At 66.6% G+C, this 56745-nt stretch carries 53 protein-coding genes and 1 other RNA gene (1 of these 54 only partly in view); 30 read left to right on the top strand and 24 right to left on the bottom strand.

The annotated features are described in order from the left end of the window. Positions 1 to 822, bottom strand: partial view of a gamma-glutamyltransferase family protein gene (locus SCH01S_RS02000; protein ID WP_046347100.1) — the beginning only. The gene continues 1038 nt to the left of window position 1, outside the view; only the first 822 of its 1860 coding nucleotides appear in the window; its start codon is at positions 820 to 822; its stop codon lies off the left edge, out of view. Positions 823 to 1027: 205 nt separating this feature from the next. Between SCH01S_RS02000 and SCH01S_RS01995 the strand changes: the two genes are divergently transcribed. The 5 genes from SCH01S_RS01995 (at position 1028) to SCH01S_RS01975 (ending at position 7287) form a co-directional block, all read left to right on the top strand. After that, complete coding sequence (locus tag SCH01S_RS01995; RefSeq protein WP_046347099.1) at positions 1028 to 2689, top strand: MFS transporter; 1662 nt, start codon at positions 1028 to 1030, stop codon at positions 2687 to 2689. Beyond that, entirely contained in the window at positions 2686 to 3828 is a 1143-nt protein-coding gene (locus tag SCH01S_RS01990; RefSeq protein WP_046347098.1) for an HlyD family secretion protein, read from the top strand. The genes SCH01S_RS01995 and SCH01S_RS01990 overlap by 4 nt, the downstream gene beginning before the upstream one ends. After that, entirely contained in the window at positions 3825 to 5210 is a 1386-nt protein-coding gene (locus SCH01S_RS01985; RefSeq protein WP_046347097.1) for an efflux transporter outer membrane subunit, read from the top strand. Before SCH01S_RS01990 ends, SCH01S_RS01985 begins: the two co-directional genes overlap by 4 nt. 47 nt (positions 5211 to 5257) lie before the next feature. After that, positions 5258 to 6592 (top strand): 30S ribosomal protein S12 methylthiotransferase RimO, encoded by a 1335-nt coding sequence (gene rimO / locus SCH01S_RS01980; protein ID WP_046347096.1) that lies wholly within the window; start codon positions 5258 to 5260, stop codon positions 6590 to 6592. Between the two features lie 107 nt (positions 6593 to 6699). After that, positions 6700 to 7287 carry a PEPxxWA-CTERM sorting domain-containing protein gene (locus SCH01S_RS01975; protein ID WP_046347095.1) on the top strand — a complete coding sequence of 196 codons (588 nt, stop codon included), beginning with the start codon at positions 6700 to 6702 and terminating at the stop codon, positions 7285 to 7287. A 52-nt stretch (positions 7288 to 7339) separates the two neighbouring features. On the opposite strand, the gene SCH01S_RS01970 is transcribed toward SCH01S_RS01975, so the two are convergent. Together SCH01S_RS01970 and SCH01S_RS01965 are read right to left on the bottom strand one after the other, a co-directional pair. Beyond that, entirely contained in the window at positions 7340 to 8101 is a 762-nt protein-coding gene (locus tag SCH01S_RS01970) for a hypothetical protein (RefSeq protein WP_157032767.1), read from the bottom strand. Positions 8102 to 8130: 29 nt separating this feature from the next. After that, entirely contained in the window at positions 8131 to 8664 is a 534-nt protein-coding gene (locus SCH01S_RS01965) for a DUF1697 domain-containing protein (RefSeq protein ID WP_046347093.1), read from the bottom strand. A 60-nt stretch (positions 8665 to 8724) separates the two neighbouring features. Here SCH01S_RS01965 and SCH01S_RS01960 point away from each other — a divergent pair, with 60 nt between their 5' ends. Next, on the top strand, positions 8725 to 9186 hold the full coding sequence (locus tag SCH01S_RS01960) for a ferritin-like domain-containing protein (protein WP_245612133.1): 462 nt from the start codon (positions 8725 to 8727) through the stop codon (positions 9184 to 9186). A 7-nt stretch (positions 9187 to 9193) separates the two neighbouring features. On the opposite strand, the gene SCH01S_RS01955 is transcribed toward SCH01S_RS01960, so the two are convergent. Beyond that, positions 9194 to 9640: a hypothetical protein gene (locus SCH01S_RS01955; protein ID WP_046347092.1), complete on the bottom strand. Its 447-nt coding sequence runs from the start codon at positions 9638 to 9640 to the stop codon at positions 9194 to 9196. Positions 9641 to 9724: 84 nt separating this feature from the next. Between SCH01S_RS01955 and SCH01S_RS01950 the strand changes: the two genes are divergently transcribed. The 4 genes from SCH01S_RS01950 to argC all read left to right on the top strand — a co-directional run bounded on the left by SCH01S_RS01950 (position 9725) and on the right by argC (position 13394). Beyond that, entirely contained in the window at positions 9725 to 11125 is a 1401-nt protein-coding gene (locus SCH01S_RS01950) for a leucyl aminopeptidase family protein (RefSeq protein ID WP_157032766.1), read from the top strand. Positions 11126 to 11261: 136 nt separating this feature from the next. Further along, positions 11262 to 11615 carry a MarR family transcriptional regulator gene (locus tag SCH01S_RS01945; RefSeq protein ID WP_046347123.1) on the top strand — a complete coding sequence of 118 codons (354 nt, stop codon included), beginning with the start codon at positions 11262 to 11264 and terminating at the stop codon, positions 11613 to 11615. Next, positions 11518 to 12456: a C40 family peptidase gene (locus SCH01S_RS01940; RefSeq protein WP_046347090.1), complete on the top strand. Its 939-nt coding sequence runs from the start codon at positions 11518 to 11520 to the stop codon at positions 12454 to 12456. Before SCH01S_RS01945 ends, SCH01S_RS01940 begins: the two co-directional genes overlap by 98 nt. Then, positions 12453 to 13394: an N-acetyl-gamma-glutamyl-phosphate reductase gene (gene argC, locus SCH01S_RS01935; RefSeq protein ID WP_046347089.1), complete on the top strand. Its 942-nt coding sequence runs from the start codon at positions 12453 to 12455 to the stop codon at positions 13392 to 13394. Before SCH01S_RS01940 ends, argC begins: the two co-directional genes overlap by 4 nt. Positions 13395 to 13441: 47 nt before the next feature. Here argC and SCH01S_RS01930 read toward each other — a convergent pair whose 3' ends face one another. Continuing rightward, a complete protein-coding gene (locus SCH01S_RS01930; protein WP_046347088.1) occupies positions 13442 to 13915 on the bottom strand; it encodes an EF-hand domain-containing protein in 474 nt (157 codons plus the stop codon). A 180-nt stretch (positions 13916 to 14095) separates the two neighbouring features. On the opposite strand from SCH01S_RS01930, the gene purB reads away from it, so the two are divergent. Further along, complete coding sequence (gene purB, locus SCH01S_RS01925) at positions 14096 to 15415, top strand: adenylosuccinate lyase (protein ID WP_046347087.1); 1320 nt, start codon at positions 14096 to 14098, stop codon at positions 15413 to 15415. Here the strand turns inward: purB and SCH01S_RS01920 are convergent. From SCH01S_RS01920 to dnaK, 3 genes are all read right to left on the bottom strand, one after another. After that, on the bottom strand, positions 15410 to 15910 hold the full coding sequence (locus SCH01S_RS01920; RefSeq protein WP_245612132.1) for a GNAT family N-acetyltransferase: 501 nt from the start codon (positions 15908 to 15910) through the stop codon (positions 15410 to 15412). The two genes, purB and SCH01S_RS01920, sit on opposite strands and share 6 nt — an antisense overlap. Continuing rightward, complete coding sequence (gene dnaJ / locus SCH01S_RS01915) at positions 15894 to 17006, bottom strand: molecular chaperone DnaJ (RefSeq protein ID WP_046347086.1); 1113 nt, start codon at positions 17004 to 17006, stop codon at positions 15894 to 15896. Before dnaJ ends, SCH01S_RS01920 begins: the two co-directional genes overlap by 17 nt. A 106-nt stretch (positions 17007 to 17112) precedes the next feature. Then, positions 17113 to 19032, bottom strand: a complete 1920-nt coding sequence (gene dnaK / locus SCH01S_RS01910) for a molecular chaperone DnaK (protein ID WP_046347085.1) — start codon at positions 19030 to 19032, stop codon at positions 17113 to 17115. Positions 19033 to 19187: 155 nt separating this feature from the next. On the opposite strand from dnaK, the gene SCH01S_RS01905 reads away from it, so the two are divergent. Genes SCH01S_RS01905 through SCH01S_RS01890 form a run of 4 tightly spaced genes read left to right on the top strand, consistent with a single transcriptional unit; the run spans position 19188 to position 21386 of the window. Next, positions 19188 to 19640 carry a copper chaperone PCu(A)C gene (locus tag SCH01S_RS01905; RefSeq protein WP_046347084.1) on the top strand — a complete coding sequence of 151 codons (453 nt, stop codon included), beginning with the start codon at positions 19188 to 19190 and terminating at the stop codon, positions 19638 to 19640. Positions 19641 to 19665: 25 nt separating this feature from the next. Further along, a complete protein-coding gene (locus SCH01S_RS01900) occupies positions 19666 to 20136 on the top strand; it encodes a hypothetical protein (RefSeq protein ID WP_046347083.1) in 471 nt (156 codons plus the stop codon). Between the two features lie 15 nt (positions 20137 to 20151). Then, positions 20152 to 20628, top strand: a complete 477-nt coding sequence (locus SCH01S_RS01895; protein ID WP_157032764.1) for a hypothetical protein — start codon at positions 20152 to 20154, stop codon at positions 20626 to 20628. Beyond that, positions 20625 to 21386 carry a hypothetical protein gene (locus SCH01S_RS01890; protein ID WP_046347081.1) on the top strand — a complete coding sequence of 254 codons (762 nt, stop codon included), beginning with the start codon at positions 20625 to 20627 and terminating at the stop codon, positions 21384 to 21386. Before SCH01S_RS01895 ends, SCH01S_RS01890 begins: the two co-directional genes overlap by 4 nt. Positions 21387 to 21392: 6 nt before the next feature. Here SCH01S_RS01890 and tpiA read toward each other — a convergent pair whose 3' ends face one another. Continuing rightward, positions 21393 to 22136 (bottom strand): triose-phosphate isomerase, encoded by a 744-nt coding sequence (tpiA, locus tag SCH01S_RS01885; protein ID WP_046347080.1) that lies wholly within the window; start codon positions 22134 to 22136, stop codon positions 21393 to 21395. Between the two features lie 117 nt (positions 22137 to 22253). Here tpiA and SCH01S_RS01880 point away from each other — a divergent pair, with 117 nt between their 5' ends. Together SCH01S_RS01880 and SCH01S_RS01875 are read left to right on the top strand one after the other, a co-directional pair. Continuing rightward, positions 22254 to 24194 (top strand): peptidylprolyl isomerase, encoded by a 1941-nt coding sequence (locus SCH01S_RS01880; RefSeq protein ID WP_046347079.1) that lies wholly within the window; start codon positions 22254 to 22256, stop codon positions 24192 to 24194. Beyond that, on the top strand, positions 24191 to 25693 hold the full coding sequence (locus SCH01S_RS01875; RefSeq protein WP_245612131.1) for an anthranilate synthase component I family protein: 1503 nt from the start codon (positions 24191 to 24193) through the stop codon (positions 25691 to 25693). Before SCH01S_RS01880 ends, SCH01S_RS01875 begins: the two co-directional genes overlap by 4 nt. 1 nt (position 25694) lies before the next feature. Here SCH01S_RS01875 and SCH01S_RS01870 read toward each other — a convergent pair whose 3' ends face one another. After that, on the bottom strand, positions 25695 to 26477 hold the full coding sequence (locus tag SCH01S_RS01870) for a hypothetical protein (protein WP_046347078.1): 783 nt from the start codon (positions 26475 to 26477) through the stop codon (positions 25695 to 25697). A gap of 105 nt (positions 26478 to 26582) precedes the next feature. On the opposite strand from SCH01S_RS01870, the gene SCH01S_RS01865 reads away from it, so the two are divergent. The 4 genes from SCH01S_RS01865 (at position 26583) to moaC (ending at position 29496) form a co-directional block, all read left to right on the top strand. Beyond that, the gene (locus tag SCH01S_RS01865; RefSeq protein ID WP_046347077.1) at positions 26583 to 27173 is read left to right on the top strand and encodes an anthranilate synthase component II; all 591 of its coding nucleotides are present in this window, start codon (positions 26583 to 26585) and stop codon (positions 27171 to 27173) included. Beyond that, entirely contained in the window at positions 27170 to 28168 is a 999-nt protein-coding gene (gene trpD / locus SCH01S_RS01860; RefSeq protein WP_046347076.1) for an anthranilate phosphoribosyltransferase, read from the top strand. The genes SCH01S_RS01865 and trpD overlap by 4 nt, the downstream gene beginning before the upstream one ends. Before the next feature lie 82 nt (positions 28169 to 28250). Further along, positions 28251 to 29033 (top strand): indole-3-glycerol phosphate synthase TrpC, encoded by a 783-nt coding sequence (trpC, locus tag SCH01S_RS01855; RefSeq protein WP_046347075.1) that lies wholly within the window; start codon positions 28251 to 28253, stop codon positions 29031 to 29033. Beyond that, entirely contained in the window at positions 29026 to 29496 is a 471-nt protein-coding gene (gene moaC / locus SCH01S_RS01850) for a cyclic pyranopterin monophosphate synthase MoaC (protein ID WP_046347074.1), read from the top strand. Before trpC ends, moaC begins: the two co-directional genes overlap by 8 nt. Before the next feature lie 72 nt (positions 29497 to 29568). Here the strand turns inward: moaC and SCH01S_RS01845 are convergent, their stop codons facing one another. The 3 genes from SCH01S_RS01845 to ffs form a co-directional block, all read right to left on the bottom strand. Then, the gene (locus SCH01S_RS01845; RefSeq protein WP_046347073.1) at positions 29569 to 29892 is read right to left on the bottom strand and encodes a YbaB/EbfC family nucleoid-associated protein; all 324 of its coding nucleotides are present in this window, start codon (positions 29890 to 29892) and stop codon (positions 29569 to 29571) included. Beyond that, positions 29889 to 31496, bottom strand: coding sequence for a DNA polymerase III subunit gamma/tau (locus SCH01S_RS01840; protein WP_046347072.1), 1608 nt, complete (start codon positions 31494 to 31496; stop codon positions 29889 to 29891). The genes SCH01S_RS01845 and SCH01S_RS01840 overlap by 4 nt, the downstream gene beginning before the upstream one ends. A gap of 163 nt (positions 31497 to 31659) precedes the next feature. After that, positions 31660 to 31757: signal recognition particle sRNA small type (gene ffs, locus SCH01S_RS16000), an RNA gene on the bottom strand. A gap of 54 nt (positions 31758 to 31811) precedes the next feature. Here ffs and SCH01S_RS01835 point away from each other — a divergent pair. Continuing rightward, on the top strand, positions 31812 to 32999 hold the full coding sequence (locus tag SCH01S_RS01835; RefSeq protein ID WP_052733720.1) for an MFS transporter: 1188 nt from the start codon (positions 31812 to 31814) through the stop codon (positions 32997 to 32999). Here the strand turns inward: SCH01S_RS01835 and SCH01S_RS01830 are convergent. From SCH01S_RS01830 to thiS, 6 genes are all read right to left on the bottom strand, one after another. Continuing rightward, positions 32972 to 35077, bottom strand: coding sequence for a TonB-dependent receptor family protein (locus SCH01S_RS01830; protein ID WP_084689349.1), 2106 nt, complete (start codon positions 35075 to 35077; stop codon positions 32972 to 32974). The genes SCH01S_RS01835 and SCH01S_RS01830 overlap by 28 nt on opposite strands. A gap of 104 nt (positions 35078 to 35181) precedes the next feature. Continuing rightward, on the bottom strand, positions 35182 to 38406 hold the full coding sequence (locus SCH01S_RS01825) for a VPS10 domain-containing protein (protein WP_046347070.1): 3225 nt from the start codon (positions 38404 to 38406) through the stop codon (positions 35182 to 35184). A 5-nt stretch (positions 38407 to 38411) separates the two neighbouring features. Then, positions 38412 to 39272, bottom strand: coding sequence for a LolA-like protein (locus tag SCH01S_RS01820; RefSeq protein WP_157032763.1), 861 nt, complete (start codon positions 39270 to 39272; stop codon positions 38412 to 38414). Between the two features lie 89 nt (positions 39273 to 39361). After that, the gene (locus SCH01S_RS01815) at positions 39362 to 39532 is read right to left on the bottom strand and encodes a CsbD family protein (RefSeq protein ID WP_046347068.1); all 171 of its coding nucleotides are present in this window, start codon (positions 39530 to 39532) and stop codon (positions 39362 to 39364) included. A 111-nt stretch (positions 39533 to 39643) separates the two neighbouring features. Further along, positions 39644 to 40561: a cobaltochelatase CobT-related protein gene (locus SCH01S_RS01810; RefSeq protein WP_084689348.1), complete on the bottom strand. Its 918-nt coding sequence runs from the start codon at positions 40559 to 40561 to the stop codon at positions 39644 to 39646. Positions 40562 to 40639: 78 nt separating this feature from the next. Then, complete coding sequence (gene thiS / locus SCH01S_RS01805) at positions 40640 to 41644, bottom strand: sulfur carrier protein ThiS (protein ID WP_084689347.1); 1005 nt, start codon at positions 41642 to 41644, stop codon at positions 40640 to 40642. A 113-nt stretch (positions 41645 to 41757) separates the two neighbouring features. Between thiS and aroQ the strand changes: the two genes are divergently transcribed. From aroQ to accC, 3 genes are read left to right on the top strand one after another with little or no spacing between them, the layout of a single operon-like run. Beyond that, positions 41758 to 42189, top strand: coding sequence for a type II 3-dehydroquinate dehydratase (gene aroQ, locus SCH01S_RS01800; protein WP_046347067.1), 432 nt, complete (start codon positions 41758 to 41760; stop codon positions 42187 to 42189). 14 nt (positions 42190 to 42203) lie between these two features. Continuing rightward, complete coding sequence (gene accB, locus SCH01S_RS01795) at positions 42204 to 42677, top strand: acetyl-CoA carboxylase biotin carboxyl carrier protein (RefSeq protein ID WP_046347066.1); 474 nt, start codon at positions 42204 to 42206, stop codon at positions 42675 to 42677. Between the two features lie 5 nt (positions 42678 to 42682). Beyond that, entirely contained in the window at positions 42683 to 44032 is a 1350-nt protein-coding gene (gene accC / locus SCH01S_RS01790; RefSeq protein WP_046347065.1) for an acetyl-CoA carboxylase biotin carboxylase subunit, read from the top strand. Positions 44033 to 44042: 10 nt separating this feature from the next. On the opposite strand, the gene SCH01S_RS01785 is transcribed toward accC, so the two are convergent. After that, positions 44043 to 45002, bottom strand: coding sequence for an alpha/beta fold hydrolase (locus tag SCH01S_RS01785; RefSeq protein ID WP_046347064.1), 960 nt, complete (start codon positions 45000 to 45002; stop codon positions 44043 to 44045). Positions 45003 to 45073: 71 nt separating this feature from the next. Between SCH01S_RS01785 and SCH01S_RS01780 the strand changes: the two genes are divergently transcribed. Further along, the gene (locus tag SCH01S_RS01780) at positions 45074 to 45610 is read left to right on the top strand and encodes a hypothetical protein (RefSeq protein WP_157032762.1); all 537 of its coding nucleotides are present in this window, start codon (positions 45074 to 45076) and stop codon (positions 45608 to 45610) included. Here SCH01S_RS01780 and SCH01S_RS01775 read toward each other — a convergent pair. After that, positions 45589 to 46953 carry a NosD domain-containing protein gene (locus tag SCH01S_RS01775; RefSeq protein WP_084689350.1) on the bottom strand — a complete coding sequence of 455 codons (1365 nt, stop codon included), beginning with the start codon at positions 46951 to 46953 and terminating at the stop codon, positions 45589 to 45591. The genes SCH01S_RS01780 and SCH01S_RS01775 overlap by 22 nt on opposite strands. Before the next feature lie 208 nt (positions 46954 to 47161). On the opposite strand from SCH01S_RS01775, the gene SCH01S_RS01770 reads away from it, so the two are divergent. From SCH01S_RS01770 to SCH01S_RS01755, 4 genes are all read left to right on the top strand, one after another. After that, positions 47162 to 48577, top strand: a complete 1416-nt coding sequence (locus SCH01S_RS01770; RefSeq protein ID WP_046347061.1) for a coniferyl aldehyde dehydrogenase — start codon at positions 47162 to 47164, stop codon at positions 48575 to 48577. A 63-nt stretch (positions 48578 to 48640) separates the two neighbouring features. Beyond that, a complete protein-coding gene (gene zwf, locus SCH01S_RS01765; protein WP_046347060.1) occupies positions 48641 to 50092 on the top strand; it encodes a glucose-6-phosphate dehydrogenase in 1452 nt (483 codons plus the stop codon). Between the two features lie 171 nt (positions 50093 to 50263). Continuing rightward, positions 50264 to 52144: a phosphogluconate dehydratase gene (gene edd, locus SCH01S_RS01760; RefSeq protein ID WP_046347059.1), complete on the top strand. Its 1881-nt coding sequence runs from the start codon at positions 50264 to 50266 to the stop codon at positions 52142 to 52144. Positions 52145 to 52235: 91 nt separating this feature from the next. Beyond that, positions 52236 to 54308: a TonB-dependent receptor gene (locus tag SCH01S_RS01755; RefSeq protein ID WP_046347058.1), complete on the top strand. Its 2073-nt coding sequence runs from the start codon at positions 52236 to 52238 to the stop codon at positions 54306 to 54308. A gap of 117 nt (positions 54309 to 54425) precedes the next feature. On the opposite strand, the gene SCH01S_RS01750 is transcribed toward SCH01S_RS01755, so the two are convergent. The 3 genes from SCH01S_RS01750 to argF are packed head-to-tail and all read right to left on the bottom strand — an operon-like array spanning position 54426 to position 56744. Continuing rightward, complete coding sequence (locus tag SCH01S_RS01750) at positions 54426 to 54833, bottom strand: DUF3617 domain-containing protein (RefSeq protein ID WP_084689346.1); 408 nt, start codon at positions 54831 to 54833, stop codon at positions 54426 to 54428. A 59-nt stretch (positions 54834 to 54892) separates the two neighbouring features. Continuing rightward, on the bottom strand, positions 54893 to 55804 hold the full coding sequence (locus SCH01S_RS01745; RefSeq protein ID WP_046347057.1) for an Hsp33 family molecular chaperone HslO: 912 nt from the start codon (positions 55802 to 55804) through the stop codon (positions 54893 to 54895). Then, positions 55788 to 56744, bottom strand: coding sequence for an ornithine carbamoyltransferase (gene argF / locus SCH01S_RS01740; RefSeq protein ID WP_084689345.1), 957 nt, complete (start codon positions 56742 to 56744; stop codon positions 55788 to 55790). Before argF ends, SCH01S_RS01745 begins: the two co-directional genes overlap by 17 nt. Position 56745: the final 1 nt, after the last annotated feature.

Raw genomic sequence — 56745 nt, 5'->3', positions numbered from 1 at the left:
TTGGGCGATCATCCGGTAGGTGCGCGCGAGATCGGGGTTGCGGAACACATTGCCCGGCTTCGGCCCCTTGCCGTCGGCGAGGCCATAGGTGCGGATGGCGTTCGCCGTTTCCTCGACGCCCGAGCCTTGGGCCACGAACCCGGCCAGATTGGCGCGAATGTACCAGGCGATGATGTCCGGCACCGGCGCGCCATTCTCGGCCAGCGCGATGGCCGGCGCCAGAACCTCGGCCCAGGGCAGCTTCCCGTGGCGCTGGTGGAGCGTCCACCAGGCATCCACGGCGCCGGGGACGGAGACCGTCACCGCCCCGCGCGGCGGCAGCGCGCCGTTCTTCGCGCGGGAACGGACGATATCGAGCGTCAGGGCGCGCGGCGACTCACCCGACCCGGCGATGCCTACGACCTTCCCCTGTTTCGGATCCCACAGCATCGCATAGCAGTCGCCGCCGATGCCGCTGGAGGTCGGCTCCAGAAAACCCAGGCAGGCATTGATCGCGACCGCCGCATCGACGGCCGAGCCGCCGCGCTTCAGGATATCGATGCCGGCCTGCGTTGCCAGCGGATGGGCCGTGCCCGTCGCGCCTGAGAGACCATAGACCGCGGAGCGCGAGGCGAAGCTGGCCCCGAAGGGTCGGTCGCCGGCCTGCACGTCGGGACGGACGAACCGGGGCTCGCCGGCCAGCCATTTCTTGGGCAGCGATTGCTCCGGGGCAGGCGCGCCGCCCTGGCCGGGCCCAGCCGGCGTCGCGCGCTGCTGCTGGCCGAGAAGCGGCGACGCGAGCGCAGTGGCAGGCAGGGCGGCGAGGAAGGTACGACGGCGCATGGATGGGCTCCCCTGGGCGTTTGGCGCGATCGAAGAGCCGCGCTTTGTGACGGTGGTGGGCGAAGAAGCGCCTTCAGGTCAATGCCGCGACTCTCCGGCACAGGACGGTTGCCGGGATTGCGATGCTCAAACCCTGATCGGCATCAGGCGAAAATCGTTTCGCCCCGACTGATCTTTCGGGCTGCATGTGCATTGTCAGCGCGCCATGATCGCCGCGCGCATCCGCAACTTCCTGGCCGAAGAGGAATGGACCTTTGCGCCGCACGAGCGCCCGGCCCTGCCCGGCTCGCCCGGCTCGCCCGAGCACCCGCCGGTCCGCCGCTTCTGGTACGGTGCGATCGGCGTGCTGGTCGGCATCACCGGCGGCCTCGGCAACGCGATGATCTCGGTCAACACGACCGTGCTGCAAGGCTCGCTCGGGTTCGAACCCACGGAGATCGCGTGGCTGCCGATCGCTTATGTGATGACCAACACGTCGATCAACCTGCTGCTGATCAAGTTCCGCCAGCAATTCGGCCTGAGGCCGTTCGCGATCATCTTCCTTGCGCTCTATGCCCTCTTCACCTTCGCCCATCTGTTCGTGCGCGATTTCTGGTCGGCCGTCGCGGTGCGTGCGGCGAGCGGGATGGCGGGCGCCGCCCTGTCGTCGCTGGGCCTCTATTACATGATGCAGGCCTTTCCCGCGCGCTGGCGGATCAAGGCGATCATCGTCGGCATCGGGGTGCCGCAATGCGCGATCCCGCTTGCACGCCTGTTCTCGCCCGAGCTGCTGGCCATGTCGCAATGGCGAACGCTGTATCTGTTCGAATTCGGCCTCGCGATGCTCTCGCTGGGCGCCGTCACCTTCCTGCGTCTGCCGCCATCGGAGCGGATCAAGGCGTTCGAGCCGCTCGATTTCGTCACCTTCGCTCTATTCGGCGGCAGCATGGCGCTGGTCGCGGCGGTGCTGGGCGAAGGCCGCATCGTCTGGTGGACCCAGGCCGAATGGATCGGCTGGGCGCTTGTCGCTGCGATCCCGATGTTCGCGGCCGCGATCGCGATCGAGCATTACCGGGTCAATCCGCTGCTCAACACAAGGTGGCTGGGCAGCGCCGACATCGTGCGCTTCACGATCGTGACGATCATGGCGCGCATCGTGCTGTCGGAGCAGACCTATGCCGCGGTCGGCCTGCTGACGGCGCTCGGCCAGAACAATGATCAATTCGGGACGCTCTACATCATCATCCTTGCCGCCTCAATCGCGGGCGTCGTCGCGAGCGCCATCACCATCAATCCGGAAAAGCTGACCCCGGCGGTGATGCTGTCGATCGGCCTGGTCGCGATCGGCGCGTTCGCCGACTCCTTTTCAACCAGCCTCACCCGGGCGCCGCAGCTCTATCTGACGCAGGCGCTGATCGCCTTTGCCGGCACCTATTTTCTGGGTCCGTCGCTGCTGTTCGGCATGACCCGCGCACTGCAACTGGGGACCGGGCATATCATCAGCTTCATCGCGCTGTTCGGGATCGTGAACGCGATCGGCGGGCTCGGCGGATCGGCGCTGCTCGGCACCTATCAGGTGGTGCGCGAGAAAGCGCACAGCGCGGCGATCGTGCAGACCGTCTCGCCGACCGATCCGATCGTGGCCGCGCGGATCGCAGCCGGCGGCGCGGCGGTCGGGCGCGTGGTCGGCGATCCCTCATTGCGGGCAGCGGAAGGCGGCGCGCTCCTCTCGCAGACCGCGACGCGCGAGGCCAATGTTCTTGCCTTCAACGACACGTTCCGGCTGATCGCGATCCTCGCTGCGCTGACGACGGCCTATCTCGCCTTCCTCATGATACGGCGGAACTATCGCGCGCGCCGGCTCGCTTCGGTGCAGGCTTCGACATGAACGACACTGCCACTCCTGTGACCGCGTCGCCCGTCACCGACGAACGCGCCGCGGAAATGACCGCTCCGCCGGCGGGATCCGGCTGGCGCCCCGCAAAGCCGTCGCGAACCGTGCTGATCGTGATCGTGCTGATTGCAATCGCCGGCATCGGCGCTGTGCTGGCGGCGTGGCGCCTGCCGCCGTTCGCGACCGACTTCGAGACGACCGACAATGCCTATGTGCGCGGCCGCACGACAGTGATCAGCCCGCAGGTCAGCGGCTATGTGACGCAAGTGCTGGTCCGCGATTTCGAGACGGTGCGCGCAGGCCAGCCGCTGATCCGGATCGACGACCGCATTTATCGCCAGCGCGTCGACCAGGCGGCGGCGACGGTTGCGGGACAACAGGCGACCCTCGCCAACAGCGAGCAGGCGGCCCGATCGCGCGCGGCCAGCCTTCAGGCGCAGCAGGCTGCCGTCGCCAACGCCCAGGCGCAGCTACAGCGGGCGCAGGCCGACATGAACCGGGTCAATGACCTGGTGCGGGACGGTTCCGTCTCGCTCCGGGAACGGGACCAGACGCTGGCGGCGCTGCGCCAGGCCGAGGCCGGCGTGATGCAGGCCAAGGCCGCGCGCGCGATCGCGGTGCAGGATGTCCGCACGGTAGAGGTCGGCCGCGGCGGCCAGGAAGCCGGCGTGTCCGGCGCAGAGGCGGCGCGGCGCCTCGCCCAGATCGACCTTGCCAACACAATCGTCCGCGCGCCTGAGGCCGGACGTCTCAGCGAAGTGGGCGTTCGCAACGGGCAATATGTCACGGCCGGATCGCAGCTGATGTTCCTGGTCCCGGCCGACACCTGGGTGATCGCAAACTTCAAGGAAGCGCAGACCGCGCGCATGGCCGTCGGGCAGCCGGCCAGCTTCACCGTCGATGCGCTCGCGAACGCGCGGCTGACCGGGCGGGTGGAGCGCATCTCCCCGGCCGCCGGGTCCGAGTTTGCGGTGCTGAAATCGGACAATGCGACCGGAAACTTCACCAAGGTGCCGCAGCGGATCGCGGTGCGGATTACGGTCGATCCCGGCCAGCCGCTTGCCGCTCGCCTGAGGCCCGGCATGTCGGTCGAGGCGCGGGTCGATACGTCGAGCGGGCCGCGTGTAAAATGAGGAAGCAATGGGCGGCCGCGATGCTGGCGCTGACGGCGAGTGGCTGCATCGGTCCGCGCCCGGCCGCTCCGCCCGAGACCGCGGTTGCGCCGCCGCCGGCCTGGCGCACCGAACTCGGGCCGGGCGCGCCGATCCGCGCCGATTGGTGGTCGGCGTTCGGCGACCCCGTGCTGACCGGCCTTGTCGGCCATGCGCTCGCTGCCAACCCCGATCTCGGCGCGGCCGCTGCCCGGATCGAGGAAGCACGGGCGCAGGAACGGCTGTCGCGCGCGCAGCTGTTTCCGTTCGTCAACGCGACCGCGTCGGCGAGCGAAGCGCGCGCGCTCAATCCGCTCGGGGTTCCGACGACGAATACGGGGGCTCAGCCGGCAGTGACGGCCAGCTACGATCTCGACCTGTTCGGCCGCCTGCGCGAAGCGAATGCCGCGACCCGCGCCCAACTGCTCGCGACCGCGGCGGCGCGCGACACGGTGCGGCTGGGCATCGTCAGCAGCGTCGCGACCGGCTATATCACGCTTCGCGCGCTCGACGCGCGACTGGCGATCGCGCGCCAGACGCTCGCAGCACGCGCCGAGGCGCTGCGGATCGCAAGGCGGCGTGCGGAAACGGGCTACACGTCCAACCTGGAGCTGCACCAGGCCGAGGCCGAATACCGCGCCACCGAGCAGCTGGTCCCGCAGGCGGAGCTCGCGATTGCGCGACAGGAAAATGCGCTCAGCGTGCTGGTCGGCGGCACGCCGGGCGCGATCGCACGCGGCTTGCCACTCGACCAGCTGATCACACCGCCGATCCCGGACGGCTTGCCCGCGAACCTGCTGCGCCGCCGCCCGGACCTGTTCCAGGCCGAACAGACGCTGGTCGCGGCCGACCGGACGCTCGACAGCGCGCGCGCCGCGCTGTTACCCAACATCACGCTGACGGGCTCGGCCGGCCTGCTGCTGTCGACGGCGCTGTCGAACCCGGTCGGCGTGTTCTCTCTCGGCGGCAGCATCCTCGCGCCGATCTTCGATGCCGGCCGTCTCGGCGCGCAGGCCGACATCGCAGCGGCGCGGCGTGACCAGGCCGCCTTTGCCTATCGCCGCGCCGCGCTGAACGCGTTCCGCGAAGTCGACGACGCGCTTGCCGGCGTCCTCCGCTCGGGCGAGCAGGCGCAGGCCCTTGCCGGCCAGCGGGATGCGCTTGCGGCCGCGCTGTTCAACGCCTCGGAACGCTATCGCGCCGGCTATTCCTCTTATCTTGAGCAATTGGACGCGCAACGAGGGCTGCTGGCGGCCGAATTGGCACTGGTTCAAGCCGAGGCGGACCGGCTGAACGCCTATGTCTCGCTCTACCAGGCATTCGGCGGCTGGTCGCCGACCGAGGTCGCATCGCTCAGCCGCTGATCCTCTGGAAAATCGGGCCGATACGCACTATGTGGCGCGCCTTCCCTATGGCTACTACTCTTCCCACGCCGCCCAAGGTGGGCATGGTTTCGCTCGGCTGTCCGAAGAACCTGGTCGATTCCGAGCGGATTCTGACCAAGCTGCGCGCCGACGGCTATCAGATGTCGCCCGATTATGCCGGCGCGGACGTGGTGCTGGTCAATACCTGCGGCTTCCTCGATTCCGCGAAGGAAGAGAGCCTTGAGGCGATCGGCGAAGCGATTGCCGAAAACGGCCGCGTGATCGTCACCGGCTGCATGGGCAAGGAAGCGGAAGTGATCCGCGCCCGCTTCCCGGACGTGCTCGCCGTCACCGGCGCCCATCAGTACGAGCAGGTCGTGGACGCGGTGCATGAAGCGGCGCCGCCGATCCCCTCACCCTTCATCGATCTGGTGCCGGAGGCCGGGCTGAAGCTCACGCCGCGCCACTATAGCTATCTGAAGATTTCCGAGGGCTGCAATCACCGCTGCGCCTTCTGCATCATCCCCTCGCTGCGCGGCGACCTGGTCAGCCGGCGGCCCGACGCGATCCTGCGCGAGGCGGAGAAATTGGTTGCCGCGGGCACCCGCGAGCTGCTCGTCATCAGCCAGGACACGTCTGCCTATGGCGTCGACCTGCGCCATGCGGAGTGGAACTGGAAAGGGGCCCCGGTCCGGGCGCACATGACCGACCTAGCGCGCGAGCTGGGCAAGCTCGGTGCCTGGGTGCGGCTCCACTATGTCTATCCGTATCCGCACGTCGAGCAGGTGATCCCGTTGATGGCGGAGGGCCTCGTCACGCCCTATCTCGATATTCCTTTCCAGCACGCGTCGCCGAAGGTGCTGAAGGCGATGAAGCGACCGGCCAACGACGCGAAGGTGCTGGAGCGAATCAAGGCGTGGCGGGCAGTCGCGCCGGACCTTTCGATCCGGTCGAGCTTCGTCGTCGGCTTTCCGGGCGAGACCGAGGAGGATTTCCAGTACCTGCTCGACTGGCTGGACGAAGCTCAGCTCGACCGCGTCGGCGCGTTCCGGTTCGAGCCGGTCGAGGGCGCGGCGGCGAATGCCCTGCCCGATCCGGTGCCCGAAGCGGTCAAGGAAGAGCGCTACGCCCGCATCATGGAGAAGACCGCCGCGATCAGCGCCGCCAGGCTGGCCGCGAAGGTCGGCCGCACGCTTGATGTGATCATCGATGAAGTGGACGAGGATGGCGGCGCGACGGCTCGGAGCCAGGCCGATGCGCCGGAGATCGACGGCAACGTCCTGCTCCGCGATGCCGGCGGGCTGGAGCCGGGCGACATCGTTCCCGTGCTGATCGAGGACGCCGACGAGCATGACCTGTTCGGCGTTCCCTTCGCCGGCTGACTCCCGTCCCGTTTCGGGACTCGCGATCCAACAACCCCGCGTAGATCGATCGGAACGAAGGCGATATGAGCGCCTCGGGCCAATCAATTCATAATCATAAGGGGTTAATGGTGCTCAAGAAACTCGTTGCTTACGTCGCCGCGGCTTTCGCCGTCGCGATGGTTCCCGCGGCAGCCCAGGCCGCCGTCGCCACGCTAAGCTATGACGGGAATGTCGCCGGCACGGCCGGCGGCACGCCGTTCGACACCGCGCTGTCCGTCTCCGGCCAGCTCGACGCCGATCCGTCGGCACCGATCCCGGTGTTCAATTATACCGACGTGAAGCTCGGCCTGCCGGCATTCGGCGTGGTCGACTTCGCGCTGCCCGATCTGCAGATCGGCCTGCTTCCGTCCTTTCCGGGCGCGAGCGGCCCGGCGCTGTTGTTTGTCCTCCCGAGCTTTGGCCCGGTCGCGGGCTTTGCCCTCGATTTCACCAGCCTGACGAACATCGGCCCGAACCAGGTGTCGATCAACGCTTCTCTGCTCGGCGCGACGCCGTTCACGATCGGCGGCACCGATATCAACGTGACCGCCAGCACGGGCATTTTCACCATCACGTCCGTGCCGGAAGCGGCAACCTGGGCGATGATGATCGTCGGCTTCGGCGCGATCGGCGGCACGCTCCGCCGCCGTTCCAGCCGGACCGTGTTGGCCTGAACCGCCGCGGGCGCTCCGCTCAGCGCGGGGCGCCCGTTACCGGAGTACCGGCCTAGCCCTGGATGAGTGAGGTTTTCCCCCGCCGATACCAGCGTACGATCACGATGATCGCCACAACCGGTATGCCGAAGTTCAGCAGCCACGGCCCATAGGGGCCCATCTTCAGGGCCTGAGCGCCAAGAACTGAGACATTGACGAACAGGATGGCCCAAGCGCCGGTCGCCCAATTCAGGCCGAATCCGACATAGCCAAGCAAGCTGCCGATCGTCCAAAGCCAGCGATGATCAAGCCAACGTCGACGCCAGATCAATACCACTGCCCAGAGGCACGTCAGCGGGCATGCCGCCATGATCGCGAGCCAGATGTATCCGAATACGCCCCGGTCGGCCCAGCGGAACTGATTGAGGGTCGGGTCTGCCGTAACTCGCTGAACGTGGAAACCGGCAAGCTCCATAGTGCCCGGCACCCCTTGCAACGTGATGTCGATCACGGCCCAGTGGTCTCCCGCTCCGGCGTGAAGCAGGAAAGTCTTGGTCGTGGGGCGGTTTGTGGCCGAGACAGAGTTGACCGAGTCGATCGAAAACGGGCCGGGCACGACGGCCAGCATGCGCCTGATCTGCTCGATCGTCTCCGGAACCTCCGATCGCAGCTGCGGCTGAACTTCCGCTTCTATGTCACTCGACCGGCCATCGCGCAGTTCCTGAGCGATCGTGAGAACCTGGGCCTGCTCGTCCCGGCTGGCGATGCGGTCGATCATCGCCTGCTGCGAACAAGCCGCCAGAAACAGGAGAAACAGCGCGACCAGGCGCTTCATTGTCGATCTCATCGATGTGATGCGGCCCATCATGCCCCGGCGCTGGAACGACCGAGATCGTCCGCCACCGCCGCCAGCTTGGCGATCGTGTTCATGTTGCGGGCAGTGCCTGCCGCGGCGGCGGGGATCTTCAGTTTCGAATCCGCCATTCCCTCGCCATAGTGGACGTAGATTTCGCGGCGGCCCAGCCGCAATTCCTCTCCGTTTTGGCCGCTGATCTTGTCGAGCGCATCCGGCGGCGGCGCCGTATCGAGGAAGATCGCGACCGTGCGGTTCGGCGCCTTGTCCGGGAAGGGATTGCCGGCCAGCACCGCCTTCATCTCGGCCGGCGTCCGGACCAGCACGCCGACCTTCTTGCCGGCATAGGCCTCCAGCTTCGCCTCAAGCGCGGCCTGCACCTGCGCCTCATCGCCGCTTGCATCGAAGACCACGTTGCCGCTGGCGATATAGGTGCGAACCTGGCCGAAGCCGGCCGCTTCGCACATGGCCTTCAGCTCCGTCATCGGCAGCTTGCCGGTGCCCCCGACATTCACGGCTCTCAACAGCGCCACATACCCGGTCATCGAAACTCCCGCACCCATTTGCCGTCCGGCGCGTTCTCGTCCCGACACCAACTGGAGGCAATGATGATTGGATCGGACAAGGACATCTCGACGCTCAACTCGCTGATCAAGACGACGATCGACAGCGTCAACGGCTATCAGGAATCGGCCGAGGCGGTCGAGAGCGAGCGCTTCAAGAGCATGTTCCGCGAACTGGCGCAGGACCGACAGCAGGTCGTTCCCAAGCTGCAGGCCGAAGTGTCGCGGATGGGTGGCAATCCCGAGGACGACGGCTCGACCGCGGCGGCGATGCATCGCGGCTGGGTCGATCTGAAGTCGGCGATCACCGGACGCGACGACAAGGCCATCATCAACGAGGTCGAACGCGGCGAGGATTACATCAAAGGCAAATTCGAGGACGCGCTGAACAGCGGCGACCTGTCGCCGGAATGCCGCAATACCGTCCAGCAATGCTATGAATCAGTGCGGCGCGGCCATGACCGCGTCAGCGAACTGAAGCACGCGATGGAAGGCACGCACTGACGGATGCTTAGAATCTCAGCCTGCCGCTGACCGACAGGCGCGAGTCGCTGGCGGTTCGCCACGAACCGCTCAGCGCCGCGCCGATGTCGGTCGTCCATTGCTGGCGCGCCTCGACACCCACGGACCAGCCCGGCGCGTCCGGGCCTGCCTGATACAGGGAACCGCTGAGGCGCACCCCGCGGGACTGCATCGCCTTGCCGGAAACCAGCTCGGCGGCGCGGGCGATCGCCGGGTCGGTGCGATCCTGGAATCCGCCGAGTTCAAGCGCGCCGTCGTCGCTCCACATGCCCAGCGCGGCCGATGCCGAACGACCGCCGGCCGTCTCCGAGACATGGAGGCCCACGCGATCGTTGCTGGAGACGTCCAAAGTGAGGCTCGGCCCCACCGCAGCCGCGGCGACAGGGTCAAGGGAAGCCAGGCCCATCGCAAGTGCCGATCCGAACCGCACCAGCATACGAGATCCTTCGCGAGATCGCTTTTGCGATCACAGCATCAATATGCGAGGAGCGATTAAGGTCCCTCTTTCGGAATGCAGTTAGTGAACGCTTTAGCCTCTCTCGTGCAGCCCGATCGCGGCCAGAGCGCGCACGCGATCGTTCCCGTCGATAAACAGGGGCTTGAGGACTGGCTGAAGAGCCTGCCGCCGCGCGCCAAGACGGCCGCTGCTGCCCAGCGCTTCGCGGCCAAGCCGGGGGAGCTTGCCGTGCTGCCCGGCGACGGCGCCGAGGACTGGTCGGTTGCGGTCGGCGTCGAAAAAGCCGACGCGCTCGGCCCCTGGTGCCTCGCCAAGGCGGCCGAGAGCCTGCCCGAAGGCAGCTATCGGCTGGAGGGAAGCCCCAGCGGCGCGCTGCTCGGCTGGCTGCTCGCGCAACACCGATTCGACCGGTACAAAAAGGCTGAGATCGCCGCCGGCCCGCGTGTACTGCTGACCGGGGACGCCGCCCGTATCGACGAAGCCGTTCACATCGCCGAGGCGGTCGCGCTGGTCCGCGATCTCGTCAACACCCCGACCGAGGATATGGGTCCGGCCGAGCTTCAGCAGGCGGTCGAGCACGTGGCGGCCGCTTTCGGCGCGACCGTCACTGCGACGACAGGGGACGCGCTGGAAGACGGCTATCCGCTGGTTCACGCGGTCGGTCGTGCCGCCGCGCGGGAACGGTCGCCGCGGCTGATCGAGCTCGAATGGGGCAACCCTGCCCATCCGCGGGTGGCGGTCATCGGCAAGGGCGTATGCTTCGACACCGGCGGCCTCGACATCAAGCCCGCATCCGGCATGCGGCTGATGAAAAAGGATATGGGCGGTGCCGCGCACGCGCTGGCGCTCGCGAAGCTCATCATGGGCGCGCGCTTGCCCGTGCGGCTCCATCTGCTGATTCCCGCCGTCGAGAATGCGATTTCTGCCAACGCGATCCGTCCGGGCGACGTGCTCCGAAGCCGCAAGGGACTGACTGTCGAGGTCAGCAATACCGATGCGGAAGGGCGGCTCATTCTGGCAGACGCGCTTGCCCGGGCGGCAGAGGAAAGCCCCGCGCTGATGGTCGACTTCGCGACGCTGACCGGCGCCGCTCGGGTCGCGCTCGGCCCCGACCTGCCCGCGACCTTCGCCAACGACGACAGACTTGCGGCCGACCTGCTCGAGGCCGGCACCGCGGAGGCCGACCCGCTCTGGCGAATGCCGCTCTGGGCCGGCTATGACGAGATGCTGCGATCCGACATCGCCGACATCGACAACGCGCCCGAAGGCGGCATGGCGGGATCGGTGACGGCTGCCTTGTTCCTGCAACATTTCGTCGACGCCGCCACGCCCTGGGCGCATCTCGATACCTTCGCCTGGCGCCCCGCGGCCAAGCCGGGGCGGCCGAAAGGGGGCGAGGCATTGGGGCTTCGCGCCGCCTGGGCGATGCTCCGCACACGCTACGCGCCCGTCTCTTCGACCTAATTTCGATACTCTCGCGAAACCGACGTCACGCCCACGCGTTCGGGAGGGCAAGACGTGAAGCCATCCGGATCGCCCTCGGCCGATGCGCAGATGGCGGAGGAGAGTGTCCGTGGCGGAAAACGGCCTGCAGAGCTGGATGCGAACATTGCTTGCCTATGTTCGTTCCGGCGACCCCGATCTCACCAACCGGCAAATGGCGCTGCTTTTGCTGGTCTATCTGAAACCCGGTCCACACACGGTGCGCGGCCTTGCCAAGGCGCTGAATGTTTCAAAGCCGGTCGTCACCCGCGCCTTGAACAGGCTTGGCGCGCTCGGCTATCTGCGCCGCCAGCGCGACGATGCGGACCGCCGCAACATCTTCGTCGCACCGACGCGAGAAGGGGCGGATTTCCTTGAGCATTTCAAAGCGCTCATCGGCAGCGGCGGCGGCGGCCAAGGCGGCGAAAAGCGCAGTCACCGCGCCGAGTCCCGCGAAGCCGTGCACGCCTGAGCGGCGGCGCTTCGCCCTCACCGGCCCGTCACGGGCGCTCGATCACCGCCAGCACGCGGCACGCCGCGACCTGGCCGACGTGGCCGTCGCCGGCCAGTGGTTCGCACCGCATTACGCTGTTCCGGAGCCGAAGAGCTGCGGGATCCAGGGCACCGATATCCTCTCGGCCGACAACAAGGGCGCACGGATCAGTCAATTGCTGCCGGGCGAAGGCTTTGCCGTGCTGGAGCAGGCCGGCGACTGGGCCTGGGGTTTCAGCGAGCATGACAAGTATGTCGGCTACGTCCGCGCCGACGCGCTGGTCGAAGCCGGCCAGCCGACCCATGTCGTCGATGGCCCGGCCGCCCTGCTGTTTGCGGAGCCGTCGAGCCGCGCTGCGATCACCGCCGTTCTGCCGATGGGCAGCCGCCTGGCGGGCCATGTCGAAGGCGCGTTCCTCGTAGCAGACGACGGCTATGTGCCAACGCAGCAGCTTCGGCCCATAACTGAGTCGGTCGCAGACGCCGTCGTGGCAGCGGAAAGACTGGTCGGCGCACCCTATCTGTGGGGCGGGCGCGGCGTTGGCGGGATCGACTGTTCGGGGCTGGTCCAAATCGCTTTCGGACTGGCCGGAATCGATCTGCCGCGCGACAGCGATCAGCAGATGACCGCCGGCGGTCCGGCGACAGGCGAACCCTGCCGGGGCGACCTGCTGTTCTGGGATGACCACGTGATTATGATGACCGGGCCCGACACGGCGATTCACGCCAACGGGCACTGGATGCGAACGGCCGTCGAGCCGCTTGCCGACATTGTTGCGCGACTGGGCGAGCCGATCGCGAAGCGGCGGATAATGATATGACAGCACAAGTGTTCATCGACGGCGGCGCCGGCACGACCGGCCTTGAGATTGCCGAGCGGCTCGCGGGCCGCACCGACCTGCAGCTGATCCGCCTGGAGGAGGCTCGACGCAAGGACCCAATCGCACGCGGCGAAGCGCTGAACGACGCGGATGCCGTGATCCTCTGCCTGCCCGACGACGCGGCCCGGGAGGCCGTGACGCTGATCGACAACCCGCGCACGCGCGTGATCGACGCGTCCACCGCACACAGGGTCGCGGAGGGCTGGGCCTACGGTTTTCCCGAGCTCGAACCTGACGGCGCGGCGCGGATCGCGGGAGCAAGGCGGGTGTCGAACCCCGGCTGCTACCCGACCGGCTTTCTTGCGCTGGTCCGACCGCTGGTGCGCGCGGGGCTGCTTGATCCGGCGACCCCACTGACCGTTAACGCCACATCCGGCTATTCGGGCGGGGGCAAGGCGATGATCGCGGCGTTCGAGGACCCGCACGCGGCGGGGGCTACTGACACGGCGTTCCGGCTCTACGCGCTCGGCCTGGCCCACAAGCACATCGCCGAGATGCAGGCGCATGCCGGGCTCGCCCGGCCGCCGCTGTTCGCTCCCGCCGTCGCGCACACCTATCGCGGCATGACCGTGGAGGTTCCCCTGCCGATCGCACCGCCGCTGGCAGAAATCCGGGCCGCTCTTGCCGAGGCCTATGCCGGGCGGCCGCTGGTGCGCGTCGCCAGCGCAGAGGAGGCGGACGCAACGGCGCTGGTCAAGATCGAACGGCTCGCCGGCACCGATGCGCTGGAGCTGTTCGTGTTCGGGAATGAGCGCACCGGCCAGGCCCGGCTGGTCGCGGTGCTCGACAATCTCGGCAAGGGCGCAGCGGGTGCCGCGGTGCAGAACCTGAACCTGATGCTCGGCCTGGACGAGCTGAGCGGGCTGCGCCGGATATGAAAAGGGCGGCCAGCGGCCGCCCTTTTCGTCTTCGCGTCGCCTGAGGCTCAGCCCTTCAGGAAACCCGCCAGCTCGTCCTTGTTGACGGTGCCGCTCTTGTCCTTGTCGGCCATCGCGAATGCCGCGGTGGTCCAGGCTTCGGCGTCCTTGACGGCCGCCTTCTGCGCCGGATTCTGATCGCGAAGCGCAGTCATCCAGGCGCCGAACTCGGCCTTGGACAGGCTGCCGTCACCGTCAGCATCATATTTCGACCAGTCGGCCGAAACGACGGCCGCGACCGCATCCGCCGAGTTGGCCGGTTGCGCCGCCGGCGCGGCCGCCGTCGTCGGAGCAGCGGTTGCGGCAGCCTGCGGCGTCGCTGTCGCCGCCGGCGTGGCGGCGGTGGTCGGCTGCTGCGCGGCCGTCGACGGCGTCGCTGCGGCCGCAGGCTGGGCGGTGTTGGTGGAAGCAGGCGCAGCGGTTTGCGCCAGCGCCGGAGCAGCGATCGCAACCGCGCTCATCAGCATAAGGCTCTTAAGCATCGGAACTCCTTCGTCTTTCCGTCGTTCACTTGGCGTTAAGCCATTGAAAACGCTCACCCTGTTTTAGCTGAACGTCAACAGCCATATGGTTCCCTTCGTTCCGCAAGACCATCGTTTGCGGCCCCTGCTTGTCCCTGCTATCGCCCGCCTCGTCGTAAACGCCCCACACAGAGCAGCCGCATGATCCCCCGCTATTCGCGCCCCGAGATGGTCTCGATCTGGGCGCCCGAGACCCGTTTCCAGATCTGGTTCGAGATCGAGGCACATGCGCTCGATGCGATGGCGGAGCTGGGCATCGTTCCGAAGGATGCGGCGGCGAAAGTCTGGGACGCGCATCGGAACGCGCCTCCGTTCGATATCGCCCGCATCGATGCGATCGAGGCCGAGACGAAGCACGACGTGATCGCGTTCCTGACGCACGTGTCGGAGCGGACAGGCCCCGAGGCGCGGTTCCTGCACCAGGGCATGACCAGCTCCGACGTGCTCGACACCTGCCTGGCGGTGCAGCTTGCCCGCGCGGCCGATATCCTGATCGCCGATATCGACGCGTTGCTGGCGGTGCTGAAGCGCCGCGCGTTCGAGCATAAGCTGACGCCCACGATCGGCCGCAGCCACGGTATTCATGCCGAGCCGGTGACGTTCGGGCTTAAGCTCGCCGAAGCCTATGCCGAGTTCAGCCGCAACCGTGCCCGGCTGCTGTCCGCGCGCGCCGACGTTGCGACCTGCGCGATTTCAGGGGCCGTCGGCACGTTCGCCAATATCGATCCGCGCGTCGAAGCCTATGTCGCCGAGAAGATGGGCCTGACGCCCGAGCCGGTCTCCACCCAGGTGATCCCGCGCGACCGCCACGCGATGTTCTTCGCGACGCTGGGCGTGATCGCCTCGTCGATCGAGCGGTTGGCGATCGAAGTCCGCCACCTGCAGCGCACCGAGGTGCTGGAGGCGGAGGAATATTTCTCGCCGGGCCAGAAGGGCTCGTCGGCGATGCCCCACAAGCGCAACCCGGTGCTGACGGAAAACCTGACCGGTCTTGCGCGGATGGTGCGCGGCTATGTGACGCCGGCGCTGGAGAATGTCGCGCTGTGGCATGAGCGCGACATCAGCCATTCGTCGGTCGAGCGCTATATCGGCCCGGACGCGACCGTGACGCTCGACTTCGCCCTCGCCCGCCTGACCGGCGTCGTCGACAAATTGCTCGTCTACCCTGAGCGGATGATGAAGAACATCAACCGGATGGGCGGCCTGATCCACTCACAGCGCGTGCTGCTGGCGCTGACCCAGGCCGGCGCGAGCCGCGAGGACGCCTACAAGCTCGTCCAGCGCAACGCGATGAAGGTGTGGGAGTCGGACGGCGCCTTGTCGCTCGAGGAGCTGCTCAAGGCCGACCCCGACGTGACGCATTATCTGTCAGCCGACGAGATCGCCGACAGGTTCGACCTGGGCTATCACCTGAAGCACGTCGACACGATCTTCGGACGGGTCTTCGGGGCTACCTCATAGCAGGCTGAACGCCGCCGGATATTCGACGGCTCCGGAAGCGGCAGGCAGTGGCGACAAGAGCGGCAGCAGCATGAAATGGGAGCCAGCATAGGGGCTTTCGAAAGCACGCGCAGCATCAGCTCTGAAACCAAATCGCGCGTAATAGGCCGGTTCGCCGAGCAGGAAGATGCCGTCCCATTCCGCAACCCGCGCCCGCTCGATCGCAGTGCGCACCAGTGCGGCGCCGATCCCCTCGCGCTCGCGGGCGGGCGCGACTGCCAAGGGCGCGAGACCGAGCGCCCGGAACGGCGCGCGTATCCGCGACAGCAGCACATGGCCGGTGATCGCGCTGCCATCCGCGGCGACGAGTTCAATGACGGCATCGCCGTCAGCACGTACCGCCTCGACCAGCCGGGCTTCACCGTCCTGACCGAAAGCTTCGCGCAGGACACGCCCGATCGCGACGCGATCGCTGTCGCGTGCGTCGCGAATGTGCAGCTCAGCCGCCGATGGCACTCTTCAGCTTTTCGAAGAAGCCGCGGCTCTGCGGGCATTCGTCGCCGGTTTCGGTGGCGCGGAATTCCTCCAGCAACTGCTTCTGTTTCGACGACAGCTTGGTCGGGGTCTCGACTTCGATCTGCACGACCAGGTCGCCGGTGCCGCGGCCGTTCAGGACCGGCATGCCGGCCCCGCGCTGGCGAAGCTGCTTGCCGGACTGGATGCCCGCCGGGATGCGGATCTCGTGGCGCTGCTTGTCCAGGCCGGGGACCTCGATCGAGCCGCCCAGCGCTGCAGTCGTGAAGCTGATCGGGCAGCGGCAATAGAGAGTCGTGCCTTCCCGCTCGAAAATCGCGTGTCGCGCCACATGCAGGAAGATATAGAGGTCGCCGCAGGGCGCGCCGCGCGGGCCGCACTCGCCCTCGCCGGTCAGGCGGATGCGAGTGCCTTCATCGACGCCCGGCGGGATCGTGACCGACAGCGTCTTCTGCTTGTCGACCCGGCCCTCGCCATAGCAGACGCCGCACGGGTCGGCGATCACTTCGCCCACGCCGTGGCAGGTCGGGCAGGTCCGTTCAACGACGAAAAAGCCCTGCTGCGCGCGGACCTTGCCCATGCCGCCGCAGGTGTTGCAGGCGCGCACGCCAGCGCCAGCCTTGGCGCCGGTCCCGGCGCAGGCGCCGCACTGGGCCGAAACGTCGATCGTGACTTCGGTCGACTTGCCGTGGAACGCGTCTTCCAGGCTGATCTCGAGATCATAGCGCAGGTCGGCGCCGCGCTGCGGCCCGCGCGGGCCCTGGCGGCCGCCCATGCCGAAGATGCTCTCGAAAATATCGGCAAAGCCTTCGAAGCCGGCGCCGGCCTGGTGAAAGCCGCCGCCACCCCCCTGGAATGCGGCGTGACCGAACCGGTCATAGGCCGCCCGCTTCTGCGGATCCTTCAGGCACTCATAGGCTTCGTTGATGGCCTTGAACCTGGCTTCGTTGTCCTTGCACCCGCCATTCTTGTCCGGGTGATATTGCATCGCGAGCTTACGGTAGGCGGACTTGATCGTCGCCCCGTCGGCGGTCCGCTCGACCCCCAGCAGCTCGTAATAATCAACTTCGGTGCTCATGCTGACCCCGGGAGCATGCGTATCTCGACTTCGCTCGATACGAACGGACGTGGGTGAACCCTAGAGCCGTTCGCTTCGAGCGAAGTCGAGAAGCGTTTCAACGCAATCAGCCCTTGTTCTCGTCCACTTCCGAGAACTCGGCGTCGACCACATCATCGTCCGCAGCGGCGCCTTCCGGAGCTTCCGCGCCCGGCGAGGCAGCCGCGGCCTGTTCCTTCTCGTAGATGGCCTGGCCGAGCTTCATTGCCGCCTGGGCGAGCGCCTGGGTTTTTTCAGACATCTGATCGGCATCGCCGCTTTCGACTGCCGACTTGGCTTCGGCGAGCGCGCTTTCGATTTCACCCTTCACCGACGAGTCGACCTTGTCGCCATGCTCGGCGAGCTGGCGCTCGGTGGTGTGGATCAGCGATTCGGCGTTGTTCTTCGCCTCGGCCGCGGCACGCCGCTTCTTGTCCTCTTCGGCGAAGCGCTCGGCATCCTTTACCATCTGGTCGATGTCGGAATCGCTGAGGCCGCCCGAGGCCTGAATGCGGATCTGCTGTTCCTTGCCGGTGCCCTTGTCGCGCGCCGACACGTTGACGATGCCGTTCGCGTCGATGTCGAACGTGACCTCGATCTGCGGCACGCCGCGCGGCGCCGGCGGAATGCCGACCAGGTCGAACTGGCCGAGCAGCTTGTTGTCCGCCGCCATTTCGCGCTCGCCCTGGAACACGCGGATCGTCACCGCCTGCTGGTTGTCGTCGGCAGTCGAATAGGTCTGCGTCTTCTTGGTCGGGATCGTCGTGTTGCGGTCGATCATCCGGGTGAACACGCCGCCCAGCGTCTCGATGCCCAGGCTCAGCGGGGTGACGTCGAGCAGCAGCACGTCCTTGACGTCGCCCTGCAGCACGCCGGCCTGGATCGCTGCGCCCATCGCCACGACTTCGTCCGGGTTGACGCCGGTGTGCGGCTCCTTGCCGAAGAAGTTCTTCACGACCTCGCGGACCTTCGGCATGCGGGTCATGCCGCCGACCAGCACCACTTCGGCAATGTCGGACGCCTTCATGCCGGCATCGGCCAGCGCCTTCTTCACCGGCTCGATCGAGCGCTGGATCAGCGGCTCGACCAGCCGCTCCAGATCGGCGCGGGTGATCGTCTCGACCAAATGCAGCGGCGTTGTCTGGCCGCCTTCCATGCGCGCGGTGATGAAGGGCAGGTTGATCTCGGTCGTCTGCGCCGAGGACAGCTCGATCTTCGCCTTTTCGGCCGCTTCCTTCAGCCGCTGCAAGGCAAGGCGATCGTTCTTGAGGTCCATGCCCTCCTTCGCCTTGAACTTGTCGGCCAAATACTCGACCAGCTTGGCGTCGAAGTCCTCGCCGCCGAGGAACGTATCGCCGTTGGTCGACTTCACCTCGAACACGCCGTCGCCGATCTCGAGGATCGAGATGTCGAACGTGCCGCCGCCAAGGTCGTAGACCGCGATCGTCTTGCCGTCCTGCTTCTCAAGCCCATAGGCGAGCGCAGCCGCGGTCGGCTCGTTGATGATGCGCAGCACTTCAAGACCGGCGATCTGGCCGGCATCCTTGGTCGCCTGACGCTGCGCGTCGTTGAAGTATGCGGGAACGGTGATCACCGCCTGGGTGACGGTTTCGCCGAGATACTGTTCGGCGGTTTCCTTCATCTTCTGCAGAATAAAGGCCGAAATCTGCGACGGCGAATAATCGTTGCCGCCCGCCTGGACCCACGCGTCGCCGTTCGAACCCTTCACGATGTGATAGGGCACCAGCTCGGTGTCCTTCTTCGTGATCGGATCATCGAAGCGGCGGCCGATCAGGCGCTTCACCGCGAAAATCGTATTGTCGGGATTGGTGACCGCCTGGCGCTTGGCCGGCTGACCGATCAGCCGCTCGCCATCCTTGGTGAAGGCGACGACGGACGGCGTGGTGCGCGCGCCCTCGGCATTTTCGATAACTTTGGGCTTTCCGCCCTCCATTACGGCGACGCAGCTGTTGGTGGTGCCGAGATCGATCCCGATAACTTTGGCCATTTTTCCTCTATGTGCCCCTATGCTCGATATTGTTCAGAGCAGCCCCGAAACGGCGGCCACCCGCGTTACGGAGGCGATATAGGGCGGCTTGTCCTTGTCGCAAGGACGGGCAAATCGTAGAGAAATGGCCGGTTCCCCTGTGGAGGCTCCCGCTTATGACACGCATCGCCCTGCTTGGCCTGACCGCACTGTCCGCCGTCGCACTTACCGGCTGCGCGAAGAAGGCGCAGCTGAACGTTACGGATGCGTACGTCCGCTACTCGCCCGTACCGGATAACCCGTCAGCCGCCTATTTTACTGTCCATGGCGGCGACAAGGACGTGAAGCTGATCGACGTCTTGACCGACGTCGCGATCCGCACCGAAATGCACGAGAGCATGAAGTCCGGCGACATGGCGTCGATGAAGCGGGTGATGAGCGTGACGATCCCGGCGCACAGCATCGTCAAATTCGAGCCCGGCGGGCTGCACGTGATGCTGTGGAAGATCAATCCGGGCCTGAAGCCGCCCAAGTCGATCACGCTGACCTTCGCCTTCTCGAACGGCGAACGCATTCAGGCGGATGCCCCGCTGATCGCGGCCGGCGATGCGGCTCCGTCCGCGAAGTGACCTGCGCCCGTCACCGGCATGACGAATGAGGGACAAGGGCCGCCCGCTCACGTCCGACGAGCGCGCCCTTGCCGCCTCGATGTTCGGAACCGCGATCGACTATGACCGCGTCCGCATCCACGCCGCGACATGGTGGCCGTTTCAGCCAAAGCGCGTCGCGATGGCGCCCGACGGCCATATCTGGCTTCACCCGCAGGGCAGCCTTTATTGCGACGACTTCACCGCACAGGGCCTGGGCGCCCAGGGGCTGTTCATCCACGAGATGACGCACGTGTGGCAGGCGCAGGTTCGCGGGCGCTGGTATCTGCCGCTAATGCGGCACCCGTTCTGCCGCTACGGATACAGCCTTGTGCCCGGGCGGCCGTTCGAGCGCTACGGATTGGAGCAGCAGGCCGAAATCGTGAAGCACGCCTTCCTGGCGCGGAACGGCGTCAGCTTGCCTGACAAGCCGCCGATCGGGACTCTCGAAGCCCTGTTGCCCTTCACGCGAGAATGAAGCCGCCCTCGCGTCTTGCAAACCGACGATGATGCGATCATCCTCGCGTTTGAACGGGGGGCTAAGTCATTGCGGTTTCTGAAGACAATTGCGGGTGTCTTGGCTGCCGTACTGCCCGTCGCGGCGGCATCGGCCGAGCCGGCCTTTTACTTCCATAAACCGGCCGTTGACCGAGAATCCTTCGCGGCCGATCTGGGCAGATGCGTCGAGCTGGCCGGCGGGGTCTCGGTGCGGCCGCAGGCACCCTATTCCGCCAATCCCTATGCCGCCGCAGCCGGCGGCTTCTTCGCCGGAATGATGGCGTCGCGGGAACGGCGGGCGATGATCGGCAGCGTCATGCGCACCTGCATGGCGGACAAGGGCTATCGCCGCGTCACCGCGCCCAAGACGACGCTGCGCGCACTCAAAGATTTGAGCGACGACCAAAAGCTGGCTCGTTTGTTCGACCTGGCCACCCGGCCTGACCCTCTGGGAGACGTGCTTCCACGATGAACAGTCCATCACGCCTGATCGCCGTTGCGCTGCTGACCGCTCCGTGCGCGGCCCACGCCGTCGCTCTCAAGACGGTTCCCGCCGCGCTCAACCCCGCAAAGGCCTATGTCCTTGTCGAATACAAGCGCGTGCCGAACCCGATGGCCGGCGTGCCGTTTTCCGCGAAATATCTGCCGCAGATGGGTGGATTGTCGCTCGGCCGCTACGATCCGGCCCTGGGCGACATTCGCGGGCTGGGCAAAGCGGCCGCGAACCCTGTGGCGGACAAGCGGGGTGCGATCGAACCGTTCCAGAATCGCCCGGTGGCAAAGACAGAAACGTCGCTGCTGTATCTGCACGAGGTGGAGCCCGACACCTATGTGGTGATGGGCTGGGCCAACACATCCTTTTCGCTCGGCTCCTATACCTTCGAGGCAAAGGCCGGCACCGTCACCGATCTCGGCATCATTTCGGCGGAACCCGATTGGCCGAAGGGAGAGGAACCGAAGCCGGCCACGTTCGGCAGCGTATTCGGCGCGGCGCTCGCGGGACCGTTCGCCAAATCGCGTCCGGTCGCCCCGTCGCGCGTATCGTTCCGGCCACGGAGCCAAAACGACGCGCCTCTGCCCGCCGCCCTGCCGGCCGACCGGATCGTTCCCGTCGCCTTCCAGCGGGGCGCGACGTTCGGCAATTATCTGGGCGGCATGGTCAACCGCATCGAAGGCGTCAATTCGGGCAGCGCCGAGGCACCGGCCGAGGCGGCTCCGACCGGACAGTAAACTGGTCTAGACCGACGCCGCCGCTTCGATGATCGGCACGAAATCGGCCGCCGTCAGGCTGGCGCCGCCGACCAGCGCGCCGTCGACATTGGCGACCGCCATCAGCTCGGCCGCGTTCGACGGTTTGACGGAGCCGCCATAAAGAATGCGAACGCCGTCTGCCTCCGCCCCGAGCAGGCCGCCGAGCTTGGCGCGGATCGCAGCGTGCATTGCGGCAACATCTGCGGCGGTCGGCGTGCGGCCGGTGCCGATCGCCCAGACCGGTTCATAGGCGACCACCAGCTCCGCGGCCCTGGCGCCTGCCGGGATCGAGCCTTGAAGCTGGGCTTCGACGACCGCGACCGCCTGGCCGGCATCGCGTTCGGCCTCCGTCTCGCCGACGCAGACGATCGCGATCAGGCCGACGGCGATCACGGCGCGCGCCTTCGCGCAGACTTCCTCATTGGTCTCGCGCTGATCGGTGCGTCGTTCGCTGTGCCCCACGATCACAAGGCGCGCGCCCGATTCCTTTAGCATCTCCGCAGAGACGCAGCCGGTGTGCGCGCCTTTCAGATTCTGATGGCAGTCCTGCGCGCCGATCGCGAGATCGCCACGCGCGGCGGCGGCGCCGATCAGCGTGAACGGCGGACAGATCGCGACATCCACCGCCGGGTTCGCCCGCGCCGCCGCGGCGATCGCGTCCAGCTCGGCCAATTGCGCCAGGCTTCCGTGCATCTTCCAATTGCCGGCCACCAGCTTGCGTCGCGTCATGTCACTCCCTCTCGCCCAATCCGCGCCGGTTAGAGGAAGCTTCGGCGCACGCGCAAGCTTGTCGGCTCCGCAAGGCGCTTCTAAAGCACCGCTTTCCCTGATTGATCTGGACCTGCAATGCTCGACGCCTTTCGCCGCCTGACGAATTCGAAAATCGGCATCGCCGCCCTCGGCGTGTTCGTCGCGGCGATCGCGCTCGGCTTTGCCGCTGCCGACATTCGCGGCCTTGGCATCAACGGCAGCGTCGGCGGCGATATGGTCGCGAAGGTCGGGCGCGAGCAGATCGGTTATGTCGAGCTGCAGCAGCGCGTGCAGCGCGCGCTCGACAATGCCCGGCAGGACCGGCCCGAGCTCACCATGCCGCAATTTGTGCGGGAAGGCGGCGTCGATCAGGTGCTGCAGCAGATGGCGGACGGGGCGGCGCTCGAGCAGTTCGCCAAGCAGCAGGGCTTCGGCGTCAGCCGAAAAATGGAGGACGCGCAGATCGTCGCCGCGCCGGCCTTTCGTGGCTTGAACGGCCAGTTCGACCAGAACGCGTTCGAGGCGTTCCTTGCCCGCCAGCGGGTGTCCGAAAAGCAGCTGCGCGCCGATCTTGGCCGCGATCTCTACCTGTCGCAGTTGCTGGTGCCGGTCACCGGCGCCTCGCTTGCGCCCGCGACGCTGACGTTGCCCTATGCCTCGATGCTTCTCGAACAGCGCAGCGGCCGCGCCCAGTTCGTGCCCGTCGCCGCGATGAAAGGCGCACCGCCGACCGACGCCGAGCTCCAGGCCTATTATCGCAAGAACATCGCACGCTATACGACGCCAGAGCGGCGCGTGGTGCGCTATGCGCTGCTCAGCCGGCCCGCGTTCGAAGCCGCCGCGCAGCCGAGCGAGGCGGAAATCGCGCAGGCTTATCAGGCCAAGAAGGCCGATTATGCGCCCAAGGAAACGCGCACGATCACCCAGGTCATCCTGCCGAACGAAGCCGCCGCGCGCGCGCTGGCGGAAAAGGTTTCGTCCGGCACGTCGATGGCCGATGCGGCGCGCGCGCTGGGGCTCGAGTCCGTCACGCTGAACGACCAGACCCGCGACGCCTATGCGGAGGCGAGTTCGCCGGCCATCGCCGCCACTGTCTTCTCTACCCCCCAAGGCAAGGTTGCCGCGCCGGCGCGGTCGGGCCTGGGGTGGCATGTCGCGCGCGTCGACAAGATCACAAGCGTCCCGGGCAAGACGCTCGACCAGGTCCGCGGCGAACTGACCGAGCAGCTGAAGAAGCAGAAGGCCGACGAGGCGATGGCCGATGCCGTCGCGAAGATCGAGGATGCGATCGCCGACGGATCGACCTTCGACGAGGTCGTCGCGAAGAACAAGCTGCAGCCGGTCACCACGCCGGCACTGCTCCCCGACGGCCGCAACCCCGATGCGCCGACTGCTCCCGTCGCGCCGGAGCTCGCAGGCGTGATGAAGGCGGGATTTGCCGCCGACCCGAATGACGATCCGACGGTCGAGCAGATCATCCCGAACCAGGTGTTCGCGCTGGTCAAGGCCGACCGGATCGTGCCGCCCACGCCGCAGCCGCTTGCCCAGATCCACGACAAGGTCGTCGCCGACCTGACCTCCGAACGCGCGCTGGCCGCCTCACAGCAGGCAGCGGATGCGATCGCGGCCAAGATCAATGCCGGCACCCCGTTTGCCCAAGCGACCGGCAGCGCGGGGCTGCCGTTGCCGCCCGCGACCTCGCTGAGTGGCCGTCGCGGCGAGCTTCTCCGCCAGGGTGCGCAGCCGCAGCCGCAGATGGTGGCACTGTTCACGCTGACCCGCGGCAAGGCGCGCGCCGTTCCCGCGCCGGACAAGAGCGGCTGGTATGTCGTTACGCTCGACGGGATCGTGGCCGGCGATGCGCGCAGCCAACCGCAGCTGATCGAAGCGACACGCGCGCAATTCTCGCCGGTGCTGGGCCAGGAATATGGCCAGCAGCTCGCCGCCGCAGCGCGCAAGGCGGTCGGCGTCGAACTGAACCCGGCCGCCGTCGCCCGATTGAAGGCGGAGCTGGTCGGCGGCGCGCCCGCCCGGTGATCCGCGACCGCAGCGACGATGCCGAAGCCGTCGCGACGCTTGCCGCCGGCCGCGCGGCGTTCGTCTGGCGGCGCCAGATCGCCGATACCGATACGCCGGTTTCCGCCGGGCTGGCGCTGGTCGAGCCCGGCCGCGGCGACTTCCTGCTGGAATCGGTGGAAGGCGGCCAGACCCGCGGGCGTCACAGCCTGATCGGACTGGCGCCCGACCTGATCTTCCGGGCCCAGGGCGATGCAGCAGAGATCAACGGCGAACCGGTCGAAGGCGGCGCCGTCGCCGCGCTCCGCGGCCTCGTCGAGCGCTGCCGCGCCGAGGTGCCGCCCGAGCTGCCGCGCGCGCTCGCATGCCTGGTCGGCTATTTCGGCTATGAGACGATCGGCCTGATCGAGCGGCTCCCGCGCCCGCCCGCCAATCCGCTCGACCTGCCGGACATGCTGTTCGTGCGGCCGACCCTGATCCTGGTGTTCGACCGGCTGGCGGACGAATTGTTCCTGGTCGCGCCACTGTGGCCCGGGGCTGACGATCCGGAGCGGCGGGTTGCGGATGCGTGGGAGCGGATCGACGCGGCTGCGGCGCGGCTCGCAAGCCCTCTCTCTCGTGCTCCGGCGAAGGCCGGAGCCCAGCTCGGACTGCTCCGGCCTTCGCCGGAGCACACGCCGGTGCTGGAGCCTGGCAAATACCGGCAGATGGTCGCCCGCGCGCAGGACTATATCCTCGCCGGCGACATCTTTCAGGTCGTGCTGGCCCAGCGCTTCACCGCGCCCTTCCCGCTGCCGCCGTTCGACCTGTATCGCGCGCTCAGGCGGATAAACCCGTCGCCGTTCCTCTATTTCCTCGACCTGCCGGGCTTTGCGCTGATCGGCTCCAGCCCCGAGATCCTGGTCCGCGCGCGCGACGGCGAGGTCACGATCCGGCCGATCGCCGGCACCCGCCCCCGCGGCAAGACGGCCGCCGAGGATGCGGAGAACCGCGACTCCCTCCTGGCCGACCCGAAGGAGCGCGCCGAGCATCTAATGCTGCTCGATTTGGGCCGCAACGATGTCGGCCGGGTCGCCGAAGCGGGCAGCGTGCGCGTGACGGACAGCTACACGGTCGAGTTCTACAGCCATGTGATGCACATCGTGTCGAACGTGGTCGGCCGCCTGCCCGACGGCCGCGACGCGCTGGACGCGCTGTTCGCCGGCTTCCCGGCCGGAACCGTTTCGGGCGCGCCCAAGGTCCGCGCCTGCGAGATCATCGCGGAGCTGGAGCCGGAAACACGCGGCGCCTATGCCGGCGGCGTCGGCTATTTCTCGCCCGACGGATCGATGGACAGCTGCATCGTTCTCAGGACCGCAGTCGTGAAGGACGGCACGATGCACGTCCAGGCCGGCGCCGGCATTGTCGCCGATAGCGACCCGGCCTACGAACAGCGCGAATGCGAGGCCAAGGCCGGCGCCCTCTTCGCTGCCGCGCGCGAGGCGGTGCGGCGGGCGAGCGAACCGGGGTTTGGGCAGTAGCTCAGTCGAGCTTCCACGTCCCGCCCTCGCGGCGGAACAGGCCCATGATATCCTTGCCGTGGAGCGCGGTCGCGGTGGTGCGGCGGATCAAGATGCGGTCGATCGCGGCGGCATTGGCACGGAGCTCTGCGGCCTGAGCGCGAGCAGCGGTGCGCGCTTCGGGCGGGAGCTTGTCGATCACGGCCCAGCGGCGATCGGTCAGGATCGCTTTCATGGCAGCGAAATCGCCGGCCTGAAGCTCGGCTGCCTGGGTCTGGATCAGCTTCGCGAACGGGCTCGCCGTCGCTGCTGTGCCCTTCAGTTCCTCGACGACCGGATCGGTCGCAATCGGCGCATCGAACTCGGCGGTCAGCTCTTCGCCGGCGAGTGCGCCGCGAATGCGGCCGTTCGCGATCGTCAGCGCCTTCCAGACGCCCTCGGTATCGGCGAGATTGAGACTGGTCACCGCTTCGCCGCCGTCAAGCACTTGCGCGTGCAGGACGGTGCGATCGGCCGGATCGAACTCGAGGATCACGCCTCTTAATTTTCCTCCATGCGCCATTGTTTGCGCAAGCGGCTCGACCGGGCCAAGGATGGCGTCCACCGGAACTTCCACATCGCTCAGCAGCACGCGAATGCCGGACGCGTCGAGCAGGCCTTCCGCATTGTCGCAGGAAAGCGCGACCGCATGGGCGAACGCGACCGAGAAGCCGTCCCGGGTGTAGCGCCCGGACGCCGTGCCGGAATCGAGCGCGGCCGCAGGCGCGGCGATCAGCACCAACAGTGCGGCAAGCCAGCGGATCATGCGTTCCCCCTCACCTGCATCTTAGCAGATGCCCGACGACTCTTCACGAAGAAGCAGCGGGATTTCCGCTTTCGCGAAAATGACGGGAGCGGCTATGGGCGGCCGATGATCCTCGTCATCGACAATTACGACAGCTTCACCTGGAACCTCGTCCACTATCTGATGGAGCTGGGCGCCGAGGTGGAGGTCGTGCGCAACGACGCGATCTCGGCGGGCCAGGCGCTGTCGTCGGGGGCGGAGGCATTCCTTATTTCGCCGGGGCCGTGCACGCCGAACGAAGCCGGCGTGTCGCTGGAGCTGGTTGCCGCCTGCGCGGAGGCGGGCAAGCCGCTGCTGGGCGTCTGTCTGGGGCATCAGGCGATCGGGCAGCATTTCGGCGGGCAGGTCGTGCGGGGCGGGTTGATGCACGGCAAGACCTCGCCGGTCGAGCATGACGGGACCGGGCTGTTCGAAGGCCTGCCCTCGCCCATCACCGCGACCCGCTATCATTCGCTGATCGTGCCGGAAGAGGGTCTGCCCGACGCACTCCGCATCAATGCCCGCGCGCCGGACGGCAGCGTGATGGGCTTCATGCACCGGACCCTTCCGATCCACGGCGTCCAGTTCCACCCCGAAAGCATCGCGACCGAGCACGGCCACGCAATGCTGGCGAATTTCATGGCAGCAGCGGGCATGCGGGTGCTGGAGCGCGCGTGACCACGATCCGTCTGCTCCCGGAGGCGAACGAACCGCTCGACATGGCGACCGCCGAGGCAGCGTTCGGGGACATGCTCGACTGGCGCTGCGATCCGGAGGACGTGCAGCGATTCCTGACCGACATGTCGATCCGCGACGAAACCAGCATCGAGATCGCCGCCTGCGCGCGGGCGATGCGGGCGCGGATGATCGAGGTTCACGCGCCGGCGCACGCGATCGACGTCTGCGGCACCGGCGCGGACGGGCAGGACAGCCTGAATATCTCGACGGCCGTCGCCATCGTCGTCGCGGCCTGCGGCGTGCCGGTCGCCAAGCACGGCAATCGTGCCGCGTCGAGCAAGGCGGGCGGCGCAGACACGCTGGAGGCGCTGGGGCTGGATCTCGATGTCGCTTCGGCCAGCGCCGAGCGGAGCCTGGCCGATATCGGCATCGCCTTCCTCTTCGCGCAGAAACATCATCCGACGCTCGCGGCGCTGGCCGGCATCCGCAAGCGGATCGGGCGCCGCACCGTGTTCAACCTGGTCGGCCCGATCTGCAATCCCGCGCGGGTAACGCGGCAGCTGATCGGCATCGCACGGCCGGACTTCATGCCCGTCTATGCCGAGGCCTTGGAGCTGCTGGGCCTAGACGCGGCGATGCTGGTCGCCGGCGACGAACCGCTCGATGAGCTGTCGATCGCAGGCCCAAGCACGATCATGCGGGTCGGGAACTGCGGGCGGGGAACGCTCCGCATCGAGCCGATCGACGCCGGGCTGGCAGCCCACCCGCTCGACGAGCTGCGCGGCGGCGACGCGGCCTTCAACGCCGCCGCGCTCCGCCGCTTGCTTCAGGGCGAGCCCGGCGCGTATCGCGACGCCGTGCTCCTCAACAGCGCCGCGGCGCTGATGGTCGCCGGCCGGGTGAGCACGCTGACGGAAGGCGTGGAAGAAGCCGGCGAAGTGCTCGACAACGGACTTGCGAACACCCTGCTCGACTGCTGGATCGCGTACCGGTGATCTGTTCGAAGCCGTTCGTGTCGAGCGAAGTCGAGACACGCGCTTCTCGACTTCGCTCGAAGCGAACGGCTAGGGGGCAGTCGTGAACAAGCTCCAGGAAATCTGCGCTCATAAGCGCGAGGACGTGGCCGCGCGGAAGACTACGACCAGCCTGTCCGACCTGCAGCGCCGCGCGTCGGAACAGTCTCCTCCGCGCGGCTTCCGGCGCGCGTTGGACACGGCGCCCGGATACGGCCTTATCGCGGAGATCAAGAAGGCGAGCCCGTCCAAGGGCCTGATCCGCGCCGATTTCGACCCGCCGGCGCATGCGCGCGCGTACGAGGCCGGTGGTGCTGCTTGCCTGTCGGTGCTGACGGACGAGCGCTACTTCCAGGGCGCCGACGCGTATCTCGTCGCCGCCCGCGCCGCCTGCTCGTTGCCGGTGCTGCGCAAGGATTTCATGGTCGATCCGTGGCAGGTCGCCGAAGCGCGCGCGATCGGGGCCGACGCGATCCTGATCATCGTCGCGGCGCTGTCGGACCAGCAGATGACGGAGATCGAGGCCGCGGCGATCGAGCAGGGCATGGATGCGCTAGTCGAAGTGCATGATGCCGCCGAACTCGACCGCGCGCTTCGCCTCAAATCGCGCCTGATCGGCGTCAATAATCGCGATTTGCGTGACTTCTCGGTCGATTTCGCGCGCACCTATGAACTGGTCGGGCACGCGCCTGCCGGCTGCACGTTCGTCGCGGAGAGCGGTCTCACCACACGCGCCGACCTGGACGCGATGGCTGAGCATGGCGTGCGCTGCTTCCTGATCGGCGAGGCACTGATGCGACAGGCGGACGTCGAGGCGGCGACGCAGGAATTGCTGGGCGATGCCTAAGCTCACCCATCTGGACGAGAACGGTGCGGCGCACATGGTCGACGTCTCGGGCAAGGCCGTCACCGCACGAGAGGCGGTCGCGACAGGGCGCATCCGAATGAGCGCCGAGGCGCGGGAGGCGATCCGCGACGGCGCGCTTGCCAAGGGCGATGCGCTTGGCGTCGCGCGAGTGGCCGGGATCATGGCCGCCAAGCGCACCAGCGACCTGATCCCGCTCTGCCATCCGCTGCCCATCACGCGCGTGGCGGTCGATTTCGCGTTCGAGGATGGCGCGATCAGCGCCACGGCAACCGTCGCGACCGAGGGCAAGACCGGCGTCGAGATGGAAGCGCTCACCGCCGTTTCGGTCGCGCTGCTCACGCTCTACGACATGGGCAAGGCGATCGACAAAGCGATGGTGATCGAAAACGTGCGGCTGGTCAGCAAGACCGGGGGCAAATCGGGGGATTGGCGGGCAACGTAAGCGCCGGTGTGCTCCGGCGAAGGCCGGAGCTCTGTGTCGCACCGCTCCGGCCTTCGCCGAAGCACACGAGAATCAAAACGGCAGTTTGAAGCCCGGGGGCAGCGGCAGGCCGCTGGTCATCTTGCCCATCTCCTGCGACGACGCAGCGTCGGCCTTGGCGCGGGCGTCGTTGAAGGCGGCGGCGACAAGGTCTTCCAGCATCTGCTTTTCGCTCGGCTGGAGCAGCGAGTCGTCGATATCCACCGCGATGATCCGGCCCTTGGCGGTCGCGCGGACCTTGACCAGGCCGCCGCCCGATGCGCCTTCAACCTCGATCTTATCGAGATTGGCCTGCGCCTTGGTCAGTTCGTCCTGGACGTTTTTCGCCATGTTGAGGATGTCGTCGAGGTTCTTCATGGGGCACTCCGTTGTTCGGCCGCGCTGTAGTCGATCAGTTCCGCATCCGGAAACGCTTCGAACGCGGCTTTGACCAAAGGCGTGTCGAGAATCGCTTGCCTGGCCGCTTCTTCGATTACCCGCCCCTGCTCGAGCAGCGAGGGCTGAGCGTCGCCGTCATCGGTGCTGACGGTCCAGACGGTGCCGGTCAGGGTGCGGAGCGCCGCCGTCAGGTCCCGCATGAAATCGCCAGGCAAGGGCTTCAGCGGCTTCACGGCCAGCTCAGGCGGGGCATAGCGCTGGAGACCGACGAAATCGTGCAGTTGCTGCGCGAGCAGAGGCTTGCCGCCCTTGCCGAGCATGTCGACCAGCGCGGGGAAGCTCTCCGGATATTGCGCCGCGGGCTCGGGAGCGGGCGGCAGTGGCGGAGCCGGTGCGCGAGGCGCCGCCGGTGCGACCGCTTCGCCGTTGCCGATCCGCTTCAGCAATTCGGCCGGATCCGGCAGCTCGGCCGCGTGGATGAGCCGGAGCAGCGCCATTTCGGCGGCTTCCATCGGCATCGTCGCGCGCACGGCCTCGTCATGGCCCTTCAACAGCAGCTGCCAGAGTCGGTGAAGCTGCGCGAAGGATAGTCGCGCTGCCCAGCCGCCCACCAGCTCGCGCTCTTCGGCGGACTGCGACGGATCGGTGCCGCCGCCCATCTTTGCCATCGTCACGCCGTGCACGGCTTCCAGCAAGCCGCGCAGTACGCCGACCGGGTCCACGCCGAGATCGTACTGGTCGCGCAGCGCCTTCAGCGCCGCCTCGCCTTCCCCCGACAGCAGATGACCGAACAGCCGCCGGATCGCGCCGCGGTCGGACAGGCCCAGCATCTCGCGGACCTGCGCGGCCGAGACCTCGCCGCCTTCCATGTCCGCGTGCGCGATCGCCTGGTCGAGGATCGAGAGGCCATCGCGCGCCGAGCCTTCCGCCGCGCGCGCGATCAGCGCCAGCGCTTCGGGCTCGGCCGCCGCGCCTTCCGCCTCGACCACATGCGCGAAATGCGCGGCGAGTTTATCGGCCGGGATGCGGCGCAGGTCGAAGCGCTGGCAGCGCGACAGCACCGTGACCGGCACCTTGTTGACCTCGGTCGTCGCGAACAGGAATTTGACGTGCGCAGGCGGTTCTTCGAGCGTCTTCAGAAGCGCGTTGAACGCGTTCTTCGACAGCATGTGCACTTCGTCGATGATATAGACCTTGTAGCGCGCCGAGACCGCCGAATAGCGCACCGCCTCGATGATCTCGCGCACATCGTCGACGCCGGTATGGCTGGCGGCGTCCATCTCGACCACGTCGATATGCCGGCCTTCGGCGATCGCGACGCAGGGTTCGCAGACGCCGCACGGATCGATCGTCGGCCCGCCCTGCCCGTCCGGACCCACGCAGTTCAGCGCCTTGGCAATCAGCCGGGCAGTCGAGGTCTTCCCCACCCCGCGCACGCCGGTCATCAGGAACGCATGGGCGAGCCGGCCGCGCTTGATCGCGTTGCCGAGCGTGGTGACCATCGCGTCCTGACCGATCAACTCGGAGAAACGCTGCGGCCGGTATTTGCGCGCGAGGACGCGGTAAGCGGGGGATTCGGACATATTGCGTGTTGGTTAGCACACACCCGTCATTCCCGCGAAAGCGGGAATCCAGCTTCTTCTATATGAAAAGCGCCGCGGCGAAGCCGCGTCGTCAGTCGGTTCTGTGAGCCGCTGGCCGCGCTTGCGCGTCTCGTCGATAGCTTCGCTATCGGCGTGCGCGCTGCGCGGTGGGAGCCGGAACGACCCGCAGCGTGTTCGTTGCGGCTGCTTCCTTCCGGACCTGACCGGGTTGGCGAATGCTACGTCCGCCCGACTCCCGCGCGGGCATATGGGGCAAGATGTGGCATAGGGCAAGCGAACGGCCCGGGAGAATCAGTGAGCGATCGCCATACGTTGCCGCGCACCGTCTGGGCGCTCGGGTTCGTCAGCCTGCTGATGGACGTGTCATCGGAGACCGTCCACGCGCTGCTGCCGCTGTTCCTGACCACGACCCTGGGCGCCAGCGTCGCCTTCGTCGGGCTGATCGACGGCGTTGCCGAATCGACTGCGTCGATCGCCAAGGTCTTTTCCGGCTATCTCTCGGATCGCATGCGCCGGCGGCAGCCGCTGATCCTGATCGGCTATGGCCTGGCGGCGCTGTCGAAGCCGCTGTTCGCGGTGGCAGGCTCGGCGCAATTGGTGCTGGGCGCCCGCTTCGCCGACCGGATCGGCAAAGGGCTGCGGGGTGCGCCGCGCGATGCGCTGATCGCAGACGTGACGCCGGAATCGATCCGCGGCCGGGCCTTCGGGCTGCGCCAGTCGCTCGATACCGTCGGCGCGTTCGTCGGGCCGCTGCTCGCGATCGTGCTGATGCTGGCGCTGGCGGACGATATTCGCGCGGTGTTCTGGCTGGCCGCGATTCCGGCTGTCGCGGCCGTGCTGGTCGTGCTGGTCTGGGTCCGGGACCCGCCGGTGCCGGCCGGCGCAACCGCTCGACCGCCGCTCAGAATGGCGGAGATGGCGCGGCTCGGCCGCCCGTTCTGGGCGCTCACCGGCATCGGCGTCGTCTTCACCCTGGCCCGTTTCAGCGAAGCCTTCCTGATCCTGCGCGCGCATGAGCTGTCGCTCCCGGTTGCGCTGGCGCCGGCCGTTCTGGTCGCGATGAACATCGTCTACGCGCTCGGCGCCTATCCGGTCGGGATCCTCGCGGACCGCCTGCCGTCGGCGCGCCTGCTGCTGGCCGGCGTCGCTTGCCTGATTGCGGCGGACCTCCTGCTGGCCTTCGCCCACGGCCTGGCGGCGGCGTTCGCCGGCATCCTGATGTGGGGACTGCACATGGCGCTGACCCAGGGCGTGTTCGCGAAGCTGGTCGCCGACCGCGCCCCGGCGGCGCTGCGCGGCTCCGCATTCGGCGCGTTCAATCTCGCGACCGGGTTCGCGCTGCTGCTCGCGAGCCTTGGCGCGGGGCTGATCTGGGACCGGTTCGGCTCCAGCGCGACGTTCCTCGGCGGTGCCGGGTTCGCCGCGCTGTCGGCCCTTTTCCTCGTCGTCCGGATTCAGAAGCCGAACGTCACCCCGCCGTAGATCGTGCGACGGCGGCCGGGCTCCAGCCCGGTCTGAAACACGCGGGCATAATATTTCTCGTTGAAGAGATTCTGCACGCCCGCCTGCAGCCGCACATGCGGCAGGACCGTCCATTCGCCGGCCAGGTCGAACACCTGATAGGCCGGCACTTTCGCTGGCACGAACGTCGCGCCGCTGCCGACGGGCAGGTTCGAATCCTGGAAGAATTGCGAACTGACCGAGAGGCCAGTCAGGCTGACGCTGTACTTGCCGGTCTCGCGCCAGGTGAGCCCGCCCTTGACGATCGCTTTCGGTGCGAACGCCGGGCGCTTGCCGATCTGCGCCGGGTTGTCGCTGGCGACGAACTTCGCGTCGAGCAAAGCGAGGTTCAGGAACGCGGTCAGATGCTCGGCGGTCTTGCGGCCGGCGAGGAAGTCGTATGAGACCTCGCCTTCGAAGCCGCGGTGGCGGGTATCGCCAGTGTTGACGTTGATCACGTCGGTTCCGTTCAGCCGCCGGCTTTCGATGCGATTGTTGAAGTTAATCTGGAACACGCTGACGTCGTAGAACAGGCCCGGCAACGGCGTCCCATGCACGCCGGCTTCGTACGACGTCGATTCCGGCGCATCGGCCTCGTTGCCCGGCTGAAGGTTCGAGAAGGGCGAGGCCACGTCGAAATAGCGCAGCGGACGATAGCCCTGCGTGATGCTCAGATAGGTCTCGTTGTCCCTGCCGAAATCGTTGCCGATGCCGACGCCCAGCAGCGGCACGGTGCGCGACACGTCCACGTTCGACAGCGGGCGCGTCAGGTTGCCGGGCTTCACAGTCTCCCGCACGCGCAGCTTTTCCACGTCCAAGCGGCCCGACAGCACGACATGGAAACGGTGGGGCAGCCGGAACACATTCTCGGCAAAGACCGCGCCCAGCCAGGAATCGCGATCCTGGTTCAGGCGCGGCGTGCCGCTATGCTCGCCGCGTTCGGCGGTGATGTCGGTGCTGGTGAACTGCAGGAACGGCGCGCTGCTGTGCGTGCCGGTCACGCCGAAGGTGAAGGCATTACCCCGCCCCCAGCGCTTGCGCGCGCGCAGGTCGAGGCCCTCGTTGCGGAAGCGTTCGTCCTGCAGGGTCGTAGTGGCCGGGGTTGCGCCGGCGCCCGCGGATCGCGTGTAAAGCTGCAGGTCGGACGCCCAGGCCTTGCCCTCGAAACGCCAGCCGTTGCCCAGCTCCAGCTCATTGCCCAGGATGACGGCGCCGCGGCGCACCCAATCGCGGTTGAACGGCGTCGGGGCGAAATCCTGGTCCGCCAGGAATTGCGGATAGCTGATCCGGCCCGGATTGCCGGCCTCGGCGCTATGGCCCTGCAGGCGCACATACCAGAGCGCGTGATCGCTCGGCCGCCAGCCCAGATACAGATCACCCTGTAGCAGGTGCGAGGCGGAGTTCTGCCGCTGCCCGTCGCTCTTCGTGTAGCCGACCGAGCCGCGATATTCGAAATTGCCGGACGCGCCTTCCAGCACATTGAACGTCGAATAGAGTCCGTCGCTGCCGAACAGCTGCTGGGTCGATCCGGTCAGCGCCGGCCCGCGCGGGTCCGGACGCTTGGATACGAAATTGACCGCGGGCGTCGGCTCCGGGCCATAGAGCAGGCTCGATCCGCCGCGGATCAGCTGCACCTCGCTGAGGCTCTGCGGCAGCGGCACATAATAGAGCGTGGGAAAGCCGATCCAGTCCGACTGGATCGGGATGCCGTCTTGCAGCACCAGCACATATTCGGATTCCTGAGGATTGCCGATTCCGCGGTAGCTCAGGTTGAACTGGGTCGGCGTCTGCTGTTCCGACACGAGCAGGCCGGGCGTGCGCGCGAACAGCTCGCGGCCCTGAGTCTCGATGACAGGCGGCTGCTGGTCGAGCTTGGTCGTGCTGGTCTTCTTGGTGACGGTGACCCGGGTCCCGTCCACTTCCGGAAGGATGTGATCGAGCTTGGCAGGCTTGTCTTCGCGCGCGTCGACGCCGAAACCCTCGACGATGATCGTATGGCCGGCGCGCGGCTCCTGTGCCTCAGCCGGCGCAACGGCGAGGCCAACCAATAGTGCAAACAAAACGACCCTCCCTTGTTTTCGCTCGCTTCGGGATCACGTCGGGAAGCCCCTTGGGTGCGCTCCCACTTCCCGACGCCACCTGATGCGAACGATTCGCTTTAGCGTTAGTTGTTTTCGCCGCGCTCGGCGAGTGCTGAAAGCTGCCCCATGAAACGCGTGCCGACAAGCCCGCGCGCAAGCGCCTCGACGTCGCCGCCGCGCGCTCCGTCGTCCTCCGGCTCGACCTGGGCGAGATCGACCGAAGGCAATCCGAGCGTGAGCGCCGCCGCGTTCACTTTCTTCATGCCCTCTGGCGACAAGCCAGCCCATGCCGCCTCGACCTCGCCGAGCTCCTTTTCCAGCGCATCGACGCGAGCAAGCGCATAGGGCGTGGGCCGCTGCTCGGTCGAGGTGACCGCGCCATAGGCATAGTCCATATTCTCGCGCAGCCGCTCCTCACCGGTGATCGCGCCGCCTTCCTTGGTGGCGACGACCTGGGTGCGCAGCGCCTCGACCTTGTCGCCGAACGCCTTCGCCTGGGTCTTCGCCTCTGCCGAAGCGTTCGGATCGGCGACGACCTTCGCCGCCTGCGCCCGCGCCGCGTTCATCTCGGCGACCAGCTTGCTCATCCGCGCGAACAAGGTCTTCACATGCTCGGCCGCATCATATTGCGCCTTGCGGTCGGCGAGCGTGAAGGTCGCCCGGCGATCGAGCCCGATCGTCATCGGCGCGGTCGACACCTCGCCTGCCTTGGTCAGGCGGATCGTGTACTGGCCGGGCAGCACGCGCTCGCCCTGGGTCGAGCGGAAGGCGATCTGCGCCGCCGGCGGCACCATCGGTGGCTTGGTCCGCATCGACCAGACGACGCGGTTCAGACCCTTGCGCTTCGACGCCGGCAGCTCGTCGACGACATTGCCGTTCGCGTCCAGCACCTCGAGCTTCATGCGCCCGATCACGTGCCGCGCCTTCTGGTAATAGGTGATGACCGCGCCGTCGGGCGGGTTCTCGCCGGCATAGGTCGCGTCGCCCTCGGCCCAGCCGCCGCTGCCCTGGATGCGCTGCTGCACCGGCGGGCCGGGGATCAGCACCGCATTGGCGGCCAGCTTGTCGGGCGTGAGCGCGCGCAACGGGCTCAGATCGTCCACCACCCAGATGCCGCGGCCGTGCGTCGCCAGCACCATGTCGTCGTCGCGGTCCTGGAACACGATGTCACGCACCGCAACGTCCGGGAAATTGTTCGGCTTGAACTGGGCCCAATGGGCACCGCCATCCAACGAAGCGTATAGCCCGAACTCGGTGCCGACGAACAGGATGTTCGGGTTGACCCGGTCTTCCTTCACCACATGCGCATAGCCACGCACGCCGTCCGTCTTGGGCCCGATCAGCGGTGTCCAGGTCCGGCCGAAATCGCCGGTGCGGAGCATATAGGGCTGGAAATCGCCGCTATTGTGCCGGTCGACCGTCACATAGGCGACTGCGGGATCATAGCGGCTCGCCTCGACCCAGCTGATCCAGCTGTCTTTCGGCAGCTTCAGGTTTTTGGTGACGTTCGTCCAGCTCTTGCCGCCGTCGCGCGTCAGCTGGACGTTGCCATCGTCGGTGCCGACCCAGATCTGACCGGGCGCCTTCGGACTTTCCGAGATCGAATAGATCGTCGTGTGCATCTCGGCCGCCGAATTGTCGACCGTGATGCCGCCCGATTCCTCCTGCTTCTGTTCCAGCGGATTGTTGGTGGTCAGGTCGGGCGAGATGCGATCCCAGGTCTGGCCGTGATCGCGGCTGCGGAACAGGAATTGCGATCCGATATAGATCGTGCCCTTTTCGTTGGGCGACATGTGGATCGGCGTGTTCCAGTTGAAGCGCAGTTTTTCCTTGTAGCCAGCCTTGGGCTGGATATCGCGCTGCTCCAGCGTCTTGCGGTTGATCCGGCTGATGCTGCCGCCCTGATATTCGGCATAGACATAGTCGGGATCAGCCGGGTCCGGGAATGCCCAGAAGCCGTCGCCGCCGTACAGATTTTCCCACCGGCTGTTGGTGATGCCGCCCGGATATTCCTGGTCGCCGACCCAGGATGAATTGTCCTGCAAGCCGCCATAGACCTGGTACGGGTCCTTATTGTCGACGCTGACGTGATAGAATTGGCTGATCGGCAGGTTGAGGCCGTGCCGCCACTTGGTGCCGCCGTCCTCCGTCAGCCACAGACCGCCGTCATCGCCGCCGATCATGTGCCGGGTATTGGTCGGGTCGATCCACAGCGCGTGCCAGTCGGCATGGCTGTCCTGCGCGGAATCGGTGAAGCTCTTGCCGCCGTCTTCCGAGCCGATCATGTGATAGCCCATCTTGAACAAGCGATCCTGGTTCTTCGGATCGACCACCAGCCGCCCGAAATAAAACGGCCGCCAGACCATGCCCTGGCTGCGATCGCGCTCCTGGAAGGTCTTGCCGCCGTCTTCCGACACGTAGAGCGCCGAACGGACATTCTCGACGAACGCATAGACGCGCTTCGGATCGGACGGCGCAAAGCTGATCTCGACTCGGCCCCAGGGCTGGTTCGGCAAGCCGCTGCGGGTCTGCGCGTTCAAGTCGGTCCAGGTGCGGCCGCCGTCAAACGATTCCATCATCCGGCTGCCGGACGGCGCGTCGGGGCCGTGGCCGCCCGAACGGAAATCCCAGCCGGTGCGGCGGAAATCCCAGGTGCCGGCGAGCAGATGCTCGGGGTTGCTCGGGTCCATCGCGACCGACGAGCAGCCGGTCGACAGGTTCGCGGCCTTGATGATCTGGGTCCAGGTCTTGCCGCCATCCGTGGTCTTGTAGAGCCCGCGATCGGGGCTGTCCGACCAGAGCCGGCCCGGCGCGCAGACATAGACGGTATTGCCGTCCTTGGGATGGACCAGGATGCGCACGACCCGCTCGGTCGTCGGCAGCCCCATCATTTGCCAGGTCTCGCCGCCGTCGGTCGACTTGTAGACGCCGCCGCCGATCGAGACCGAGTTGCGGGTCCAGCTTTCGCCGGTGCCGACCCAGACGGTCTGCGGATTGGTCGGATCGAGCGCGATCTCGCCGATCGACAGATAGGGTTGCTTGTCGAAGACCGGACGGAAGGTCGTGCCGCCGTCCTCCGATTTCCAGACGCCGCCAGAGGCCGCGCCGACGTACAGCGTCGTCTTGCCGTCCTTTTCGACGCGCCCTGCGATCGATGCGATGCGGCCGGACATCTGGGCCGAGCCGATGTTGCGGATGCCGAGGCCGGAGATCGCGGCCGAATCGGCGTAGGCGGCCGGCGCCGGAGCGGCGGCCAGAGCGGGCCCGGCGAGCAGCAAGGCGGTGGTGGTGAGCAGGATGCTGCGCATGGGGATCAGTCCGCCTTCGGCTTCGAGGGGTTGGGAACGTCGGAATCGGCCGGCTTCTCGTTCTTGTCGCGCGGCTTCAGATTCTTGTCCGTGGGCCCCGGCAGCACGGGCTTCGGCGCGTCGGCGGGCTGGGTGAACAGCGAAGCGGGTGCCGGCACGTTCGCTTCGGCAGAGGCGATGATCACCCGCTGGCGCTGGTTGGACTGGCCCTGCTGCCAGCTGTCGACCGACATCGGGAAATAGACGCCGCCGACCTTTTCGTAATCGCCGAGTTCATATTCGGTGACCTGCTGCGCGCCGCGAAGCCTGCGCGTCTCCGTCATCTTGATTTCGAGGAAAGTATCCGGATCGAGCAGGTAGACGAACTCGTCCCCGTCGGGCTGCGAGACTTTCAACTTGTAGCCGAGCGTGCCGTCGAAATCCTCGCGGCCCAGATAGGCGACCTTCGCGCCCTGCTTCTTCGCCGAGAGCAGCACGCCGTCGATCAACGCCTGGTCGGCAATCGACCGCGCTTCGTCCTCGGTCATCTTCTCGGCATCGCGGCGGCCCTGGAAGGGATTGATGCGCCAGCCGTTCGCCCCGTCATAGGCCTGGACGAGGGTCAGTCCCTGGAGCGACGCGTTGACGCGCGTGGCGTCGCCCTGCGGCTCGTGCGCGCGGGTCTCGTCATAGGCGAGCTGGAAATCGCCGGGGAAGATCAGCTTGCCGGTGAACTTGACCGACTTGAGCGCGGCGAGCGCATCCGCTCCGCCGCGCGCCGCCAGATTCTTCGCGACCAGCTCGTCAGCGCTCGGCTGTCCCTGCGCGATTGCCGCGCCGGACACACCAAGCGCCGCGACGTACGCCGCGCACGCCAAAAGCCTCATGATGCCCTCCCTGTATACTTTCTGCCGTTCTGCGACGGCTTGACCCGCGGGTCAACGCGGCTCTTCGGCATGCAGGGAGGGCGGCAGTCCTAGATATCGTCGCCCAGCGCGCCCTTGATCTTGCCTTTCAGCTGCTGACCCTTGCCCTTCAGCTCCTGCCCGGCGCCTTCATCACGCACGTTCGGGTTGTCGGAACCCTGCTTCAGCTTTCCGGCAGCTTCGTTCGCATTGCCTTTGATCTTGTCTATCAGCTCGCCCATCGTCTTTCTCCATTTATTTTGTTGCAGGAGAACAACGGCCACGCACCGAGGCACGTTCCAATCTGATGAACTGAGGAATGGCAACAAGGGGTGGGAAGCGGACATTCAGCCTCAGCTCGATCTATCGCGAAGCACCATACTTTCGAGGAGACGCAAGAGAGCCGCCCCTAACTCGGCAGGAGCTTCGACATGCGCCGACAACCTGTAGAAGTCGTGAGCTGCATACCCGATCCCAAGCGCCGCGACCTCAATCACCGTCTCACGATCAATTCTCTCAACGACCGCCCTGAGGTGATCGGCCAAGTATGTGGGGCCATTCTCGAGTAGGGTAGAGTCGTCTACCGGCGCCCCATCCGAGAGCACGATCAGAAGCTTTCTCGGTTCCGGCCGAGAGCGCAGTCGATCCGAGGCCCACTCAAGAGCCTCCCCGTCAATGTTTTCCTTGGGAAGATCGTGTCTCAACATCTGCTTGAGTTCCGGCCCGCCGGTGCTCGTCCGGACGTCATCGGCATCTCGGTAAATGACGTGCAGAAGATCGTTCAGGCGTCCGGGTTTGCGAGGGCGTCCTAGCCTCCATTTCCACCTGCGGCGCGACTTGCCGCCCCGCCAGCGCACGGTCGTGAAACCCAAGACCTCACAACGAATACCCAAGGTAACGAGGAACTCTCGGGCGAGGTCAGCTGTGGCGGCTGCGAAAAGCATCTTCTGGCCACGCATTGAACCAGATTGATCGAATAGGAGGGATACTACTGTTGAAGCTCTCTCAGCAGCTGAGAGATGTGCCCGGATGCGAGCATCAGCTTCACTGGCGAGCAGGTGGAGCTTGGTTCGCCAAGGCGATAGGCCTGACTGCAACTCTTGCCACGCTTGCTCCAGTTGCTCCCCATCTCGGATGCCTAGGTACCCCAAATGGTCATCAAGGTCCGCCGCTGTCACAACAACATCGAACTTGGTCGTATAAGGCGCATAGCTGAGATCGGACGAGGGACAGGAGTTAGGCTCTTCCGGCACTGCTACTGTCTCGCTCATGGGCGACTGATGACAGACGACCTCCGCCAACTCAATGTCCGCAATGGGTCGGAAGCGGGCGTTTCGGGCGCCAATCTTTCAGATTAGCCCGGCCAACGGACTGGACGGATCGGCGTAGCGGCGCTTGCCCATGCGGCCGGCGCGGTAGGCGAGGCGGCCGCTTTCGACAGCCAGCTTCATCGCGCGCGCCATCATGATCGGGTCTTTCGCCTCGGCGATCGCCGTGTTCATCAGCACGCCGTCGCAGCCGAGCTCCATCGCGAGCGCGGCGTCCGACGCCGTGCCGACCCCGGCATCGACCAGCACCGGCACCTTGGCGCCTTCGACGATCAGCCGGATCGTGACCTGGTTCTGGATGCCGAGGCCGGAGCCGATCGGCGCGCCCAAGGGCATGATCGCGACCGCGCCTGCATCCTCCAGCCGCTTCGCCGCGATCGGGTCGTCAACGCAATAGACCATCGGCAGAAAGCCTTCCTTCGCCAGGATCTCGGTCGCGCGCAGCGTCTCAACCATGTCGGGATAGAGCGTCTTCGCTTCGCCCAGCACTTCGAGCTTGACCAGGTCCCAGCCGCCCGCCTCGCGCGCCAGACGCAGGGTGCGGATCGCGGATTCAGCGTCGAAACACCCGGCCGTATTCGGCAGATAGGTGAAGCGCTTCGGATCAATGAAGTCGGTCAGCATCGGCTGCTTGGGATCGGCGATGTTCACGCGCCGGACCGCGACCGTGACGATTTCCGCGCCCGATGCCTCGGCGGCCGCCGCGTTTTCCTGGAAATCCTTGTACTTTCCGGTGCCGATGATCAGCCGCGAGCGGAAGGTGCGGCCTGCGACCGTCCAGCTGTCCTCGTCGATCCGCGCCGCATGATCGCCGCCGCCGACGAAATGCACGATTTCCAGCTCGTCGCCGTCTTCGACCAGCACGCGCCCAAGCGTGGAGCGCGGCACGACCTCCAGGTTGCGCTCGACCGCGACCTTTTCCGGCACCAGCCCCAGCTCGCTCGCCAGTTCGGCGATGCTCAGTCCGGCCGCGACTCGCTTGTGCTCGCCATTGACGCTGATCGTGATCGTTCCGTCGGTGTGCATAACGTCCGTTCGTTTCGAGCGAAGTCGAGAAACGCTGTACCGGACGTGTCTCGACTTCGCTCGACACGAACGGCTAGAGGCGGTGCAGATATGGGTTATGCCCAGGGGGATCAATGCCGACCATTTTCGTCCTGAACGGCCCCAACCTCAACCTGCTGGGCCTGCGCGAGCCCGAGGTTTACGGCCACGACACGCTCGACGACATTGCGGGCCAAGTCGAGGACCGGGCGCGGGAGCTGGGCTTCGACGTGGAGTTCCGCCAGTCAAATCACGAGGGCCATCTGATCGACTGGCTGCACGAGGCGAATGCCGACGGCGCAAAGGCCGTGATCCTCAATCCGGGCGGCTACACCCACACGTCGGTCGCGCTGCATGATGCCGTGAAGGCGGTGTCCGTGCCTGTCATCGAAGTGCATCTGTCCAACCCGCACGCGCGCGAGCCGTTCCGGCACCGGAGCTATATCGGCAAAGCCGCAAAGGGAACCATCGCCGGGTTCGGAGCGCTCGGCTATCTGCTTGCGCTGGACGCCGCCGCCCGGCTTTGAGTAAGGGCCGCCAAATGACCGATACAAACAAGGGGACGATGCAGGTCGACACCGATCTGGTGCGCCAGCTCGCCGAGCTTCTCGACGCCACGCAACTGACCGAAATCGAGGTCCAGGACGGCGAACGACGGATCAAGGTTCAGCGCAAGGTGCAGGCGGTCGCGCCCGCTGTCGCCGCGCCGCCACCGATGGCCGCGCCCGCCGCGGTAGCCCCCGCCGCTGCCCAGGCCGCACCGGCGCCCCAGGCCGATTCGGCGAACGCGATCCGCTCGCCGATGGTCGGCACTGCCTATCTGGCGCCGGAGCCCAGCGCGCCGAATTTCGTCACAGTCGGCGGCAAGGTAAATGCGGGCGACACGCTGCTGATCATCGAGGCGATGAAGGTGATGAACCCGATCACCGCGCCGAACGGCGGCACCGTCAAATCGATTCTGATCGCCAATGGCGCGCCCGTCGAGTTCGACCAGCCGCTGATCGTCGTCGAGTAAGCCCGGTGGCTATCTCGAAAATCCTGATCGCCAACCGCGGCGAGATCGCCTTGCGCATCCACCGCGCGGCGCACGAAATGGGGATCAAGACGGTCGCCGTGCACTCGACTGCGGACAATGACGCCATGCATGTCCGCCTGGCCGACGAGGCGGTCTGCATCGGGCCGCCGCCTGCGACCGAATCGTACCTCAACATCCCCAACATCATTTCGGCGGCCGAGATCAGCGGCGCCGATGCGATCCATCCGGGCTATGGCTTCCTGTCGGAGAACGCCCGCTTCGCCGAGATCGTCGAGAGTCACAACCTGATCTGGATCGGCCCGAAGCCCGAGCATATCCGCACGATGGGCGACAAGGTCGAGGCGAAGCGCACCGCGGGCGCGCTCGGGCTGCCGCTGGTCCCCGGCTCCGCCGGCGGCGTCAGCGAGTTCGCCGAGGCGCGCAAGATCGCCGCCGAGATCGGCTATCCGATCATCGTCAAGGCGGCGTCGGGCGGCGGCGGGCGCGGCATGAAGGTGGTGCCGAGCGAGGACAAGCTGGAAAGCCTGATGGGCCAAGCGCGGAGCGAGGCGAAGGCCGCGTTCGGCGACGACACCGTCTATATCGAGAAATATCTCGGCAATCCGCGCCACATCGAGTTCCAGATCTTCGGCGACGGCAACGGCAACGCAATCCATCTGGGCGAGCGCGACTGCTCGCTGCAGCGCCGCCACCAGAAAGTGCTGGAGGAAGCGCCCTCCCCCGTCATCACGCCCGAGGAACGGGCGCGCATGGGCGGCATCGTCGCCAAGGCCATGGCCGACATGGGCTATCGGGGCGCGGGGACGATCGAGTTCCTGTGGGAGGACGGCCAGTTCTATTTCATCGAGATGAACACCCGGCTGCAGGTCGAGCATCCGGTGACGGAGGCGATCACCGGCCTTGATCTGGTGCGCGAGCAGATCCGCATCGCCGACGGCCATCCGCTGACGCTCCGTCAGCAGGACGTCACCTTCCGCGGCCATGCGATCGAGTGCCGGATCAATGCCGAGGACCCGCAGACCTTTGCCCCCTCGCCTGGCTTGGTCAGCTCCTATCACGCGCCGGGCGGCCTGCACGTCCGCGTCGATAGCGGGCTGTATTCCGGCTATCGCATCCCGCCCTATTACGACTCGATGATCGCCAAGCTGATCGTCTGGGGCCACACCCGCGAAGGCGCGATCCGCCGCCTCCGCCGCGCGCTCGAGGAATTCGTGATCGAGGGCGTGAAGACCACGATCCCGCTCCACCAGGCACTGCTCGAGGACCCGGAATTCCAGGCCGGGGACTACAGCATCAAATGGCTGGAGGAATGGCTGGCCAAACAGGGCGCATGACGAGCGGGCCCTAGAGCCCGCTCACAAACCTCTCCAGCGCTGCGTTCGTCGCCTTCGGCGCTTCTTGCTGCACCCAGTGTCCGACCTCCGGGATCAGCGTCGTGCCGCGGAAATCGGTGCAATGGTCTCCGGCGCGCGCGTACAGGTCCAGGCCGGGCACGAAGTTCCGCACCGGATCGCGCTCACCGGCGATGAAGCAGGCCGGCTGCATGATCGGCTTGCCGGCCAGGTCAGCGCTCTCGTCGAAATCGATATTCTGCGCGCGATAGCGGTTGAGGGGACCGCGAAATCCGCCTTTTTCGAATGCGTCCGTGAACACGTCGAGGTCCGCGTCGCTCATCCACGACGGGAAGGGCTGCGGATCGGGCAGGCCTTCCAGGAACGTCGAATCCGGCCCCTTCGCATTGAACGTGCCCGCCTGCTCGTCGCGGAAATCGCCCGATGCCGAATAGTAGATGCGCCTGAGCGCGCTCCGCACGTCCGCTTCCAGCTCGGCTTCGGCCACGCCCTCTTTCTGGAAATAGAGCTGGTAGAAGAAGCGCCCGGCATAGATCAGCTCGGCCAGTTTCAGGAACGAGGCCTGCCCGCGCGGCGCGTAGGGGACGCTGAGGCCGGCCACTGCGCGCACCTTGGCCGGATACATCAGCGCCGTGTTCCAGACGATCGGGGCGCCCCAGTCATGGCCAAACAGGATCGCCTGCCCGCCGCCGAGCGCGTCGATCACCGCCGCAACGTCGCTCGCGAGATTGCGCATCGTGTAGGCTTCGATCGGGTGCGGCTTGGAGCTGCTGCCATAGCCGCGCACGTCCATCGCCGCGACCTTGAACCCAAGGCCGGAGAAATGCGCGATCTGGTGCCGCCAGCTGTACCAGAGCTCCGGCCAGCCATGGACGCAGAGGATCAGCGGGCCTTCGCCGGCGACCGCGACGTTCAGATCGATATCGCCGTTGCCGACCGTCACGAACTCCATAATCCACCTCCCCGCCCGTTCGCCTTGCCAGGCCGATCGGAACCGGCTTCGACGATCTCGGTTCATAGGCCATGACAATGCTCGGGAGAAAGGCCTCGGCCCTGGGCATGGGCGCGCTGATCGTCGGCGGCGGCGTGGTCATGGGCATGCTCGCCAGCAGCTACACCAGCGATTCCCTGGTCTGGCACGCGCCGGCGCCGGAAATCCCGACAACCGATGCCCCCGTCGCCCCTGCCATCGACCAGGCGAGCGCGGGCCAGGGCTGGGCGCGGACCGCGTTCGACGGCGGCCTGCGCCAATGCCCTGAGATGAATCCCGAATTTCTCGCCGCGTGCCAGACCGAGATGAAGAAGCTCGTCGCTCGTCCGGCCTTTGCCGCCGGCAGCTATGGCGGTCCGTTGCTGATCACGAAGGTTGAGCCGACGCCGTCGGAGGACGCCTGGGCAGCGCAAGACCGGCTCGAACGGCCACGTCCGGAGCTCGAACCGACGGATTTCGAGCCGCTACCCGAACCGGCTCCGGAGCCCGCCTTTCAGCGAACTCCGGACAATTATCCGGCCGTAGAAAATACCGTCGCTGGCGGGCCTCAGGGCAGCGCGACGAAGTGATCGAAGAGCATGTGCGGCAGAAAGTGAACCGCTGTCGACGGCAAGAAGGCGTGCACGGTCTCGACCTGCGGCTGCGCGATCGGGTGAACGCTGGCCACCGCCGACTTGAGCCCGCTCAGGTCAAGCGTTGGCGAGGTCGACGGGCTCAACACGTTGTGGGGCACGGTGGCCGTTTCGGTCACGACAGCGTGGCCGAGCGAAGTGCCGCCCGCCTTGGCCAGCATGCTGCCGATCGCGTTGCCGACTGCGCTTGAAACCGGAGACGGCGGCGCGCTGATGGGGAGGTGGTAGCCGACGCCTGAGGCGATCAGGTCGAGCTCGCTGGTCGGATTGACGAGGTTCGGCACCTGGGCCCGGGCGGCGGGGTCGACGTTGAAGTTGACGTTGCCGTTCTGGAACAGGCCGGTGACGTTTGCGGTGATGATGTTGTCGGTGATGTTGTGCTGCAGCGCCACGTCGGTGCTGTTCTGCACGTTGATCCAGAAGGATTTGACGTCGGTCGACTTGGACAGGACGGTGTTGTCGAGGACCTGCGCTCCGGTGACGCCGTTCAGGTAGATCCCGTTATAGGCGTCGTTGGAATAGAGGACGTTGTTCTGGATCAGGACGTTCTTGTAGCCATAGGACAGCGGGTCGGACATGAAGATGCCCTGCGTGCCGGTCTGGTCGATGCCGCTGAAATAGGTCTGGAAGATCACGTTGTCCTTGATCGTGATATTGGTCTGGCCCTTGGTCTGGCCAGTGTTCCAGAACTGGATCGCGTCGGAGTGGTCGCCGAGAACCTGGCGGAAGTCGCCGATGTGATTGCCTTCGATCGACAGGCCGTCATTGGCGATCGAGATGATGCCGTCGGACCGGATCAGGGTGACGCTGTTGTCCTTGATCGTGGTGTTGGTGCTGTTCTGGAGCACGAGGCCGCGATACAGTTCCTCGAACCGCGAATTGCTGATGTTGAGCCCGCTCGCGCTGGTCACGGTCAGGCCGACGCCGTCGTTGGACGGATTGCCGTCCTGCGAGCCGTGGAAGGCCATGCCGTTCAGCTTGATGTCGCTCGAGGTCTTGATCCAGGACAGCTGGGTATAGGTCGGCTCGCCCGCGTTGAGCGCCCGGCCGACGTCCAGCCCGACAAAGCTGATGTTCTTCGCATTGGCCACGAACAGGCCGTCCAGATGCGCGCCGCTGCCCGGGTTCGCCGCCTCGATCGTCAGCGTCGACGCATAGGTGCGGTTGAAGATCGACACCGCGCCGTAATTGCCGTCGGCCAGCACGATCCGATCACCGCCGCCCGCGCTCGCAATCGCCGACGTCAGCTCCGCCGCATTGGAAACATTGAAGGTGGTCATGGTCATCCCCGCTCGTGACGCAGCCCGCAATGCGGCCGCGGCGTGTTCGGAGTGGGGATAGGGGCAAAGGTTTCAGCGGCCGGTTAGAGGGTCTGGTTAATTGGAGGTCAGGCTTGATTCCCGGAAGCTTGCCCGGCCCTTGCGGCTTTTACGGGGTGCGTGGCGGCGGCGCCTTGTCGCGGCCCCCGATTTGGGGAAGGATCGGCCGATGGACCTGACCGCCCTGCTGCAGGCGCAGCGAACCGCTTTGGATGCCGAGCGACCGGTGCCGCTCGCCGCCCGCCGCGACCGGCTTGACCGCGCGATCCGCATGATGATCGACAATGCCGAACGCTTCTGCTCGGCATTGTCGGAAGATTTCGGCCACCGCAGCCGCGAATTGTCGATGCTGGCCGATATCGTGGCCAGCGTCCGCACGCTGAAGCACGCGCGCAAGAATGTCGATCGATGGGCCCGGCCGGAAAAGCGCCCTCTCCAGTTTCCGCTCGGCCTGCTCGGCGCGCGCGCGGCGGTCGAATATCAGCCGAAAGGCGTCGTGGGGGTGATCGCGCCGTGGAACTTCCCGGTGCAGCTGGCGATGGCGCCGCTCGCCGGAGTGTTCGCCGCCGGCAACCGCGCGATGATCAAGACCAGCGAGTTCACGCCCCGCACGGCCGCCCTGTTCGAGGAGATCGTCGGCACCTATTTCGACCCGGCCGAATTGGTCTTCGTCAGCGGCGGCGCGGAGGTCGGCCGCGCCTTTTCCGCCCTTCCGTTCGATCATCTGATCTTCACCGGCGCGACCAGCATCGGCCGCCATATCCTTCACGCCGCTGCGGACAACCTGACGCCGGTGACGCTGGAGCTGGGCGGAAAATCGCCAACGATTATCGGACGCTCCGCGGACCTGAAGCAGGCGACCGAGCGGGTCGCGATCGGCAAGCTGATGAACGCCGGCCAGATCTGCCTCGCGCCCGACTATCTGCTTGTGCCCGACGACAAGGAAGACGCGGTAATCGGCGGGCTCAGGTCGGCCGCCGCCGCGCTCTATCCGCGCATGCTCGGCAACGCCGACTATACGGCGGTGGTCAACGAACGGCATCATGTTCGCCTGCAGGCCTATCTCGATGACGCCCGCGCCAAGGGTGGCGACGTGATAGAGGTGAACCCCGGGGCCGAGGATTTCGCCGGCTCGAACGGCACCAGGATGCCGCTCTTCATCGTCCGCAATCCGACGGACGACATGGCGGTCATGCAGGACGAGATTTTCGGCCCGGTCCTGCCGGTGAAGCGCTATGGCGCGATCGACGAGGCGATCGATTTCGTGAACCGCCGCGATCGGCCGCTGGGTCTTTACTATTTCGGCCACGACGCGGCCGAGGAACGCCGCGTGCTCGACCGGACCATTTCCGGCGGAGTCACGGTCAACGACGTGATCTTTCACATCTCTGCCGAAGAGTTGCCGTTCGGCGGCATCGGCCCGTCGGGTATGGGCGCCTATCATGGGTTCGACGGATTCAAGACCTTCAGCCACGCGCGCGCGATCTATCGGCAGCCGAAGATCGACATCGCGAAGCTCGCCGGTTTCAAGCCGCCCTACGGCGCAACCACGGCCAAGGCGATCGCACGAGAGCTGAAAGCCTGAAGAGCATCGGTTGACCCGTCCGCCTTGCGCTCTAGGAACAGCCGCGGGCAGCGGGAGACGCGCGTGACCGACGCATACCAGACCATCATCATTTTCGGCGGCACCGGCGATCTTGCGCACCGGATGCTCTTCCCATCGCTGTACAATCTTTATCTCGACCGCCTGCTGCCGGACGACATGCAGATCATCGCGTCCGGCCGCGGGGCAATGGACGACGACGCGTTCCGTGCGTCGATCGATCTCGCCAAAACTCTTCCCGAGGATCACTTCGACGCCGACGAGGCCGCGGCCTTCCTGTCCCGTATCCGCTATTGCCCTGTCAGCGGCGAGGCAGCGCAGTTCGCGGCGTTGCGCGACATGGTCGGCGACAGGATCGAGCGCGGCGTCGCCGTCTACCTCTCCACGCCGCCATCCCTGTTCGCGCCGATGGTCGAGGGGCTCGGCAAAGCGGGCCTGGCCGGCCCAACCGTTCGCGTCGCAATGGAAAAGCCGATCGGCCACGATCTCGCGTCGAGCCGTCAGGTCAACGACGCAGTGAACGCCGTGTTCGACGAGGACCGGGTGTTCCGCGTCGACCATTATCTCGGCAAGGAAACCGTCCAGAACCTGCTGGTGCTGCGCTTCGGCAACACGATGTTCGAGCCGCTGTGGAGCGCGCGCGGGATCGAGCATGTGCAGATCACAGTGGCCGAGACCGTCGGGCTGGAGGGTCGCGTCTCCTACTATGACGGGGTCGGCGCGCTGAAGGATATGGTGCAGAACCATATGCTCCAGCTCCTGGCGCTGGTCGCGATGGAGCCGCCCGCCTCGATGGCTCCCGCCGCCGTCCGCGACGAGAAGGTGAAAGTGATCCGCTCGCTCCGCCCGATGTCGCCGGAGACGGTCGAAGCCCTGAGCGTGCGCGGCCAATATGGTTCCGGCGCGGTCGGCGGTGAGCCGGTCCGCGGCTATGCCGACGAGCTTGGCGAGCGCTCCGACACGGAAACGTTCGTGGCGCTCAAGGCACATATCGACAATTGGCGCTGGGCAGGCGTGCCCTTTTACCTGCGCACCGGCAAGCGCATGCCGGAGCGCAGTTCCGAAATCCTGATCCAGTTCCGCCCGGTGCCGCATTCGATCTTCGCGAAAAAGGGCAAGGGGCTGGAACCCAATACGATGCTGATCCGCATCCAGCCGCAGGAGAATATCCAGCTGCAGGTGATGGCGAAGCAGCCCGGCCTCGATCGCCACGGCCTCAACCTGCGCGAAGTCGCGCTCGACGTTTCGCTGTCGACCGAAGCGGCCGGCCAGCGGCGGCGCATCGCCTATGAACGCCTGCTTCTTGATTTGATCGAGGGCGACCCGACCTTGTTCGTGCGCCGCGACGAAGTGGAAGCGGCCTGGACCTGGATCGATTCGATCCACCAGGCCTGGACCGAGGCTCGCGTGCCGGCGCGGCCCTACACCGCCGGCACCTGGGGCCCCTCCGCCGCGATTGCACTGATCGAACGCGACGGAGCGAGCTGGCATGAGTGACGCCGACCTTTACTCCTCCCCGGAACGGGGAGGGGAACCGCCGGCGAAGCCGGTGGTGGAGGGGGCGGCTTGGCATAGGGCTCGCTTCGCTCGCGACCCCTCCACCAACCCCGGCTTTAGGCCGGGGCTGGTCCCCCTCCCCGTTCCGGGGAGGAGCAAGGAAGTGTTCCGATGACCCACCTCCACTCCGCCATCGACCGCGTGACCGATCGCATTATCGAGCGCTCCCGCCCCACCCGTGCCGCCTATCTCGACCTGGTCGAGCGCCAGCGCGCGGCGGGCACCAATCGCGGCGTCCTGTCCTGCGGCAATCTGGCGCATGGGTTCGCGGCGTCCGAGGAGGACAAGCCGGTCATCCGCGCCGGTACGGCGATGAACATCGGCGTCGTCACCGCCTATAACGACATGCTGTCGGCGCATCAGCCGTACGGACGATACCCTGAGCAGATCAAGATCTTCGCTCGTGAGCGCGGCGCGACTGCGCAGGTCGCGGGCGGCGTCCCCGCGATGTGCGATGGCGTGACGCAAGGTCAGGCGGGGATGGAGCTGTCGCTGTTCAGCCGCGACACGATTGCGCTTTCGACCGCTGTCGCCCTCTCCCACGCGATGTTCGAAGGCGCGCTGCTGCTCGGCATTTGCGACAAAATCGTGCCCGGCCTGCTGATCGGGAGCCTGCGCTTCGGCCACCTGCCGACGATCCTCGTCCCCGGCGGCCCGATGCCGTCCGGCATTCCGAACAAGGAGAAGTCGCGCATCCGCCAGCTTTATGCCGAGGGCAAGGTGGGCCGCGACGAGCTGCTTGAGGCCGAGTCCGCCAGCTATCACGCGCCCGGCACCTGCACTTTCTATGGCACCGCCAATTCCAATCAGATGATGATGGAAATGATGGGCCTGCACGTGCCGAACGCTGCCTTCGCGAACCCCGGCACGAAGCTGCGCCAGGAGCTGACCCGCGCCGCCGTCCACCGCTTGACCGAGATCGGCTGGGACGGCAACGATTACCGCCCGATCGGCCGCGTGATCGACGAAAAAGCGATCGTGAACGCCTGTATCGGGCTGATGGCGACCGGCGGCTCGACCAATCACGCGATCCACCTGCCCGCGATCGCGCGCGCCGCCGGCATCGTCATCGACTGGCAGGATTTCGAGGACATCTCGAACGCCGTCCCGCTGCTCGCGCGCGTCTACCCGAACGGCTCCGGCGACGTGAACGACTTCCGCGAGGCGGGCGGCATGCCGTTCGTTATCCGCGAATTGCTCGACGCCGGGCTGCTGCATGGCGACATCCTGACCGTCACTGCCGGGGGCATGGGAGAGTATACCAAGGAGCCAACTCTCTCGGAGTGCTCCGGCGAAGACCGGAGCGGTGATGGAAGCGCCGCAACGCTCCGGCCTGCGCCGGAGCACATCGAGTGGGTCCCTGCCCCCGAAGCGACGCGCGATCCGACGATGCTGCGCCCGGTCGCCGATCCGTTTCAGCCGACCGGAGGCCAGAAGTTGCTCGCCGGCAATCTCGGCCGCGCGATCATCAAGACCAGCGCGGTCGATCCAGATCGCTGGGTGATCGAAGCGCCTGCGCGAGTCTTCTCGGACCAAGACGATGTGCTGCGCGCCTTCAAGGCCGGCGAGCTCGACCGCGACGTGGTCGTGGTCGTCCGATTCCAGGGCCCCGCCGCGAATGGCATGCCGGAGCTGCACAAGCTGACGCCGGCACTAGGCGTGCTGCAAGACCGCGGGCACCGTGTCGCGCTGGTCACCGACGGCCGCATGTCCGGTGCGAGCGGCAAGGTGCCGGCCGCGATCCATCTTTACCCCGAGGCGCTGCACGGCGGCCCGGTCGCGCGCGTGGCGGACGGCGACATCGTCCGTGTCGACGCGGTCGCGGGCACGATCGCGGTGCTGACGCCCGGCGCGCTCGACCGCCCCGTAGTGCCCGCACCGGGCTTTGCGCTGGGCCTCGGCCGCGAGTTGTTCAGCTTATTTCAAGGTTCGAGCGACGATGCCGAGCGCGGCGCTTCGCCGGTGCTGGCTGCGATGGACGCGCGTGGCTGATCGACGACTCGCCACGCCGCCGGGATCAACCGTCTTGATATAATATCACATCGCGACTAGTCAGCTCGCGCCCGTGTCCTCGGAGTCGCCCTTGCCCCGTTCCGTTCTTCGTGCCGGCGTCGCTTTTGTCGCCCTACTGTCCACGCCCGCTTTTGCTGCCGATGCAGCCGGGGATGCCGCGGCTCCGCCGGGAAATTATCACGATGCGACGCCCGCCGACATCGTCGTGACCGCCCCGTTCGAGCGCAACCGCGCCGATGTGGTGTCGCCGGTTTCGGTGCTGAGCGGCACCGATCTCGCCCGCGAAGTTCGCTCGACGATCGGCGAGACGCTGCAGCGTCAGCCCGGCGTCTCCTCGACCTCCTTCGGCCCCAATGCCTCGCGCCCGATCCTGCGCGGCTTCCAGGGCGATCGCGTCCGCATCCTGACCGACGGCATCGGCAGCTTCGACGTGTCGAATACCAGCGTCGATCACGCGGTCGTGATCAATCCGCTCCTGGCCGAGCGCGTCGAAGTCCTGCGCGGTCCGGCGTCCCTTCAGTTCGGCTCGTCCGCGATCGGCGGCGTCGTCAATGTGATCGACAAGCGCATTCCGCGCGCCATTCCCGACGAGCCGGTCCATGTCGATGCGATCGGCACCTACAGCTCCGCCTCCAACCAATTCTCCGGATCGAGCGCGCTCGATGTGCCGGTTTCCGACAAGGTCGTGCTGCACCTCGACGGCAGCTATCTGGACGGCGACGATCTGAAGATCGGCGGCTATGTCCTGTCGCCGGCCGCTCGTGCCCAGGCGCTCGCCAGCGCCAATCCCGAAGTCCGCGCGCTCGCCGATCTGAAGGGAACGCTGGCCAACTCCGCCGCGCGGACCTGGGAGATTGCCGGCGGCGCGTCGGTCATCACCGACACCGGCCAGCTCGGCTTCGCCCTCAGCCATTACGACAGTCTCTATGGCGTGCCGGCCCGCTACGACCTGACCACCGGCCAAGGCGAGATGCCGCGCCTCGACATGCACCAGACGCGCGTGGACGCGCGCACCGAGCTCGACCTCGGCGACGGCTTCTTCAAGCAGCTGCGCGGCCGTTTCGGCTTTGCGGACTACAAGCATGCCGAGCTGGCCGAGGACGGCACCACGGGCACCCAGTTTTTCAACAAGGGTCTGGAAGGCCGACTGGAGCTCGCCCAGACCAAGCGCGGCGTGTGGCAGGGCGCGATCGGCGGGCAGCTGTTGATCCGCGACTTCAACGTGATCGGCGACGAAGCCTTCGTGCCGAAGAACGAGACGATCCAGTACGGCCTGTTCACGCTGCAGACGCTCGACTTCGGCAAGCTGAAGACGGAGTTCGGCGGCCGCATCGAGCGCACGCACGTCTCATCCAATCCGATCAACGCCGACCGGCAGTTCACCGCTTATTCGGGATCGGCCGGCGCCAGCTACGAGTTCGTGCCGGACTGGCGCATCGGCGTGAACGTCTCCCATACCGAACGCGCGCCTTCGGCCGAGGAGCTGTTCGCCAACGGCCCGCACGCCGGCACCCAGGCATTCGAGATCGGCAATCCGAATTTCAAAAAGGAGCGGAGCTTCGGGCTGGAAGGCACCCTGCGCGGCAGCGGACGCAATTATACGTTCGAAGCCTCGGCCTATTACAACAAGTTCAACAACTATATTTACGACAACCAGACCGGCGAGATTCGAGACGGGCTGCCCGTGTTCCAGTCGGCCCAGGCCGACGCGAATTATTACGGGTTCGAGGCGCAGGCGACGGTGACGGCTGCCCGCTTCGGCGACTGGAAGATCGATGTCGACGGCCTGGCCGACTATGTCCACGCGACGGTCAAGAACGTCGGCCCGGTGCCGCGCATCCCGCCGCTGCGCCTGCTGGGCGGCGTCAGCGGCACCAGCGGCTTGCTCGACGGCCGCGTCGAGGTCGAGCATACCTTCGCGCAGGACCGGGTTGCGCCGTTCGAGACGACGACGCCCGGCTATACGCTGGTCAACGCGAGCATCGGCGTCCGCCCGTTCGGAGAAGGCCGCGACAAGCCCGAAATCCTGCTCAGCGCGAACAACATCTTCGATGTCGACGCCCGCCGCCACGCCAGCTTCCTGAAGGATTTCGCACCGCTCGCCGGCCGCGACATTCGGGTGACGCTCAGGGCTTCGTTCTAGAAAGAAAACGGGCCGCCCCTGTGCAGGAGCGGCCCAGTCGGCCTTGCGGCCATTTTGGGAGGAAAGCGTGCCTACTCGACACGCCTCCCCTTTAGACTCGGTTTGGTAAACAGCGCCTTAACGAGCCGCGCGTTCGGGAATGCACTTGCCGACCCGACGTCCCTCCAGCGCGATCTCGAACGGAGACCGGTTCGCGAGCCCCTGGGATTCGATCCGGACGAGTTGGCCGGTTTCGACCCGGATCATCGTGCGGCCATAGCCCGCACCGGCGCAGGTGTAATGCACGGTGGCGGTCTGCGGCTCGTTGGCCAGCACGAACCGCGAGCAGGCCGCGCCGGGATGGCGGAGCTGGACGAGGTCGTAAGCGTCGTCGATGCACAGCTTGCGCATCGGCATTGAATTATCGAGCGCACGCAATTGCCACTCGCCCGGCTCGATACGCCCGAACGCCAGGATCGGCGCATTCGCCGCGCCTTCCAGCAGCAGCGCGGCTGCGCCCGCAACCAGGATCAACAGCAATCGCATTCAACCCCCTCACCCGCGTATCGCGCGTTCGGGTCATATTGATTACGATACCGTTCCGTTCAAGCCGCGGCCTGCAGCTCCGTGAGCCTGATCGGGTGACTGATCGAGCAAAAGGCGCAATCGACGCGGATCAGCCCTTCGGCATCGGCCATGTTCGCCTGCTCTTCCGCCGGAAAGCGCGACAGGACGCCCAGGATATGCTCCCGGTTGCAGCGGCATCCGCGCGTCAGCGTCGCGCCGCCCAGCACGCGGACTTCCCTCTCGTCGTGGAACAACCGCCAGACCAGCGTTTCCATCGGCAGGTCGGGGTCGGTGAGTTCCGCGTCCTTGATCGTCCGGCCCAGCGCCTCGACGTGCTGCCATTCGGGATGGTCGAGCCTGGTGTGCAGCCGGTCGCGGCCTTCCTCCCCCTCCGGCAAGTGCTGGAGCAGCATGCCGCCCGCGATCACCCGCCCGTCCGCATCGTGGCGGTGGGCAAGCCGGACCAGGCTGGGAATCTGCTCGGACTGGGCGAAATAGCTCTGCGCGGCTTCCGCGAGCGACGTACCCTCCAGCGGCACGATGCCCTGGTAGCGCTCGCCGGTCAGCGCCTGATCGAAGGTGATCGCGAGATAACCTTTGCCGAACAGCGCGAACAGAGTCGGGTCCGCCGGCATCTGGGCGAGTCGCTCCGCGTCGAACTGCACATAGCCGCGCAGCTCGCTGTCTTTGTAATCGCAGACGAGGAGCGAGATCGGCCCGCCTTCGGTCTGCGCCTGCAGCGTCATCTGGCCGGTCTCATTCTTCAGCGTCGAGCCGAGCAAAGCCGTCAGCGCCAGCGCCTCGGCCAGCAGCCGTTCGATCACCGGCGGATAGGCATGCGCCGACAGGATTTCGTCGAGCACCGGCCCCAGCCGCACCAGCCGCCCGCGCGCATGTTGTTCGAGGATCGCGAACCCGAGGGTCCGATCCAGTTCAGTCCTGGTTTGCATTCAAAAGCCCAAAGCACCAAAGCAAAACCGCTTTCTGTGCATGTAGGCGGTTTTCGGCCTCATCCCAGATGGCTGACTGATTTCCGTCCAGGATTTCGTCCGTCGCTTCCTCGCCCCGGTGTGCGGGCAGGCAGTGGAGGAACGTCGCCTGTGGACGGGCATGCGCCATCAGCGCACGATTCACCTGATACGGCGTCATGGCGGCGATCTTGTCGGCGCTGTCGGCCTGTCCCATCGATACCCAGGTGTCAGTCACGACAACGTCCGCATCGGCGGCGGCGCGCACCGGATCGCGCTCGATCGTCACCCGCGCGTTGCTCCCGGCCAGCCGCGCATTGGCTTCGCGCACGAAGCTGTCGTCCGGATCATAACCTTCCGGGCAACCGATCCCGACCGAGAAGCCGAACAGCCCGGCCGCCTCGATAATCGAGTGCAGCACATTGTTGCCGTCGCCGAGCCACGCCCATTTGGAGCCGGGCAGCTGCACGCCCTTCTCGATCGCCGTCAGCAGGTCGGCGACGATCTGGCACGGGTGCGAGCGATCGGTCAGCCCGTTGATCACCGGCACCGTGGCGTATTCCGCCATTTCCTCCAGCTTCACCGGATCGTCGGTGCGGATCATGATCGCGTCGACATAGCGGCTGAGCACGCGCGCGGTGTCCGCGATCGTCTCGCCGCGGCCGAGCTGCATCGAGCCGGCGTCCATTACGATCGACGTGCCGCCGAGTTGGCGGATGGCCATATCGAACGACACGCGCGTGCGGGTCGAGCTCTTCTCGAAGATCATCGCCAGCACGCGCCCATCGAGCGGGCGATCGGCATCGGGCTTGCCCTTGGGCCAGCCGGCCCGAGCCTGCTTGCGGTCGAGCGCATCCGCCAGCATTGCGGCGACGCCGTCGGCGCCGGCGGAGGAAAGGTCGAGAAAGTGGTGCACTAGCAAC

Origin of the sequence: Sphingomonas changbaiensis NBRC 104936, assembly GCF_000974765.1 — a bacterium.
In the GTDB taxonomy this organism is placed as follows: domain Bacteria; phylum Pseudomonadota; class Alphaproteobacteria; order Sphingomonadales; family Sphingomonadaceae; genus Sphingomonas_B; species Sphingomonas_B changbaiensis.
The sequence above is the reverse complement of the archived record's forward strand: the minus strand, read 5'-3'. Positions and strand labels throughout refer to the sequence as shown.

Coding starts and splice junctions, on each gene's coding strand:
- SCH01S_RS01890 (WP_046347081.1), top strand. CDS start 20,625: ATGAACAGTCCATCACGCCTGATCGCCGTTGCGCTGCTGACCGCTCCG.
- edd (WP_046347059.1), top strand. CDS start 50,264: ATGACCCACCTCCACTCCGCCATCGACCGCGTGACCGATCGCATTATC.
- SCH01S_RS01745 (WP_046347057.1), bottom strand. CDS start 55,804: ATGCAAACCAGGACTGAACTGGATCGGACCCTCGGGTTCGCGATCCTC.
- SCH01S_RS01945 (WP_046347123.1), top strand. CDS start 11,262: ATGCGAACATTGCTTGCCTATGTTCGTTCCGGCGACCCCGATCTCACC.
- accB (WP_046347066.1), top strand. CDS start 42,204: ATGACCGATACAAACAAGGGGACGATGCAGGTCGACACCGATCTGGTG.
- dnaK (WP_046347085.1), bottom strand. CDS start 19,032: ATGGCCAAAGTTATCGGGATCGATCTCGGCACCACCAACAGCTGCGTC.
- SCH01S_RS01970 (WP_157032767.1), bottom strand. CDS start 8,101: ATGAAGCGCCTGGTCGCGCTGTTTCTCCTGTTTCTGGCGGCTTGTTCG.
- purB (WP_046347087.1), top strand. CDS start 14,096: ATGATCCCCCGCTATTCGCGCCCCGAGATGGTCTCGATCTGGGCGCCC.
- SCH01S_RS01905 (WP_046347084.1), top strand. CDS start 19,188: ATGACACGCATCGCCCTGCTTGGCCTGACCGCACTGTCCGCCGTCGCA.
- SCH01S_RS01770 (WP_046347061.1), top strand. CDS start 47,162: ATGGACCTGACCGCCCTGCTGCAGGCGCAGCGAACCGCTTTGGATGCC.
- SCH01S_RS01750 (WP_084689346.1), bottom strand. CDS start 54,833: ATGCGATTGCTGTTGATCCTGGTTGCGGGCGCAGCCGCGCTGCTGCTG.
- SCH01S_RS01785 (WP_046347064.1), bottom strand. CDS start 45,002: ATGGAGTTCGTGACGGTCGGCAACGGCGATATCGATCTGAACGTCGCG.
- SCH01S_RS01990 (WP_046347098.1), top strand. CDS start 2,686: ATGAACGACACTGCCACTCCTGTGACCGCGTCGCCCGTCACCGACGAA.
- SCH01S_RS01960 (WP_245612133.1), top strand. CDS start 8,725: ATGATGATTGGATCGGACAAGGACATCTCGACGCTCAACTCGCTGATC.
- thiS (WP_084689347.1), bottom strand. CDS start 41,644: ATGCACACCGACGGAACGATCACGATCAGCGTCAATGGCGAGCACAAG.
- SCH01S_RS01820 (WP_157032763.1), bottom strand. CDS start 39,272: ATGAGGCTTTTGGCGTGCGCGGCGTACGTCGCGGCGCTTGGTGTGTCC.
- SCH01S_RS01965 (WP_046347093.1), bottom strand. CDS start 8,664: ATGACCGGGTATGTGGCGCTGTTGAGAGCCGTGAATGTCGGGGGCACC.
- SCH01S_RS01985 (WP_046347097.1), top strand. CDS start 3,825: ATGAGGAAGCAATGGGCGGCCGCGATGCTGGCGCTGACGGCGAGTGGC.
- SCH01S_RS01845 (WP_046347073.1), bottom strand. CDS start 29,892: ATGAAGAACCTCGACGACATCCTCAACATGGCGAAAAACGTCCAGGAC.
- SCH01S_RS01865 (WP_046347077.1), top strand. CDS start 26,583: ATGATCCTCGTCATCGACAATTACGACAGCTTCACCTGGAACCTCGTC.
- SCH01S_RS01775 (WP_084689350.1), bottom strand. CDS start 46,953: ATGACCACCTTCAATGTTTCCAATGCGGCGGAGCTGACGTCGGCGATT.
- SCH01S_RS01840 (WP_046347072.1), bottom strand. CDS start 31,496: ATGTCCGAATCCCCCGCTTACCGCGTCCTCGCGCGCAAATACCGGCCG.
- SCH01S_RS01780 (WP_157032762.1), top strand. CDS start 45,074: ATGACAATGCTCGGGAGAAAGGCCTCGGCCCTGGGCATGGGCGCGCTG.
- moaC (WP_046347074.1), top strand. CDS start 29,026: ATGCCTAAGCTCACCCATCTGGACGAGAACGGTGCGGCGCACATGGTC.
- dnaJ (WP_046347086.1), bottom strand. CDS start 17,006: ATGAGCACCGAAGTTGATTATTACGAGCTGCTGGGGGTCGAGCGGACC.
- aroQ (WP_046347067.1), top strand. CDS start 41,758: ATGCCGACCATTTTCGTCCTGAACGGCCCCAACCTCAACCTGCTGGGC.
- SCH01S_RS01975 (WP_046347095.1), top strand. CDS start 6,700: ATGGTGCTCAAGAAACTCGTTGCTTACGTCGCCGCGGCTTTCGCCGTC.
- tpiA (WP_046347080.1), bottom strand. CDS start 22,136: ATGACGCGACGCAAGCTGGTGGCCGGCAATTGGAAGATGCACGGAAGC.
- SCH01S_RS01880 (WP_046347079.1), top strand. CDS start 22,254: ATGCTCGACGCCTTTCGCCGCCTGACGAATTCGAAAATCGGCATCGCC.
- SCH01S_RS01900 (WP_046347083.1), top strand. CDS start 19,666: ATGAGGGACAAGGGCCGCCCGCTCACGTCCGACGAGCGCGCCCTTGCC.
- rimO (WP_046347096.1), top strand. CDS start 5,258: ATGGCTACTACTCTTCCCACGCCGCCCAAGGTGGGCATGGTTTCGCTC.
- SCH01S_RS01825 (WP_046347070.1), bottom strand. CDS start 38,406: ATGCGCAGCATCCTGCTCACCACCACCGCCTTGCTGCTCGCCGGGCCC.
- SCH01S_RS01930 (WP_046347088.1), bottom strand. CDS start 13,915: ATGCTTAAGAGCCTTATGCTGATGAGCGCGGTTGCGATCGCTGCTCCG.
- SCH01S_RS01995 (WP_046347099.1), top strand. CDS start 1,028: ATGATCGCCGCGCGCATCCGCAACTTCCTGGCCGAAGAGGAATGGACC.
- SCH01S_RS01870 (WP_046347078.1), bottom strand. CDS start 26,477: ATGATCCGCTGGCTTGCCGCACTGTTGGTGCTGATCGCCGCGCCTGCG.
- SCH01S_RS01815 (WP_046347068.1), bottom strand. CDS start 39,532: ATGGGCGAGCTGATAGACAAGATCAAAGGCAATGCGAACGAAGCTGCC.
- argC (WP_046347089.1), top strand. CDS start 12,453: ATGACAGCACAAGTGTTCATCGACGGCGGCGCCGGCACGACCGGCCTT.
- SCH01S_RS01955 (WP_046347092.1), bottom strand. CDS start 9,640: ATGCTGGTGCGGTTCGGATCGGCACTTGCGATGGGCCTGGCTTCCCTT.
- SCH01S_RS01810 (WP_084689348.1), bottom strand. CDS start 40,561: ATGAGCGAGACAGTAGCAGTGCCGGAAGAGCCTAACTCCTGTCCCTCG.